At 66.1% G+C, this 57,027-nt stretch carries 52 protein-coding genes (1 of these 52 cut by a window edge); 31 read left to right on the forward strand and 21 right to left on the reverse strand.

What is annotated here, in order from left to right:
* Positions 1–196: the start of a UDP-glucose/GDP-mannose dehydrogenase family protein gene (locus AB0M74_RS14840; RefSeq protein WP_364906704.1), read on the reverse strand. The gene continues 1,127 nt to the left of window position 1, outside the view; only the first 196 of its 1,323 coding nucleotides appear in the window; its start codon is at positions 194–196; the stop codon falls past the left edge of the window.
* A 164-nt stretch (positions 197–360) separates the two neighbouring features.
* Here AB0M74_RS14840 and AB0M74_RS14845 point away from each other — a divergent pair, with 164 nt between their 5' ends.
* The 5 genes from AB0M74_RS14845 (at position 361) to AB0M74_RS14865 (ending at position 4,950) form a co-directional block, all read left to right on the forward strand.
* Positions 361–882 carry a YdcF family protein gene (locus AB0M74_RS14845; RefSeq protein ID WP_364906707.1) on the forward strand — a complete coding sequence of 174 codons (522 nt, stop codon included), beginning with the start codon at positions 361–363 and terminating at the stop codon, positions 880–882.
* 186 nt (positions 883–1,068) lie between these two features.
* Complete coding sequence (locus AB0M74_RS14850) at positions 1,069–2,298, forward strand: acyl-CoA dehydrogenase family protein (protein ID WP_364906709.1); 1,230 nt, start codon at positions 1,069–1,071, stop codon at positions 2,296–2,298.
* Entirely contained in the window at positions 2,298–3,446 is a 1,149-nt protein-coding gene (locus tag AB0M74_RS14855; RefSeq protein ID WP_364906712.1) for an acyl-CoA dehydrogenase family protein, read from the forward strand. Before AB0M74_RS14850 ends, AB0M74_RS14855 begins: the two co-directional genes overlap by 1 nt.
* Positions 3,447–3,448: 2 nt before the next feature.
* Entirely contained in the window at positions 3,449–4,075 is a 627-nt protein-coding gene (locus AB0M74_RS14860) for a QsdR family transcriptional regulator (protein ID WP_364906715.1), read from the forward strand.
* Positions 4,076–4,125: 50 nt separating this feature from the next.
* A complete protein-coding gene (locus tag AB0M74_RS14865) occupies positions 4,126–4,950 on the forward strand; it encodes an enoyl-CoA hydratase-related protein (protein WP_364906717.1) in 825 nt (274 codons plus the stop codon).
* Here AB0M74_RS14865 and AB0M74_RS14870 read toward each other — a convergent pair.
* Positions 4,947–5,168, reverse strand: a complete 222-nt coding sequence (locus AB0M74_RS14870) for a hypothetical protein (RefSeq protein WP_364906719.1) — start codon at positions 5,166–5,168, stop codon at positions 4,947–4,949. The two genes, AB0M74_RS14865 and AB0M74_RS14870, sit on opposite strands and share 4 nt — an antisense overlap.
* Before the next feature lie 83 nt (positions 5,169–5,251).
* Positions 5,252–8,329, reverse strand: a complete 3,078-nt coding sequence (locus AB0M74_RS14875) for a heterodisulfide reductase-related iron-sulfur binding cluster (RefSeq protein WP_364906722.1) — start codon at positions 8,327–8,329, stop codon at positions 5,252–5,254.
* Between the two features lie 469 nt (positions 8,330–8,798).
* Between AB0M74_RS14875 and AB0M74_RS14880 the strand changes: the two genes are divergently transcribed.
* Positions 8,799–9,539 carry a hypothetical protein gene (locus tag AB0M74_RS14880; RefSeq protein WP_364906724.1) on the forward strand — a complete coding sequence of 247 codons (741 nt, stop codon included), beginning with the start codon at positions 8,799–8,801 and terminating at the stop codon, positions 9,537–9,539.
* 57 nt (positions 9,540–9,596) lie between these two features.
* On the opposite strand, the gene AB0M74_RS14885 is transcribed toward AB0M74_RS14880, so the two are convergent.
* The 6 genes from AB0M74_RS14885 to AB0M74_RS14910 all read right to left on the reverse strand — a co-directional run bounded on the left by AB0M74_RS14885 (position 9,597) and on the right by AB0M74_RS14910 (position 19,396).
* The gene (locus AB0M74_RS14885; protein WP_364906727.1) at positions 9,597–10,490 is read right to left on the reverse strand and encodes an NRDE family protein; all 894 of its coding nucleotides are present in this window, start codon (positions 10,488–10,490) and stop codon (positions 9,597–9,599) included.
* A 127-nt stretch (positions 10,491–10,617) separates the two neighbouring features.
* On the reverse strand, positions 10,618–11,946 hold the full coding sequence (locus AB0M74_RS14890) for a S1 family peptidase (protein ID WP_364906729.1): 1,329 nt from the start codon (positions 11,944–11,946) through the stop codon (positions 10,618–10,620).
* A 278-nt stretch (positions 11,947–12,224) separates the two neighbouring features.
* On the reverse strand, positions 12,225–13,580 hold the full coding sequence (locus AB0M74_RS14895; protein ID WP_364906731.1) for a S1 family peptidase: 1,356 nt from the start codon (positions 13,578–13,580) through the stop codon (positions 12,225–12,227).
* A 167-nt stretch (positions 13,581–13,747) separates the two neighbouring features.
* A complete protein-coding gene (locus AB0M74_RS14900; protein WP_364906733.1) occupies positions 13,748–14,890 on the reverse strand; it encodes a hypothetical protein in 1,143 nt (380 codons plus the stop codon).
* Between the two features lie 35 nt (positions 14,891–14,925).
* Complete coding sequence (locus AB0M74_RS14905; RefSeq protein ID WP_364906735.1) at positions 14,926–17,580, reverse strand: LuxR C-terminal-related transcriptional regulator; 2,655 nt, start codon at positions 17,578–17,580, stop codon at positions 14,926–14,928.
* Complete coding sequence (locus AB0M74_RS14910; protein WP_364906737.1) at positions 17,573–19,396, reverse strand: Hsp70 family protein; 1,824 nt, start codon at positions 19,394–19,396, stop codon at positions 17,573–17,575. Before AB0M74_RS14910 ends, AB0M74_RS14905 begins: the two co-directional genes overlap by 8 nt.
* 312 nt (positions 19,397–19,708) lie before the next feature.
* On the opposite strand from AB0M74_RS14910, the gene AB0M74_RS14915 reads away from it, so the two are divergent.
* The 6 genes from AB0M74_RS14915 (at position 19,709) to AB0M74_RS14940 (ending at position 27,084) form a co-directional block, all read left to right on the forward strand.
* Complete coding sequence (locus tag AB0M74_RS14915) at positions 19,709–21,655, forward strand: IniB N-terminal domain-containing protein (protein WP_364906739.1); 1,947 nt, start codon at positions 19,709–19,711, stop codon at positions 21,653–21,655.
* Positions 21,656–21,672: 17 nt separating this feature from the next.
* Positions 21,673–23,550: a dynamin family protein gene (locus AB0M74_RS14920; RefSeq protein WP_364906741.1), complete on the forward strand. Its 1,878-nt coding sequence runs from the start codon at positions 21,673–21,675 to the stop codon at positions 23,548–23,550.
* Entirely contained in the window at positions 23,547–25,091 is a 1,545-nt protein-coding gene (locus AB0M74_RS14925) for a dynamin family protein (protein ID WP_364906744.1), read from the forward strand. The genes AB0M74_RS14920 and AB0M74_RS14925 overlap by 4 nt, the downstream gene beginning before the upstream one ends.
* Before the next feature lie 230 nt (positions 25,092–25,321).
* Positions 25,322–25,756, forward strand: a complete 435-nt coding sequence (locus tag AB0M74_RS14930; RefSeq protein WP_364906747.1) for a hypothetical protein — start codon at positions 25,322–25,324, stop codon at positions 25,754–25,756.
* A 215-nt stretch (positions 25,757–25,971) separates the two neighbouring features.
* Positions 25,972–26,505, forward strand: coding sequence for an NUDIX hydrolase (locus AB0M74_RS14935; RefSeq protein WP_364906749.1), 534 nt, complete (start codon positions 25,972–25,974; stop codon positions 26,503–26,505).
* A gap of 60 nt (positions 26,506–26,565) precedes the next feature.
* Complete coding sequence (locus tag AB0M74_RS14940; protein WP_364906750.1) at positions 26,566–27,084, forward strand: Imm26 family immunity protein; 519 nt, start codon at positions 26,566–26,568, stop codon at positions 27,082–27,084.
* 57 nt (positions 27,085–27,141) lie between these two features.
* On the opposite strand, the gene AB0M74_RS14945 is transcribed toward AB0M74_RS14940, so the two are convergent.
* Positions 27,142–28,302 carry a zinc-binding dehydrogenase gene (locus AB0M74_RS14945; protein ID WP_364906753.1) on the reverse strand — a complete coding sequence of 387 codons (1,161 nt, stop codon included), beginning with the start codon at positions 28,300–28,302 and terminating at the stop codon, positions 27,142–27,144.
* A 306-nt stretch (positions 28,303–28,608) separates the two neighbouring features.
* A complete protein-coding gene (locus AB0M74_RS14950) occupies positions 28,609–29,052 on the reverse strand; it encodes a helix-turn-helix domain-containing protein (RefSeq protein WP_364906755.1) in 444 nt (147 codons plus the stop codon).
* Positions 29,053–29,139: 87 nt separating this feature from the next.
* Between AB0M74_RS14950 and AB0M74_RS14955 the strand changes: the two genes are divergently transcribed.
* The gene (locus AB0M74_RS14955; protein ID WP_364906758.1) at positions 29,140–30,585 is read left to right on the forward strand and encodes an MFS transporter; all 1,446 of its coding nucleotides are present in this window, start codon (positions 29,140–29,142) and stop codon (positions 30,583–30,585) included.
* Between the two features lie 14 nt (positions 30,586–30,599).
* The gene (locus AB0M74_RS14960) at positions 30,600–31,091 is read left to right on the forward strand and encodes a pyridoxamine 5'-phosphate oxidase family protein (protein WP_364906761.1); all 492 of its coding nucleotides are present in this window, start codon (positions 30,600–30,602) and stop codon (positions 31,089–31,091) included.
* A gap of 511 nt (positions 31,092–31,602) precedes the next feature.
* On the opposite strand, the gene AB0M74_RS14965 is transcribed toward AB0M74_RS14960, so the two are convergent.
* Positions 31,603–31,896: a hypothetical protein gene (locus AB0M74_RS14965; protein WP_364906764.1), complete on the reverse strand. Its 294-nt coding sequence runs from the start codon at positions 31,894–31,896 to the stop codon at positions 31,603–31,605.
* Between the two features lies 1 nt (position 31,897).
* The gene (locus AB0M74_RS14970; RefSeq protein WP_364906767.1) at positions 31,898–33,634 is read right to left on the reverse strand and encodes an MFS transporter; all 1,737 of its coding nucleotides are present in this window, start codon (positions 33,632–33,634) and stop codon (positions 31,898–31,900) included.
* A 118-nt stretch (positions 33,635–33,752) separates the two neighbouring features.
* On the opposite strand from AB0M74_RS14970, the gene AB0M74_RS14975 reads away from it, so the two are divergent.
* Positions 33,753–34,241 carry a MarR family transcriptional regulator gene (locus AB0M74_RS14975; protein WP_364906770.1) on the forward strand — a complete coding sequence of 163 codons (489 nt, stop codon included), beginning with the start codon at positions 33,753–33,755 and terminating at the stop codon, positions 34,239–34,241.
* An 84-nt stretch (positions 34,242–34,325) separates the two neighbouring features.
* Here AB0M74_RS14975 and AB0M74_RS14980 read toward each other — a convergent pair whose 3' ends face one another.
* The gene (locus tag AB0M74_RS14980; protein WP_364906772.1) at positions 34,326–35,507 is read right to left on the reverse strand and encodes a Cmx/CmrA family chloramphenicol efflux MFS transporter; all 1,182 of its coding nucleotides are present in this window, start codon (positions 35,505–35,507) and stop codon (positions 34,326–34,328) included.
* 566 nt (positions 35,508–36,073) lie between these two features.
* Here AB0M74_RS14980 and AB0M74_RS14985 point away from each other — a divergent pair.
* Positions 36,074–37,015 (forward strand): acyl-ACP desaturase, encoded by a 942-nt coding sequence (locus AB0M74_RS14985; RefSeq protein ID WP_364906776.1) that lies wholly within the window; start codon positions 36,074–36,076, stop codon positions 37,013–37,015.
* Between the two features lie 180 nt (positions 37,016–37,195).
* Here AB0M74_RS14985 and AB0M74_RS14990 read toward each other — a convergent pair whose 3' ends face one another.
* The 3 genes from AB0M74_RS14990 to AB0M74_RS15000 form a co-directional block, all read right to left on the reverse strand.
* Positions 37,196–38,809, reverse strand: a complete 1,614-nt coding sequence (locus AB0M74_RS14990; protein WP_364906779.1) for an FAD-binding oxidoreductase — start codon at positions 38,807–38,809, stop codon at positions 37,196–37,198.
* 362 nt (positions 38,810–39,171) lie between these two features.
* Positions 39,172–39,831, reverse strand: coding sequence for a hypothetical protein (locus tag AB0M74_RS14995; RefSeq protein WP_364906782.1), 660 nt, complete (start codon positions 39,829–39,831; stop codon positions 39,172–39,174).
* Between the two features lie 495 nt (positions 39,832–40,326).
* Positions 40,327–40,863: a pentapeptide repeat-containing protein gene (locus AB0M74_RS15000; RefSeq protein ID WP_364906784.1), complete on the reverse strand. Its 537-nt coding sequence runs from the start codon at positions 40,861–40,863 to the stop codon at positions 40,327–40,329.
* 32 nt (positions 40,864–40,895) lie between these two features.
* Here AB0M74_RS15000 and AB0M74_RS15005 point away from each other — a divergent pair, with 32 nt between their 5' ends.
* Positions 40,896–42,503, forward strand: a complete 1,608-nt coding sequence (locus AB0M74_RS15005) for an SMI1/KNR4 family protein (protein ID WP_364906786.1) — start codon at positions 40,896–40,898, stop codon at positions 42,501–42,503.
* A 745-nt stretch (positions 42,504–43,248) separates the two neighbouring features.
* A complete protein-coding gene (locus AB0M74_RS15010; protein WP_364906789.1) occupies positions 43,249–43,572 on the forward strand; it encodes a hypothetical protein in 324 nt (107 codons plus the stop codon).
* Between the two features lie 272 nt (positions 43,573–43,844).
* Here AB0M74_RS15010 and AB0M74_RS15015 read toward each other — a convergent pair whose 3' ends face one another.
* Positions 43,845–45,077 (reverse strand): FAD-dependent oxidoreductase, encoded by a 1,233-nt coding sequence (locus tag AB0M74_RS15015; RefSeq protein WP_364906792.1) that lies wholly within the window; start codon positions 45,075–45,077, stop codon positions 43,845–43,847.
* A 331-nt stretch (positions 45,078–45,408) separates the two neighbouring features.
* On the opposite strand from AB0M74_RS15015, the gene AB0M74_RS15020 reads away from it, so the two are divergent.
* The gene (locus AB0M74_RS15020) at positions 45,409–45,750 is read left to right on the forward strand and encodes a hypothetical protein (RefSeq protein ID WP_364906794.1); all 342 of its coding nucleotides are present in this window, start codon (positions 45,409–45,411) and stop codon (positions 45,748–45,750) included.
* A gap of 109 nt (positions 45,751–45,859) precedes the next feature.
* Here AB0M74_RS15020 and AB0M74_RS15025 read toward each other — a convergent pair whose 3' ends face one another.
* Positions 45,860–46,066 (reverse strand): DUF397 domain-containing protein, encoded by a 207-nt coding sequence (locus tag AB0M74_RS15025; protein WP_364906797.1) that lies wholly within the window; start codon positions 46,064–46,066, stop codon positions 45,860–45,862.
* On the reverse strand, positions 46,063–46,947 hold the full coding sequence (locus tag AB0M74_RS15030; protein WP_364906799.1) for a helix-turn-helix transcriptional regulator: 885 nt from the start codon (positions 46,945–46,947) through the stop codon (positions 46,063–46,065). The genes AB0M74_RS15025 and AB0M74_RS15030 overlap by 4 nt, the downstream gene beginning before the upstream one ends.
* A gap of 319 nt (positions 46,948–47,266) precedes the next feature.
* On the opposite strand from AB0M74_RS15030, the gene AB0M74_RS15035 reads away from it, so the two are divergent.
* The 9 genes from AB0M74_RS15035 (at position 47,267) to infA (ending at position 54,401) form a co-directional block, all read left to right on the forward strand.
* A complete protein-coding gene (locus tag AB0M74_RS15035; RefSeq protein WP_364906802.1) occupies positions 47,267–47,671 on the forward strand; it encodes a DNA-directed RNA polymerase subunit beta in 405 nt (134 codons plus the stop codon).
* Complete coding sequence (locus tag AB0M74_RS15040) at positions 47,668–48,096, forward strand: DUF4254 domain-containing protein (RefSeq protein ID WP_364906805.1); 429 nt, start codon at positions 47,668–47,670, stop codon at positions 48,094–48,096. The genes AB0M74_RS15035 and AB0M74_RS15040 overlap by 4 nt, the downstream gene beginning before the upstream one ends.
* Positions 48,097–48,351: 255 nt before the next feature.
* Positions 48,352–48,933: a DUF3558 domain-containing protein gene (locus AB0M74_RS15045; protein WP_364906808.1), complete on the forward strand. Its 582-nt coding sequence runs from the start codon at positions 48,352–48,354 to the stop codon at positions 48,931–48,933.
* Between the two features lie 11 nt (positions 48,934–48,944).
* Positions 48,945–49,325: a hypothetical protein gene (locus AB0M74_RS15050; RefSeq protein ID WP_364906810.1), complete on the forward strand. Its 381-nt coding sequence runs from the start codon at positions 48,945–48,947 to the stop codon at positions 49,323–49,325.
* Positions 49,322–50,626 carry a hypothetical protein gene (locus AB0M74_RS15055; protein WP_364906812.1) on the forward strand — a complete coding sequence of 435 codons (1,305 nt, stop codon included), beginning with the start codon at positions 49,322–49,324 and terminating at the stop codon, positions 50,624–50,626. The genes AB0M74_RS15050 and AB0M74_RS15055 overlap by 4 nt, the downstream gene beginning before the upstream one ends.
* Entirely contained in the window at positions 50,619–51,398 is a 780-nt protein-coding gene (locus AB0M74_RS15060) for an ESX secretion-associated protein EspG (protein WP_364906815.1), read from the forward strand. Before AB0M74_RS15055 ends, AB0M74_RS15060 begins: the two co-directional genes overlap by 8 nt.
* A gap of 434 nt (positions 51,399–51,832) precedes the next feature.
* Entirely contained in the window at positions 51,833–52,879 is a 1,047-nt protein-coding gene (locus tag AB0M74_RS15065) for an AraC family transcriptional regulator ligand-binding domain-containing protein (RefSeq protein ID WP_364906818.1), read from the forward strand.
* 503 nt (positions 52,880–53,382) lie between these two features.
* Positions 53,383–54,180, forward strand: coding sequence for a GNAT family N-acetyltransferase (locus AB0M74_RS15070; protein ID WP_364906820.1), 798 nt, complete (start codon positions 53,383–53,385; stop codon positions 54,178–54,180).
* Positions 54,177–54,401 carry a translation initiation factor IF-1 gene (gene infA / locus AB0M74_RS15075; RefSeq protein WP_364906823.1) on the forward strand — a complete coding sequence of 75 codons (225 nt, stop codon included), beginning with the start codon at positions 54,177–54,179 and terminating at the stop codon, positions 54,399–54,401. Before AB0M74_RS15070 ends, infA begins: the two co-directional genes overlap by 4 nt.
* 147 nt (positions 54,402–54,548) lie before the next feature.
* On the opposite strand, the gene AB0M74_RS15080 is transcribed toward infA, so the two are convergent.
* A complete protein-coding gene (locus AB0M74_RS15080) occupies positions 54,549–54,980 on the reverse strand; it encodes a hypothetical protein (protein ID WP_364906826.1) in 432 nt (143 codons plus the stop codon).
* Between the two features lie 172 nt (positions 54,981–55,152).
* Here AB0M74_RS15080 and AB0M74_RS15085 point away from each other — a divergent pair, with 172 nt between their 5' ends.
* From AB0M74_RS15085 to AB0M74_RS15095, 3 genes are read left to right on the forward strand one after another with little or no spacing between them, the layout of a single operon-like run.
* Positions 55,153–55,626 carry an SRPBCC family protein gene (locus AB0M74_RS15085; RefSeq protein ID WP_364906828.1) on the forward strand — a complete coding sequence of 158 codons (474 nt, stop codon included), beginning with the start codon at positions 55,153–55,155 and terminating at the stop codon, positions 55,624–55,626.
* On the forward strand, positions 55,626–56,330 hold the full coding sequence (locus tag AB0M74_RS15090) for a Rieske 2Fe-2S domain-containing protein (protein ID WP_364906831.1): 705 nt from the start codon (positions 55,626–55,628) through the stop codon (positions 56,328–56,330). The genes AB0M74_RS15085 and AB0M74_RS15090 overlap by 1 nt, the downstream gene beginning before the upstream one ends.
* Entirely contained in the window at positions 56,281–56,691 is a 411-nt protein-coding gene (locus AB0M74_RS15095; RefSeq protein ID WP_364906834.1) for a hypothetical protein, read from the forward strand. The genes AB0M74_RS15090 and AB0M74_RS15095 overlap by 50 nt, the downstream gene beginning before the upstream one ends.
* Positions 56,692–57,027 lie beyond the last annotated feature (336 nt).

Below are 57,027 nucleotides of genomic sequence, written 5' to 3' on the forward strand. Positions count from 1 at the left end.
ACCGCAGCCTGCCCACATCCAGATTCCGCCGCAGCACCTCCTCCAGGCCCGGCTCATAGAACGGCACGACCCCGTCGGACAGCTTCGCGACCTTGCCGGGGTCGACGTCCACCCCGATCACGTCATGCCCGAGTTCGGCCATGCACGCTGCGTGCGTGGCCCCGAGGTACCCGGTTCCGAAGACTGTGCATCGCATGATCGATTGATAGGCCCCGCCAATGGCCACGCCACGTCACCGAGGCAAGTGTCGCGGCAACAGCAGGTGTACAGGTGGCGACATGAATCCCGAAAACCGCGCTGAACTGCGCACTTCTTCTCCGCGACACCCCAGCTACCATCGACCTGGTGCGCCGCCGTCGAATGCTTTGGCTCCTGTCGAGCCTTGTCGCGGCCGTTGTCGTCCTCACCGCCGCGCTGTGGCCGGTGTACGTCGACCCCCGCACCGATCAGCCGGGAAAAGCCGACGCCATCCTTGTTCTCGGCGGCGCCCATGACGGTCGTGAACGACTGGCGCTACGCCTGGCCCGCGAGGGTTACGCGCCCCGAGTCCTCTTCTCCAACCCCTACGAAACCAGCCCCCTGATCAACCGAATCTGCCACGGCGGCTACAGCTTCGAGGTCATCTGCTTCGATCCCGCCCCCCGCACCACCCGAGGTGAGGGCCGCGAACTGGCTGCGCTCGCCCGCGCCGAGAACTGGCGCCGAGTCATTGTCGTCACCTTCACCCCCCACATCTCGCGAGCTCGCCACATCCTCGAAAAGTGCTGGGACGGTGATCTCCTCTTCGTGGACCCTCGCCCTTATCTATCGCCGGCCCGCTGGGCCTACAACTACGCCTACCAATCCGCCGGCTATCTCAAAGCCGCCTTAGAACCCTGCTGACGCCTGGCGGCTTCACCCACGATGTCGGCGAGCGGTGCACGGCTTCGAGCCTCGAGCGGGTCGTTCGGATCAGAACTGCTGGCGGGTGGCTTCAGTTTGATTCTGGAGTGAGACAGACGTATGTTGTGTCTCGTGGGCCGAGGGGGCTCGCAGTGCGGCAGTGACGCATACCCTCTGGGAGGGCCGATGGAATACGACTGGTCAGCGGCGGATTTGGCTTTTCGCGACGAGGTGCGCGAATTCCTCGACGCGAAGCTGACGCCTGAACTGCGCAAGGCCGGGCGCTTGGCGACGAGCGTCTATCCGGACCACGAGACCAGCATGCAGTGGCAGCGCATCCTGCATGAGCGGGGGTGGGCGGCGCCTGCGTGGCCGGTCGAGCACGGCGGGTGCGACTGGAGCCTGACCCAGCACTACATCTTCAACAGGGAGGCGACGCTGGCCGGTGCGCCTGCGCTGTCCCCGATGGGGATCAGGATGGTGGCGCCCGCGATCGTCGCATTCGGCACGCCGCAGCAGCAGGCGTTCTATCTGCCGCGCATCCTGACCGGCGAAATCTTCTTCTGCCAAGGGTATTCGGAGCCCGAGGCCGGGTCCGACCTGGCCTCGCTCACCATGGCGGCGGTCGAAGACGGCGAAGACTTCCGCTGTACCGGCAGCAAGATCTGGACCACCCATGCGACCGAGGCCAATTGGATCTTCTGCCTCGTGCGCACCTCGCGCGCGGGAAAGAAGCAGCAGGGCATCACCTTCCTGTTGATCGATATGACCACCCCGGGCATCGAGGTGCGGCCGCTGGTGATGACCTCCGGTGAACAGGTGCAGAACCAGGTCTTCTTCGACAATGTCCGAGTACCCAAGAGCAACGTGCTCGGGCAGATCGATGACGGCTGGACCGTGGCCAAGTACCTGCTCGTGCACGAACGCGGTGGCGCGGCGTCGCCGTGGCTACAGGTGATGGCGCAGGATGTGGCCAACGCGGCGGCGAATCAGCCCGGGCCGGACGGAAATCCGCTGATCGACGACGCGGCGTTCGCGGCGAAGCTGGCCGACACGCGGATTCGCACCGACGTGCTCGAGATCTTGGAATACCGAACCCTTTCCGCGATGGCGCAGGGCAAGAACCCTGGCCCCGCCTCGTCCATGCTGAAGGTGCTCGGCACCGAGCTGAGTCAGCGGATCACCGAACTCGCGCTGGAGGCGGCGGGGCCGCGTGGCCGGGTCTATCAGCCGCACGCCACCAAGCCCGGCGGACCGATCGCCGAATTCACCCCGCCCGCCGACGGTTACCGCAGCGGTCAGGACTGGCAGGCCGTCGCACCACTGCGCTACTTCAACGACCGCGCGGGCTCGATCTACGCGGGCAGCAACGAAATTCAGCGAAACATCCTCGCCAAGGCAGCATTGGGGCTCTGATGGACTTCACACTCACCACAGAGCAGGAACTCCTGCGCGACGCGGTCGCCGGATTCCTCGGCGCCCGCTACGAACTGGAGAACAGTCGTAACGCCGCCAAATCGGTGGCGGGTTGGCAGCCTGCCGTCTGGCGCGGCTTCGCCGACGAGCTCGGCATCCTCGGCGCGACACTGCCGGAACGGGTCGACGGTACGGGCGGCGGCCCGATCGAGCTGATGGTGATCACCGAGGAGCTCGGCCGTGCGTTGGTCGTGGAACCGTATGTCGACACGGTTGTTGTCGGCGGCGGTCTGCTGGCGCGCTCCGGTGGCGAGCGGGCCGAGGACGTGTTGCGGCAGATCGTGTCCGGCGCTGCCCGCACCGCCTTCGCCGCGCTGGAGCCGACGTCGGGCCCGACGTTCCACGACGTGTCGACCAGCGCGCGCCGGGCTGGGGACGCATGGGTGCTCGACGGTGCGAAAACCGTCGTGACCAGCGCGCCGCTGGCCACCCACCTACTCATCACCGCCCGCACCTCGGGTGATCGGCGCGACAAAGCCGGTGTGTCGCTGTTCCTTGCGGAATTCGACGCGGACAACCCGCCCGCCGGTGTCGAGGTGCACTCCTACCGGACCATCGATGACAGGGTCGGCGCCGACCTCACCTTCACCGGTTTCCGGCTGCCGGGCGACGCGCTGCTCGGCACCGAGGGCGCGGCCTGGGACGACGTCGAAGCGACCGTGGACGAAGCGACGACGGCCATCGCCTCCGAGGCCGTCGGCTGTCTGCGAAAAGTGCTGGCGGACACGGTCGAATACGCTAAGCAGCGCAGGCAGTTCGGTGTGCCGATCGGCAGCTTCCAAGTACTCCAGCACCGGATGGTCGACATGTATATGGAACTGGAACAGGCTGTCGCCTCGGTGTACCTCGCGGTCCATTCGCTCGGTGCTTCGGCTGCCGACCGCGCGCGGTCGGTGTCGGCGGCGAAGGTCACCATCGGCCGCGCGGCCCGGTTCATCGGTCAGAACGCGGTGCAGCTGCACGGCGCCATGGGCATGACCGAAGAGCTCGCGATCGGCCACTACTTCAAGCGTCTGACCGTGATCGAGCGCGAATTCGGCTCCAGCGAGCAGCATCTCGCTCGCTACGCAGCACTCACGAGGCCGTAACCATGTCCCGCGACGGTGCGGGATCGGTGCGGGAGGAGTCGTCAGCGGCTGCCACGCGACCGCCCGATACCCGGTCGAAGCCGACGCGCGAGGAGGTCATCGACCTCGCGCATCGGTGGTTCCTCGACGGCCGTCGCATCGATATGCAACAGCTGGCCCGCGAGCTCGGCATCGGCCGCGCGACGCTGTACCGCTGGTGGGGCAGTAGGGAAGTGGTGATCGGCGAGGTGGTCTGGCGGATCATCGCCGATGCGATCACCCGGGTCGAAGCGCGTGGGTACGGCGGTCCGCTCGACCGCTTCGTCCGCAATTTCGGCAGGCTCGCCGACACCGTGCGCACCTTCGAACCGCTGTCACGATTTGTCGCCGACGACCCCGAATACGGTCTGCGGGTGCTCACCTCGGGCTACACCGTGGTCCAGAGTCGGATGATCGACTGGGCCGCATCCCGATTGACCGATCTGCCCGACCTCGATCCACGCATCGAGATACGCGATCTCGCCTACGCGATCGTCCGCATCGGCGAAGCTTTCGTCTGGAGCGACATCATCACCGGCGACCCGCCCCGATCGGACAAGGCGACGGCCATGGTCGAACTGCTCGTTACCGCCGCATCCGGCAAGCGCTGATCACCCACCTCGCGACTGCTTGTAGGTCGCTCGAAAGACCAGGAGTCGAAGTGTCCTACAACACCATCATCTACAGCGTCGCCGAGGCCGTCGCGACGATCACGCTCAACCGTCCGCAGGCCCGCAACGGCTTCACCACCGAGATGGCCGATGAGCTTGGCGCGGCCTTCACCGCCGCCGACCGTGACGACGAGGTCCGCGCGGTGGTCTTCGCCGCCGCGGGCACGGACTTCTGTGTGGGTATGGACCTGACCGCGGGCGGCTCGGACGAGGACGTCACCGCGCCGGAATGGGTCGAGTGGTCCACCAGGGTGGTGCGCCCGATGACCAACCTCAATAAACCTGTCATCGTCGCGATGCAGGGTGCGGCAGTCGGTGTCGGCCTTTCGATGACCCTGGCGGCGGATTTCCGACTCGCCGCACAGGACTCACGTTTCGGTTTCGTCTTCGCCCGCCGCGGCCTCTTCCCCGAGGGTGGCTCTCTCTGGTTCCTGCCCCGCATCGTCGGCCTGGCCCGAGCCAAGGAATGGATGCTCACCGGCCGAGTTTTCGGCGCCGAAGAAGCGCTGGCCGCGGGGCTGGTGACCAGCCTGCACGCCCCCGAAGACCTACTCCCGGCAGCCCGATCACTCGCCGCCGAACTCGCCACGCAGGTCGCGCCGGTATCGGTCGCGGCAATCCGCCGCGGACTGGTCGCCATGTCCGGCGACAAAACTCCCGAAGACGTATTCACCCTCGACGCCCGCCTGATCTCCTACGCCTTCTCCAGTGCCGACCTCCGCGAGGGCGTCATGTCCTTTCTCCAGAAGCGCCCACCCCGGTTCACCGGCAAAGTCGAGACCGAACTCCCCGACCTCGACGACTGGTTGTCCTAGGTTCCGGGCTGATCACCTGGTTTCAGGCGATGATGCGGCTGATCAGTAACCGCCGCGATCGTTTGATAGCCGTTGTCCACGTGGAGGACTGTCGCCCCGTGAATCTCGGCCGTTGCGGCGATGATCAAGTCCGGAATCGGTTGACGATGAGCCCGTTGCCCGGCCAGTTCGGCGAGGTAGTCGGCATGAGATCGCGCTGAAATCGGCCGCAGCGACATCGTCGCGAAGAACCCACTCCAACGCAGAAACCGATCGGCCCAGGTCCGTGCGGACTTGGGCCGATCGGCTCGAGTGGTTGCCGTCAGTTCTTGCGGCCCGGTGCCTTCGCTCCGGACTTGAAGCCGAGGCCGCCGGGCTTGGCGGCCGGGGGAGTGGCTTCGGGGGTTGCGTTGCCGTTGGCCGGCTGCTCGGGTTCCGGAGCTGATTCCACCGGTGTCTCGGCGGTCGGTGCCGTCGAGTGGGGCGGTTCGGCGGGTGCGGCTGCGTTGCCCGGTGCCTTGGGGCCGGGGCGCTTGAAGCCGGACTTCATCGCGAGGCCCTTGACCGGTGCCGTCGGCTTGGTTTCGGTGGGTTCCGAAACCGGTTCGGCGGCCACTGTTTCCGGAGCCTCGGCGGGAGCCGGTGCTTGGGCAGGCGCGGGAGCCTTGGCGCCCGGTGCCTTGGCCGCGCCCTTCATGGCGAGGCCAGGAGCCTTGCCGCCGCCCTTCATCGCCAGGCCCTTCACCGGTGCCGCGGGGGCCGCCGGCGCTTCGGCCGCAGGTGCGGCCTCGGCGGCCGGAGCCGATTCCGCCTTGGCGCCGGGCGCTTTCGCCGCGCCCTTCATAGCCAAGCCCTTGCCGCCGGGTGCCTTCGCGGGGCCCTTCATGGCCAAGCCCTTGGCCGGTGCGGCGGGAGCCGCGGTGGCCGGCTCGGCCGGTGCCGCGTCGGATGCCTTGGCGCCGGGTGTCTTGGCCGCGCCCTTCATGGACAGGCCACCGCCCGGTGCCTTCGCGGCGCCCTTCATGCCCAGTCCACCCGGTGCTTTCGCCGGGCCCTTCATCGCCAAGCCGCCACCCGTTGGCGCTGTCTCGGCCGCCACCGGCGTCGCCACGACAGGGGCCGGTTCCGGCTCGGCCTCAGGGGCTTCCTCGACCACGGGAGCCTTCGGTTCCTGCACCACCGTCAGGTTCTCGGTCAACGTGCCCGCGTCGACGCGGTCGATGGCGTCGAGCATGAGCTGCGCGACGTCGACGACCTCGACGCCTTCGCCTTGGCCTTGCTCCTGGCGCGCGGTGACACCGTCGGTGAGCATCACCCGGCAGAACGGGCAACCGGTCGCGATCTTGGCGGGCGAGGTGGACAGCGCTTCGTCGACACGATCGATATTGATGCGCTTGCCGAGCTGTTCCTCCATCCACATGCGGGCGCCACCGGCGCCACAGCACATGGAACGTTCGCCGTGGCGTGGCATTTCGACGAGGGTGGAGCCGGAGGCTTCCATCAGCTCACGCGGTGCGTCGTAGACCTTGTTGTGGCGGCCCAGGTAGCAGGGGTCGTGGTAGGTGACGTTCTGCGACACCGAGGCGACCGGGATCAGCTGCTTGGCCCGCACCAGCCGGTTCAACAGCTGGGTGTGGTGCACGACCTCGTAGTTGCCACCGACCTGGGGGTATTCGTTGTTCAACGCATTGAAGCAGTGCGCGCAGGTGACGACGATCTTCTTGCGGCTCTGTTCCACGCCCTCGAAGACCGAGTTCAACACCTCGATGTTCTGCGCGGCCAACTGCTGGAACAGGAATTCGTTGCCCGCGCGGCGGGCGGAGTCACCGGTGCAGGTTTCCTCCGCGCCGAGCACCATGAACTTCACCCCGGCGGTGGCAAGCAACTCGGCCACGGCCTTGGTGGTCTTCTTCGCGCGGTCCTCGTAGGCGCCTGCGCAACCGACCCAGAACAGGTACTCGTAGCCGTCGAAGCTGTCGGCGTCTTTACCGAAGACCGGGATCTGGAAGTCCATCTCGTTGATCCAGTTGAGCCGGTCCTTGGAGTTCTGGCCCCACGGGTTGCCCTTGTTCTCGAGGTTCTTGAACAATCCGGCCAGCTCGGAGGGGAACTCCGACTCGATCAGCACCTGGTAGCGGCGCATATCGATGATGTGATCGACGTGCTCGATATCGACCGGGCACTGCTCGACGCACGCACCGCAGGTGGTGCACGACCACAGCACCTCCGGATCGATGATGCCGCCCGCTTCGATGTCCCCGACCAGGGGACGCTCGGCCTCGGCCTTCGCCGCCTCCGAGATCTTCGCCAGCGCGGCCTCGTTCGGGTTGCCCTCGCCGTCGACCAGACCGACCTCGTCGCCGCCCATGTCCTTGCGGCCGCCGGCCAGCAGGTAGGGGGCCTTCGCGTAGCCGTGGTCACGCAGCGACATGATCAACAGCTTCGGCGACAGCGGTTTGCCGGTGTTCCAGGCCGGGCATTGGGACTGGCAGCGACCGCACTCGGTGCAGGTGGTGAAGTCCAGCCAGCCCTTCCACGAGAAGTCCTCGATCCGACCGGCGCCGAAGGTGTCGTTGTCCGGATCGGCCGACTCCATGTCGACCGGTTGTCCCTTGGACATCATCGGCTTTGCCGCGCCGAGCGCGACGCCGCCGTCGTCTTCACGCTTGAAGTAGATGTTCGGGAACGCCGAGAACCGGTGCCATGCAACACCCCATGTGGTGTTGCGGCCGACCAGGTACAGGAAGGCCATGCCGGACATCAGCTTCACGAACGCGAACAGCGCGACCATGGTGGCGCTCGCGGGCAGCAGCTCGGCCACCCGCATGGTGAAGAAATCGGTGGCCGGGTTCGAGTGTCCGTAGGCGGCGATCTTGCCCGCCTTCACGAAGATCATGCCCAGACCCTCGAGCAACACGATCGATTCGATCACGTAGGCGGGTGCGAACTTCGAGCCGGTAAAGCGGGCCAGCCGCTCGGGCACCCTGGGGTGATTGAGCTGACGGATGATGATCAACGCCGAGATGCCGACCACGGTGCCGATGCCGAGGATCTCGTCCCACAGGTGGTAGATCGCCCAGCCGCCGATGATCGGCCAGTGGAACTCTGGATCGAAGGTCTGGCCGTATGCCTCGAACCACAGCATGAAGCCGCCGAGGAAGCCGACCATCACCAGCCAGTGCGCCCAGCCGACGGTGCGGAATTTGTTCATACGAGTGTGCGCGATGAACTCCACGAGCATCTGCTTGAAGCGAGGGAAGAACGGTCGCCAACGGTCCGGCGCGCCTTGGCCGATCATGATGGCACGGACGATATTCCGCACGCCGCCGAAGAACGACGCCCAACACAGGAGGCTGAGCGTCGCCCCAATCGTGCCCAGCGTCACTGTCAGGGCATTCATGTCGCGACCTTTCTTTTAGAGGCAACACGAGTGTCGAGGGCGGCCATGCGCCGCCTCGGTTGGCTCGTATCCTAACCGCCAGTAAGTTACCCACCGGTAACAACTAGTGTCCATCGTACGATCGCAAGCTGGTCGGAACCCCCTCACGCTGGGGCTCTGGCCAGTATTTTGACGTGAGGAATGTCACATAAATTCGGGCAATCCTACGGTGTCTACTGCCGACCACCACCGTAAACGTCGACCCATGCGTTCCTGTAGATAAGGACAGGCTTAGTCCTTTGTGTTCCCAGGGCTAGTAATGCATCTCGCATCTTCATGACGGTTCGATTACGCTCACGTCCGTTCTATTGCTGTGCCTGTCTTCCACACCGCTCGGGGAGAACCCAAGGTCAGACCGCATTGGGTTGAATGAGCTCTCGCGTGCTGGAGAAGGCTCGGGAACAACCGTGAATGATGGATTGGAAACTGAATGAATCTCCGCAGAACCACTGCGGCTTCGGCGTTGGTCATCGGTGCGATGACCATCAGCCTCGGCACCGCACACGCTGAGCCTGCACCTGCGGCGCCCCAGCCCCTCAGCTACTCCGTCAAGCTGGTTGACAAGGTCGTTGTAGCAACCCTCAAGGGTGGAACCTTCTCGCTGACCGAGGAGCCCGGCGCGACTGTCGACGACCCGAAGTCCACGGTTGCCAACGTGCGTGACGTCAAGGGCAACACCCTCGTCTCGTTCCCGCTGAACGTGGACGTCGACGGCAAGCTCGTGCCGGTCAAAGCGGAAATGAAGAACGACGACACCGTGCTCGAGGTCACTCCGGAAAAGCCCGCGGATCTCGCGGTGTCGACCAAGCCGGTCGTCGCGAAGCCGGTGGTCGCCAAGGAAGTCGCGTCGCCGATCGAAAACCAGCGCGCGCAGAACGAATTCGCCAGCAACTTCGGCATCGCGACCGCGGTCGGTGGGTTCATCGGTACCGCGATCGGCGCGATCGCCGGCTGCATCATCTCTATCCCGGTCGGCTGCCTTCCTGGTCTGTTGACCGGTGCCGGCATCGGCGGCATTCTGGGCACCATCGCCGTCGGTGGTCCGACGCTGGTTGCGGCGGGATTGGAACTGCTCAACACCATTCAGGCGCCGGACGGCACCACGAAGTGGGCCGAGAAGCCGGTGGCGGCACCCGCTGCGGCGCCCGCGTCGGATCAGCAGCCGAAATAGTTCGTACCAGACTCGACCGGCCTGCTCTCCTCTGGAGGGCGGGCCGGTTTTGTGTTCTCAGGCCTGACGCTCCCGCAAATCCAAACTCCCGCTGAACGATTCCTCGCTCGTATCGCGCCCGAATCGTCCGAATGAACGCTCGGCCATCTCGAACGTCCCGTCTTCGCGCACCAGCAGCACCGTGCTCGCCCGGGTGCCGTGCAGCAGATGCGCGACGAATCTGGCGGATACCGCCCGCTCCAGCGACAGCGGAATGCCGGTGTGCGGCAATTGATCGTCCGGCGCCTCGGCGCGGTCGGCGAGGACATCGAAGTATCGGTCGATATCACCGGGATCGGTCTCGACGACGGCGCGCAGACCGAGGACGCCGTCGCGCATTTTGGGCCAGATGGGTTGCGGCGCTTCCAATGCCGTTGCGGGTCCCGGCGCCGCCGAGGCCAGGAAGGTGCCGTTGGACAGACCGTGAAAGCCCGGCATCAGCTCGCGCGGCGGGGTCGCACTGCGGTTGGAATGCCACCAGAGCGATTCGAGGTCCGAGACCACCAAGTTGTACCCGTTGTAGTCATCTGGTGCCGCAGCGACGTCGAGAACGTACTTTTCGGGGCCGGGGAATCTGCCGCTGGGATGGCGGTCGTCGGCGCCGCGCAGAAAATCCATCAGCAGCGCGCCACGCGAACGGGCGTCGGCCCGTTCGCCGTTCGGGTTGCGGACGTTGGTCACGGTGGCGAAGCGATTGCGTCCCTGCGCCTCTCGCGTCAGGCCGAGCCAGGTGCCCGGCGGGTCACCCGCCGCCTTGCCGGTGGCCCCGAGATCGCGTCCGGCCAGCAGGCCGTGCACCTCCGGCCACCACCGCATCGATTCGGTCGGCCTGGTGTAGAACTCGTCGCGGTTGGCCGCGACGATCAACCGGTACTCCGGATGTGCACGCCAGCCGAGCAAAACCAAACACATGTAGTCCAGGATGCCGGAACCTACCGGGCGCTGACAGCGCATTCATCCTCGGATGGCCGATAGAACAGCGCAGTGACAGCAAAAAGGCCGACAGCGACTCGCTGCCGGCCTTTGCGTGACCCGAGGATCAGTTGGTGCGAATCCGCAGACCCGGGTTGTCCGAGAGGACCACGCTGACCGGCTGCGCGAACAGCTGCGGCACATTGCCGGTGAGGGCACCGATCAGGTTGGGGATCTCGCAGATCGGGAAGTCGGCCACCGAGGACGCGCTGGAGATGCCCAGCGCCATCCGGCCGGTCACGATCGGGCCGCCGCTGTCGCCTGGCAGCGCGCAGATGTTGGCCGAGAAGCTCTGAGTGAGCTCACGATCGCCGACCTGCACGGTCTGGTCGACGGCATTGACGACACCGCAGCTGAAGCCGGTACGCGAACCGGACTTGCAGACCGGCGCACCGACGACCGGCGTGGCGATACCGTCGACGAGCACCGGCCCCCGGCCGGGCACCCGCACGCCGTTGTTCTCGAAGCGGCCCTTGGCCTGGTCGTTGATCCGAACGATCGAGTAGTCCTGCGCGCCGAGTACCGACTTCTGGAACGTGCCGAGTTGCGCGCCCGCGCGATCGCCGTGCAGCTCGAAAACGCCCGCCGCATTACCACTGCCCGCCGAGGCGATGTCGGGGTTGCAGTGGCCCGCAGTGATGTTCACGGTGTTGCCGGACCGGTCGGTGCCGTTGAAGCCGAACGAGCAACGCAGCGACGTGTCCCCGCCGATCGAGGCGAAGCCGTCGCCGCCGGACAGCGCGCCACGGGCCTCACCGGCGATCTCGCCGGCCCGCGGCAGGTTCGCGGGCTCGCTCGCCACCGGCGGAGCCATCACGATGACCCGCGCCGGATCGATGAAACTCGGCATCGGCAGACCAGGCTGGTCGACCCGCACCGCGATGCTGTTGTTGACGGTGTCGATCACCGCGCCGCGCACCAGCGCGGACACCGCCTCGGGCTGCCCGTCGAGCCACCGCTCGAACGCGGTCTTCTCACCGCGCAGCGCAGCCTCGCTCTTGGCGACGTTGCGAACTTCGAATCCGGCCGAATCGGCGGCCTTGCGTGCGTCGTCGATGCCGGATCCCTGCGCGAGCGCCACCACGACACGGCCCGCGTCGTTGAGCCACGAACCGGCGAAAACCTGGGGGTACTGACGCTGTGCGGTCGTGGCGAAGGCCGCGGCCTGCTGGGCCAGGTCGGCGCGGTGCAGGTACTCCTCCGGCGAGATCTTCAGATCGCGTGCCACGGCCGCTGCCAGCTCGGGCGAAAGTCCCGCATTCGGGTCGGGTTGTGCCGTCGCTACTGCTGCTGTGGGACCGAACAGCAGAATCGCCGCCGAGGCGGCGATTACTGATTTTCGGACCCGGGTCTGTCGCGCAGCTGATCGGAGCTGACCTATACGTGGCAGGAGCATTCCCAGACTATATGGGCTCCGGCCCGGGCCTGCCTACTTATCACGGAGTGACGATTCGGTCGACGTGGACGTAACCGATGACACGTCCCGGGTGAGCGGGCTCTGACAGGCCTGGTCGCGCTATCGGACGAAGTCCGCCGACAGCCGAGCCGGGCCGACGTGAAGGCGACGCGGCCGTAGCCGCGCTGGGCCGATGTGAAGGTGACGTAGCTGTGCTGGGCCGAGCGAAGGCGACATAGCCGTAGCCGTTGCTGGGCCCAGCGCAGCGAGGCAGCCGCTTATCCGGCAGCCTGCTTGGTACGCAACTCCACACCGCTGCCGAGTCCGCCGCCCGAGGATTCGTCGATGTCGGCGAGGATCGCACGGATCGGAATGCCGAGCGAGGCGGTGCCGCCGTACTGGGCCAGACCGACGTTCGCGTCGTTGCAATTCGGTGCATCGGCGGCGTTGGAGCCGCTGGTGATGCCGAGCGCGAGGGTGCCGGTGAAGATCGCGCCTCCGCTGTCGCCGCCGAGGGTGCACGCCGAGCTGGCGAAGCCGCGCACGGTCTTGCTCACCCCTTCTGCGGTGAACAGCTGGGTCTCGACGCGATCTGCCACCACGAACCCACAGGTGAAGGTGGAGGACTGCCCCGACTTGCACACCGGCGCACCCGTTACCGGGTCGGCGGTGCCGGTGATGGTCAGTGTGGTGCCGTTGGAGCCGCGCACCGAAGGCTGATCCATGCCGGCCTTGACCGCGCGCTCGTTCAGCTTGATGACCGAATAGTCCAATGCGGTCGGCCCGCCGAGCTTCGCCCGCACGAAGGTGCCGACCTCGGGGCTGTTCGGAATGTCCTTGACGTTGGGCAGGTAGACGCCTGCCTGTTGGTCGCCCTTGCCGAGGTTCGGATCGCAGTGGCCTGCGCTGATGTTGAGCGCAGTGCCCGCGGCGTCCACGCCGTTGAAGCCGAACGAGCACACATCGACGCTGCGTAGCTCGGCATTGTGCAGCGAGGTGGGGGCGCTGATGTAGGTGTCGCCGCCCATCGGGCGGCGCTCGATCGGGCCGCCGCTGCCCGGCGACAGAATGACCTTCACGTTGGCGATGAGCGTCGGCAGGTTCAGCACATGGCCGGCCGGGGTGTTCGCGACGGTGAGGACGAGCTGGCTGTTGAGGAAGTCGACGGCGACGGAGTTGATCGTGCTGGACAGCTCACGCGGCAGCGTGTTGATCCACTGATTCAGCTGCATCAGGGAGTTTTCCAGTGCGTTCGCCGAGACCGGAGCGAGGCGGGTCTGGTAACCGGCGGCCGAGGCGATCTTGGCGGCATCCAGCGAGGTGACCGCGACGAACGGCTTGCCGTCGGTGCCGATCCACGCGCCTGCGTAGGAATCGGGACGTTCGGACCGGAAGTCACGCGCGTATTCGCTGAGCTGCTGAGCGCGGGCGGACCGTTCCAGATACTCCGCGGGTGTCATCTTCAGATCACGCGAAATAGCCTGCACCAATTCGGCGGGCAGATTTTCCGCGGGCAGCTGCGTCGGGGTGGCCGATGCGGTGGTGACGCCGAGGAATGGAGCGAGGAAAACGGTCGCGGCGCATCCGACTGCTGCTGCCTTGACCGCGGCGCTGCGCGCCACCAACTTGCGCATGAAGTCCCTTCGTCGGCACGGGGTGTGCCAGCTACATCCGTGGGCCACAGGCTGAATCCGTTGGCGCACAGTCCTCGTCCAGCAACAGACCGGTGGTCGGAAAATTTTCCGGCAACACCGGTCAGCGGATCACTTTAGGGCACAAACCGGGGTTGGGCTCTACTAAATCAGCGAGGACGTGTGATCTCCGTGGTGGGCCGTCGCCACGGCGTGGGCACCATGTAACGGAAGGGGTTGGTGGTTCGAGTCGGCCGGGCGGTGGTTGTCCGCTGCGCGGTCGTCGTTGGCTCGGTGGTGGTTTCCGGTGGTTCGGTGGTCGTGGGGACCGGCGGCTCGGTCGTTTCCGACTCGACCGTGCGGGTGATGACCACCGGTTCCGTGGTCGGCGGGGGTGTTGTGACGGGCACGGTGGGGAGCTCGACCGGTGGCGCCGGTGGCGTCGGGGTCACACTCACCGGGTCGGACTTGGCGTCGCGCACTGTCGGCACCGGGGTCTTTCCGGTATCGCGGAACAGCACCGATACGCCGAAACCACCGAGCACCAACCCGATCGCTACCGCCGCCGCGATCAGCAGCGGAGTGGTGCGGCCGGGCTCTGCGGTGGTCTTCGGAGCGGTGGTCTTCGGCGCGGCCGGCGACTGCGGCACCGCTTGGGTCGGTAGTTGCGCGAGGATCGGGTCGGCGATCGGCAACGCCGCCGAGTAGGCCTGCATTTGTTGCGACCCGGGGGCGGGCACCGCGGGAATCACGTCGGTGACCACGGTCGAGTTCTCGGCGTCGCTCGGATCGGGCGGGGTGCTGCCCGCCGGTGTCGCCAGCACCGAGGCCAGCGCCGCGCGGGCGGCGTCGTAGGCCAACGCCGCCTCCGGGTCGCCGATATCGGTGCCGGGCAAGTCGCCTTCGCTGACCAGCACCACCGAGCGCAGGCCGAGATAGTCGAGCGAATCGCGCAAGGCCTGGACGTAGAGCGGCGGCCATTCGGCGGGATGGGTCGCATAGAACTCGGCCGGGCCGTTCAAATATTCGGCCGCCATATTGATCAGGCAGAACAGTGCTGTCGCAACCAGGTCCTCGGCACGGTAGGCCTCGCCATCGTCGACCGGGATACCGGCCGGATCGCCGACCCGGGAAACGAACTCGGTGATGGAATGCGAGTGATCGGCCGGCGCCGGTCCGCCCAGGACGGTGTCGCCGTCGTCGGACATGTACAGGATCGACTCGCGGATGATGAATTGCGGTTCACCGGCGTCGGTAACAATCGCCGCGGTGCAATTGTTCTCGGCGATGCGCAGGCCGACGCCTGTGGCCATCCTCGTTACCTCGCTTCGGATCAGTCCGCGACCCGTCACACCAGCAGCGAGCCGTGTCCCATGGCGCGGAGCATAGACAAAAGCTCCGAACGGGACCTGGCACCGATACGGCGCCGGATGCGGGCGACGTGATGCTCTACCGTCTTCGCGGAAATGTACAGGCGTGCGCCGATCTCCCGATAGGTCAAACCTAGCAGTACGAGTTCGGCGACTTCCCGTTCGCGTTCGCTGAGGATCGCCGTCGCTGCCGGTGCGGACGCGGCGAGCTCCCGACCATTCGGCGCCGCGCCGGGCGCCGGCGGACCGACCGCGGGCTCCTGCGGACGCGCATCGGAGCGAACCGCGCGAGCCAGCTTGAGCAGTGCGGTCGCGGTCGTGGAGTCGCCCGCGGCGAGCGCGGCCTCGCTGGCGAGCCGGGCGGCGTCCCAGGTCAGCCCGATCTCGCTGAGCCCGGCGACGGCCACCCGCACCTGCGTGACCGCGACCTGCCCGCGCAGCGTGAGCACCCAGGTGCGGCCCGCGTCGACGAGCACGGCGGCATACCGGTCGCCCGCCTCGGCCGCGGTCTTGAGCAGCCGAGCGTGCGGCAGCAGCTCTGCGGGACTCTCGTGTGCGATCGCGGCCTGCACGCCGTACCAGTGGAAGGAATTCGCCCAGGCCGGCGGTTGATCCAGGCGTCGGAGCAGGGCGAACGAGGCTTCCACCAGCGGCGCGATCCGGCGCTCGTCGCGCAGCCGGATCGCGGCGAGCCACAGCTCGCCGATCGGCAGCATGGTGAGCAGGTCGGCCTCCACGTCGTCGAACAGCGGATAGGCAGCCCGCCAAGCCGTGGCGAGTGCGGCGTGATCGCCGCTGCGCCGTGCCAGGCCGACGGCGACGCCGTGGGCGAGCAGTTGGTCGCGGATATCGAGCGAACCCGGTTGCAACGCCGCGACGGTCGCCGCGGCCGTCTGCTCGTCGCCGCCGAGCATCGCGGCCCACGCCTGCAGCACCTGGAGTTGGTGACAGCGCAGGCCGCTTGCGGTGGCCCTGCGCACGGCATCCTCCGCGCGGCCGGGTTCACCGGTGCCCAGGCACAGCAGAGTCGCGATGGACACCGCGGTGCACGGCAGGAACCTGTCGACTCCCGAATCGGCCTGCGCCGCGTGGACGACCGCGGAAACCGCTGCGGCGGTACCGTTTTCGTGATCGACAATGGTCTGTGCGAGTGCTGTGGCGATCAGCCGAGCGTGTGCGTTGGCCTCGGTCGGTGGCCACTGCGTCGCCGAATGCGACATCTCCGCGGCGCCACGTACATCGCCCGCGAGGTATAGAACGGTCGCGCCGACCGCCCAATCCGCGCCGATGCGGTGAGATCCGAGCCAGGAGTACAACTGCGCCGCCCGCCCGACCAGACCGCGTCGTGTCAGCACCGCCGCGCAAATCCGCACGGCCGCGGCGAGTTCTGGTGCGCTGACACCCGAACGGACCAGCACCGGTTCGGCAAGACGCATCGCTGTGTCGCTGTCGCCGATACAGGCTGCCGCCTCGGCCCAGCGCAGCGCGATGATGTCCGGGTCGGCGCCTGCCGCGGCGGCCGCGGCGTAGTAGCGCACCGCGTCGCGACCCGCCTTTGCCGCAGCGGCACACAGGAATTCGGCAAGTTGCTGGTCGCGCACGCCGGATTCGGCCAGTTGCAGCGCGGTGTGGTCGCGCATGAGGCCCGCGTCCAATCGCGCGGTCAGCAGCCTGCGCTGGACCGCGACGAACCGCCGGTCGCCGAGCACCGTGCGCAGGGGTGCGATGGCGGGGCCGAGCAGCAGATCGGCATCGGTCACCAGGGCGCTTGCCCGGGCTCTATCGATGAGATCCTGCGCGGCGGCCGTGTCGATGCCGAGCACCTCGGCCAGCTCGGTCGCATCGAGGCCGGTGCCGGTGGTCGCCACGACCATGGTCTCGAGCAGGTCGGGCGCCACGTTGTCCAACATGGCGCGTGCCCAGCCCGCGACCGCGTCGTCGACGGCGCCGACACCCGCGTCGAGCCGTGCCGAACAGGCCGCGGTGAGTGCCGCGACCACGCCACTGCGATTGCCGGCGGTCTGCAGGTGGATGTGCTGCGCCACCGGGCGCGGTACCGCCATGCCGAGCTCGCGGGCGAACGGCGCGATATCGCTTACGCCGAGGGCACGCAGGTCGACCACCCGGCCGCGGCGCGCCACCGTGTCGGCGAGCTTGCGCAGGGACGGGTCGTGTGGGCGGGGCTGGGCGGCGATCACCATCGTGTAGCGGCCGGATGCGACTGTCGCGCAGAGGTTTTCGAGCTCGGCGTGGCTCAAGGTCTCGGCGTTGTCGATGATCAGGGCCGGCCGCGCCCGTGTGGTTTCGGCGCGAGCCTGCCTGGCGTCGGCGGCGGGCAGGATACGGGATGCGCGGCCCCCATTGCCTGCCTCGGCACCGACCGCGCTACGCGCACCGACCATCGAATGGACGGTGTGGCCGGGTCCGACCTCGAGCGCGGTGGGCAGCGCGGGATGGTCCTGCAGTGCGATCCCACGAGCCTGCAGGCGGGTGCGGATGACCGAAAGCAACATCGATTTACCGGTGCCCGAGCGGCCTCGGATGAGGTACACGACGGGGCGCTGATCGGCGGCATCCAGTTCGCGGAAGATCTCGCGGGCGCACGGGAGGGTATCGAACGCGATATCAGCCACCGGAGCCTCCGACGATCTGGCCGGGCGCGCGCAGAATGCCGCCGACGCCGTCGACGACTCCGTCGACACCATCGACGACTCCGTCGACGGTGTTGTTCAGTGCGTCGGCAGGCGATGGACTATGCGGCTTCGGCGCGGGCGCGGGGGCGGGCGCCGGAGCGGGCGCCGGAGCGGGTGACTGCGGGGCTGGTTGGGATGCCCCGGGCGTTGCGGGCGGCGGGCTGGCCGGTGCGGGCTGACCGGTCGCTTGTTGACTCGCCACGGCCTGGTCGGGAACGGGCCCACTGTTCACCACGGCCACCGATGCCGCGTCCGGCGGTGCGGAGCCGGGTTGTCCTGCTTCGGGTTTCGAGTCGATACCGGCCGGGTCCGCCACCGATGCGACTGCGGCGGGAGCCGGTGGGTTGCCGGTTCCCGCGCCGGTGGTTGCCGCCGCGTCCGACGTGCCTGCGGTGGTCTGTTCGGTGGATACGGGACGGCTCGGCTCCGGTTGGGCCCCGGTGCCGATCGCGACGGTGCCGGTGGCCAGCAGCCCGATAACGACCGCCACCCCCGCGACGACGGCGGCCCGCTGCCTGCCGGTCAGGTTGCGAATACGTGAGCCGGGCAGCGCGGCCGCCTTCGGCGGCGATTTGTCCTGCCACGACACCGTCGGTAGCTCTTCGGTTTTCGCCGGGGCATTCGCCACGACCGCTACCGCGGCGACGAGCGGCTCGCGATCTACTGTGGCGGCCAGCAGATCCGTGGCCAGCACGGCGGCGCCGCGAGCGCTGGTGTGTGCCGGCTGCGCCGCGGCCACAACCGGGAGGCCGAACTCGGTCGAGATCAGTTCGGCAACCAGTGGAATCGCGCCGCCGCCACCGGTGAGCAGCACCCGGCCGATATCGCCGATGTCGAGTCCGGCGCGTTGCACCGCATCCCGGACCAGTTCGATCGAGCTCAGCAGCGGTCCGCGCAGCAGATCCTCCAGCTCGCCGCGGACCAGCCGGATGTTGTCGGTGCGCCGATCGACGGGATCCAAGCGCACCGGAACCACGGTCGCGGTATTTATGGAAAGCTCTTCTTTCGCATTTCTGCACCGGTCACGCAATGCCGACAATTCACGCTCGACGACCGGGTCGAACGGATCGAATTCATTTCCGCGAAGTGCGTTAGCCAGGACGTAGCGCATGGTCAGCAGATCGAATTCGGCGCCGGCCACATCGGTGGTACGCAGTGGTGTGCCTAGCAGGGCCGCCTGTTCGCCGGTGCGGACCACCGAGACGGTCAACCCGGTGGCGCCGAGGTCGTAGACGACCACCGTGCCGTCGCCGAGCGGGCCGTGGGTGGCTTCGAGCCAGCGCACCGCCGCTGTGGGTTCCGGAACAAGGGTCACCTCACGCAGGCCCGCCTTATCCAGCGCGGCGCGTTGCATATCGACGGTGTGCCGCGACCACCACGCCGGATGGCACGCGATCGTGGCCGAGCCGTCTTGCGTTGCCTCGGTATCGATTTCGTCGATCAGGCAACCGACGGCCGTGGCCATCAGGTCCGCCGCGCCGTAGCTGGTGCCGTCCTCGGCCAGGATGCCGACTGGATCGCCGACCCGGTCGAGGAAGCCCTCGAGCACCACGTCGCTGGAATGCCTGCCGGTGGCGCGGGCGTCCGTGCCGAAGGCGGGCGTGGTGTCCGCGCCCAGGCGCAGGACGCTCGGGCGGGTCAAAACAGCGCCGCTACCTGCGGGTCCGTCAACCCCATCACTGATATCCCCGGTCGCCGCGACGGCGACCGAATTCGACGCTCCGACTGTGATGCCGAGCGCCAGACGCTCTGTCATTCGAGAACCCCGTTCGAAAAACTGTCTGGTCCGATGGCGCTGTTGGGTGTCCCACCGCTGCGGAAAAGGGCTCCGTGTTCGTGTGGGTGGATCTTGTGGATCCGTCAGTTCTGTCGGTTGCTGGCGGTCCGCCGTTACTGAATCGGGGCATGTTCGGGGAAATTCCCCTAATGGTCTTCCGGTCCCTAACGGGTATCGACGGCGGACAGTAGGGGTTCGCCCCGTTTCGAAGTAACGCGTTGGGTCCTTAGCGTGAAATGCATTCCAACGACCGCGGATCGCGAGGGTCCGCTCATCCAGGAGATGATTTCGATGACGCCCAACGCGATTCTGGAGTTCATTCTCAACCTGCTACGCCACCACGACGCCGCGGTGGCCTACTGCGCCAACCCCTGTCAGGCGCTGGTCGCGGCCGGTCTGCCCGATGTGACGCCCGAGGACATCGCCGCCGTCGCCCCGATGGTCGCGGAATCGGCGCTGGTCAGCGGTGGCTCGCAGCTGTCGTCGATCATCGCGGCCGGTTCGCAGGCCGCGGTGAACGCAGGCGCTGTCGCTGCGGTCACCGCCGGAGCAGGCGCCGCCGCCGACGCTGGCCTGAATCTCGGCGGCGGTCTGCGCAACGATATCGACCTCGGCTTGCAGGCCGGAACCGGAGTCGACCTCGATCTGACCTCTGGACTGGACACCGCGATCGGCGCGGGCCTGCAACTCGGTGCCGACATCGGCGCCGGTGTTTCCGCAGGTCTCGATGGCCTCGCGAATGCGGGCGCCGACCTGACGGCCGGCCTCGGCGGTGCACTGGGCACCGACCTCGGTGCGGTCGTCGGCGCGGGCGCGCAGGTCGTCGCGGACCTCGGTGCCGGGTTGTCCACCGGCCTGCCGGGCGGAGTCGATGCCGGTGCTGGTCTCGGCGGGAATGTCGCGGCCGATCTCAGTGGTGTGCTGGACGCGGGCGCGCAGGCCGCGACCGGCCTCGAAACCGGGCTCGGTGCCACTCTCGGCGCCGGCGCGCAGCTGGGAACGGATCTGGGCGCTGGTGTCACCACCGGCCTCGAGGGTGTGCTCGATGCGGGTGCTCAGCTCGGGACCGATGTGAAGGCGGGCTTGTCCACCGGTCTCGGCGGTGTGCTCGGTGCGGGCGCGCAGGCGGGTGCTGATGTGGGGGCGGGCCTCGATGGTGTTCTGGGCGCGGGTGTGGACCTCGGGACCGGTGTCGGGGGCGCTGTGCAGGCAGGCGCCGATCTCGGTGCCGGTATTTCGACCGGGCTGAACGGCGCGCTGCACGGAGGTGCGCAAACGGTGACCGGTGTGGAGACGGCGCTCGACGGAGCCGTTGATGCCGGAGCCCAGGTGGGAACCGATCTTGGTGCGGGTGTCACCACCGGCCTCACTGGTGTCCTCGATGCGGGAACGCAGCTGGGGGCAGGTCTCGGTGGCACGGTTGGTTCCGGTGCACAGGTGGGGGCCGGGCTGGAATCCAGTTTGTCCGCCGCGCTCGGTGCCGATGCTGATCTGGGTGATGGACTGACCACCGGTCTCGGCGGTGCGGTGGACGTCGGCACGGGCTTGGAGACGGGGTTGACGACGGGCATCGGCGGCGCCCTCGACGCCGGTGGCCAAGTGTCGACCGGTCTCGACGCTGGTGTGCAGGCGGGCGCAGGTCTGGGTGGTGCTGTCGATGCGGGCGCGCACGCGGACACCGGCCTGGCCGCCGGCCTCGGAGGTGCCCTTGGCGCCGGTGCGCAGACGGCGAGTGGGCTGGAGACGGGACTTTCGACGGGAATCGGCGCTGCTGCCGATACGGGCCTGTCCGCTGGTGTCGGTGGTGCTGCGGACGCGGGGACACACCTGGGCACCGGCCTCGAGACAGGGATCGGCGGCGCGATCGACGATGGATTGTCGACGGGGATCGGCACGGCAGGCGATCTCGGCGGCGGGTTGTCCACAGGTGTTGGTGGAACTGTGCATTCCGGGCTGGAAACGGCTGCGGGGGCGGGTGTTTCGGTGGGGACCGGAGCGCATGGTGCGGCGGACGCCGGGGCACACGGCGCGGCGGATCTCGGCGGCGATATCGGGTCGACCGCTTCTTCGACCGCGAATACCTGGTCGTCGCTGGATGTTTCGAGTGCGTTCGGTTCGGGCCTGGACAGTTCGGTCGATGCGCACGGCGATTCCAGCCTGTTCTCCGACACACATGGGGGTGCCGACGTCGCCGAACACGGTGCCGGGGACCTGCACGGCGATGCGTTCCTGCACTGAGGGAGAGCGATAACGCGATGGGGACACCCGCACCACAGGCAACACCACCCGCGATACCGCTGCTTTCGGTACTCGGTGAAACCATCGCCGCGGCGCGTGCCGCGGGTCGCACCGACCTGGTCGGCCGCCTGGAAGTGGCGGCCGATCGGGTCCGTGATCCGCGGCGGCGAATCGTCATCGCCGGACAGCTCGATCAAGGCAAGAGCCGGTTCGTCAACGCACTGTTGAACCTCGATATCTGCCCGGTGGGCGATGATGCGACAACCACGGTGACGACCGTGCTCTCGCACGGGCCCGAACCACGGGCCGAGCTGGTCGTCACAGGTCACGGCGGTGGGCAAGAGGCACGAATCCCGGTCTCGGTCGACGACATCAGCACGATCACCGCACGATCACCGCTTGCCGAGGGCCGCCGGATTCTCCGACTGGAGATTCAAGTGCCGAACCCGCTGCTCGCCGACGGCATCGTGCTGGTGGACACCCCCGGCGTCGGCGGGCACGGAAGTTCTTATGCGGCAAGTGTGCTCGGCATGGTGCCCGCCGCCGACGCGGTGCTGGTGCTCTCGGACGCCTCGACCGAGCTCACCGAGCCGGAGCTCGCCTTTGTGCGCCAGGTACGCGAACTGTGCCCGACGGTCGCGCTGTTGCTCACCAAAACCGACCTGTACCCGCATTGGCGGCAGGTACACGAGGCCGACCTTCGCCACCTGGAGTGGGCGCGGCTCGAGGTGCCGATGATCCCGGTCTCCGCGCTGCTGCGCAGCCACGCCATGCGGTTGCAGGATCAGCAGCTCGGCATCGAATCCGGCTTCGGCCTGCTCTATCAATTCCTGCGTGAGCAGGTGGTCGCCCGCGATGTGGCCGCGACCCGCCTCGCGGTGGCGCGCGATATCCATTCGGCCGCAGAACATTTGGCGCTCGCACTTGGCAGTGAACTGGTCGCGCTGCGCGATCCCGAGCAGGGCGCTGCTGCCGTGCGTGAATTGCAGTCGGCCAGGACTGCGGCCGAGGACTTGCACCGTCGCACGGCGGCATGGCAGCTGACACTCGCCGACGGAATCACCGACCTGGCAGGCGATGTCGATCACGACCTGCGTGACCGGTTGCGCACTATCGCCAGAACCGGTGAGGAGTGGATCGACGCCCATGATCCCGGCAGACATTGGGGCCGGATCGCCGAATGGCTCACCGGCACGATCGATACCGCACTCGGAGACAACCTGCTGTGGACGCATGCCCGCGCGGTGCAACTCGCCGAGCGGGTCGCCGAACACTTCACCGAAATAGATGCCGTCGACCTGCCCGACGTGCACCCCGGCCTCGACACCGACGAGAGCCGCGCCGGATCGGGCACCCTCGCCGACCTGGAGCCCGACATCGGTCTCGGCAGCAAACTGCTGGTCGGAATGCGCGGCTCCTACGGCGGTGTGCTGATGGTCGGCCTCGCCAGCACCTTCGCCGGGCTCGCGTTGCTCAACCCGCTCTCGCTCGGCGCGGGTCTGCTGGTCGGCGGCAAGGCTTTCCGTGACGACAAGCAGGCCAGGATGACGCGTAGACGGAACGAGGCGAAGATCGCGGTTCGGCGGTTCGTCGATGATGTCGCCTTCCAGGCGGGCAAGGAATCCAAGGACCGGCTGCACCGCATCCATCGGGCCCTGCGCGACCACTACACCGGCGTCGCCGCGCGCAGCCTGCGTTCGATCGACGATTCGCTGCGGGCGGCGCAGGAGGCGGCGACGATGGAATCCACGCGGCGCACCGAGCGGTGCACGGTGCTGGAGCGGCAGCTGCGGGTGGTCGCGGAGCTGCGGCGCTATGCCGATGCCATGCAGACCCTGCGGGTGATCGAGCGTTCCGCGCCGTCGGAAGGGCAGGTCGGTACGGTGGGCCGATGAGAATCGATGCCCGGATGGCACCCGGGATCGTCGCCGAGGCACATCAGCTGGTCGGCGCGGCCCGTCAGGCGTTTGCCGGTGAACCGCGCCCGCGCGCGTTGCTCGCCGACTGCGCGCGGCGACTGGATCAGCCATTACGTGTCGCGCTGGCGGGCTCACTGAAAGCGGGTAAGTCGACGCTGCTCAATTCCCTGGTCGGACAGGACATCGCGCCGACCGACGCTACCGAGTGCACGCGGGTGGTTACCTGGTATCGGTACGGCTCGACACCGAGTGTGACCGCGCACGCGCCCGATGGCGCCCGGGCGAATGTGGTGGTGCGGCGCGGCAGTGGTGCCCACGGGCTGACCTTCGACCTGGACCGATTGACCTGGGACGCGCCCGCGCCGCGGGAGGTCGACCATCTCGAGGTCGAATGGCCCTCGGCCGCGCTCGCGCACACCACGATCATCGATACACCCGGCACTTCGTCGTTGTCTCGGGAGGTGTCGCAGCGCACCGCGCGACTGCTCACTCCGGGCGACGCCTCGCTGGACACCCCGGAGAACATCGCCATTCCCGGTGCGGATGCCGTGGTGTATCTGCTGCGTAGGCTCGATGCCGCCGATGTTCAGTTCCTCGAGCAGGTCGGTGCCGGTGCAACGGGTGATTCGGGAGTGTCCGGCCCACTCGGCGTTGTCGGCGTCGTCTCGCGAGCCGATGAGATCGGGGCGGGCCGGATCGATGCGTTGCATTCCGCTCGCGATGTCGCGGTGCGCTTCGCCGGCGAGCTGGAGCGAACCGGCTTGTGCCAGGCAGTGATTCCGGTCGCCGGACTGCTGGCGTTCGCTGCCGCGACGCTGCGTCAGCAGGAGTTCGCGGCCTTCGAGGCGTTGGCGGGTGTTCCGGTCGACGAGTTGAGCGCTGCGCTGCTCTCGGCGGATCGCTTCGCGCGCGCCGATATCGCGCTTCCGGTGCCGCCGCAGCTGCGCGCGCGACTGGCCGAGCGGTTCGGCATGTTCGGAATCCGGATGGCTGTCACCCTGATTCGGCTCGGCGTCCGTGATTCGGCCACATTGGCAGCGGAGTTGACCAGCCGTAGTGGCGTCGATGAATTGCGTTCGGTGCTGGAGGTCCAATTCGGCCAGCGCGCCGACCAGCTCAAGGCGCATTCCGCACTGACCGTCTTGGCTCGTGTACTCACCGCCTACCCCGGCGCCGCCGCCGAACAACTGCTGCCCCGAGTACGCACCCTGCTCGCCGACGTGCACGGCTTCGCCGAGCTGCGTCTCCTCGGCCGCCTGCGCACCGACGAATTGACGCTCCCCGCAGACGATCTCGCCGAACTCCATCGACTGATCGGCGGATCCGGCGTCGCACCGCACCTGCGTCTCGGCCTCCCGATCGGCGCCTCGCCGCAGCAGCAGCGCGCGCAGGCCGTCGCGGCCGTCCGCAAATGGCGAACCCGAGCCAAGCATCCACTCGCGGATCAGCTGACCAGCACGGCCTGCCTCACCGTGGCCCGCAGCGCGGAAGGCATTCTCGACCTCCTGCCGAGCTGAACACCTGACCGGCTGGGCCACTGCATTATTTGCCCTGGCACGGCATGATCGGCGTCGCACCGCAGCGAGTCGCGGGCACGGTCGCGATCAACGACTACGCGACGCCGTCCTGCCGATCGCTCGATACGTGATCGGACTCACAGGAACTGCCTGCCGCGTGCGGTCACAGCCGACGCGAATCCGGTGTCGAAACAGGGTGAAGGCAAGACAACCGGAAGGAAGCACTCACCATGACTACCGTCGTCACACTGAACCCGCAGGTCCTCGGCCAGGCGGAGAACGCACACCGCGCGATGCTCGACGAAATTCTGCGCAGTCCCGCCATGACCTACCACCAGTGGGTCGGCCTCACGGTCGCCGCCACGGCGGGCGATCAGGTTCTGCTCGAGCAGCTCATCGGTCGGTTGACCGGCGCTTTGAAGACCGATATCGACACCGTCCGAACCACCCTCGCCGAACTGACCAGCGGCGGTCTGATCGACCAGGACTCGACCATCGTCCGTGTCACCGAGCTCGGTCGCATCCGCTTCGGCGCGGTCCGCTCGGATATCGAGGCCGCGATGCAACAGGCCTACGCCGATATCCCGGCCGCGGATCTGGCGACCGCGGGCCGGGTGCTGGCCCAGGTCACCGCCCAGTTGAACGCGGTGCTCGCGGTCGCGTGAGAATCCATGAGACGGCGGGTGGGGCCTCGACGCCCTCGCCCGCCGTGGTGGTAGCTGGTCCGTCGAGCGGTCGAGCGAGAACCCACGAGAGGCGAGCTGTGGATGACCTCGCCCGCAGGCTCCTGGTGGCCTGTTCTCTGTACGACCGGGTGGCGGCGGTGTAGAAGTGGAAGGGTCGTGCTCGTCCCGGGTCCGCAACCGAAGGTCGTGAGTCGATGAACGACAGCGTCGAGGATTCGTTCGCCCAGGTGCGACTGGCCGCGGGTGGCTTGTTCGTGCACGGCGAGCAGGTGTTGCTCGTGCACACCACCTACGGCGGTGGCTGGGAGATTCCGGGCGGCTATGTCGAGTCCGGCGAATCGCCTGCCGCCGCGTGCCGCCGTGAGATTCGCGAAGAACTCGGCATCGACCGCCCCGCGCAGCGACTTCTGGTGCACGACTGGGCGCCCAGTGCCGACGACGGCGACAAGATTCTCTACATCTTCGACTGCGGTGTCCTCGGCGACGAGAAGGCGGTCGAGCTGCAACCGGGCGAGCTCGACCGCTGGCAATGGGTTCGCATCGACACCCTCGACGACTTCGTCGTGCCCCGGCTGGCGCGCCGGCTGTGGCACGCCTTCCGCGCTCGCCTGGAGGACCGCCCGCTCTACCTCGAGCACGGTCGACCAGTACTGGCATATCCCAGCGCCGACGCCACGGGGGCGTCGTGGCTCGACCGCCAGGCCGACCGCGACCAGCACCTCGGCTGAGCGCGGCACCGTGCCACCGCGGCCCAATACTCGACCGATAACAGACTGGACGGTTGTGAAATGGACCAGCGCAAGTCCGACGACAGAAAGATCGTCAAAGCCCGCGCGAACAGAGCTCCTGGGCGCATCGTGCGGATAGACCTGGGTGATGGCCGATATGCCTACGGCCGGCAGCTCACCGGCGTATCCGTCGAGTTCTACGACCGCGTCGGCAAGCCAGGAGAAACTATCGATCTCATCCGAATTGTCTGCGCTCCAGTTGCTTTCAGGGTATGCGTGAGGGATTACGCATTCCGGAGAAGCGGCGGTTGGGAACTGCTCGACGTTGTCTCGCTCACCCAGGAGGAACAGTCGGCAGTTGAGCGTTACGCCAAGCAAGACGTCATAACCAAGGCCATCAGCATTTATTGGAGCGACCCGATTTCCGGGGCATATGGCGAGACGCCCGCGACATTCGAAGAATGCCAGGGGCTCGAGCGGCATGCGGTCTGGGATCCCCACCATGTCGAGGAGCGCCTGCGGGACCACTTCGACGGCTGTCCGAACAAATGGGTGGAGTCGCTACAGCTGAAGGTGTGACCACCCCGAACGATGTCTTCGAGTGTCGTCGATCACGGCGCGGGCCGGGTAATTGGGTCAGGGCGCAATCGCTGTACTGGTCGGGTCGATCAGGATTTTGGCGTGCTGTTCCGGGCTGCCGAGCGCGGTGAAGGCGTTGTCGATGCCGTCGAGACCGACGGTGCCGGTGATCAGGGGAGCCGGGTCGACCTTGCCGTCGGCGAGCATGTGCAGGGTGTCGCGGAATTCGCCCGGGTCGTAGCCGAGGGCGAAGCGAAGTTCGATCTCCTTGTTGATAGCCATAGCGGGCTGGAAGTGGTCGGTCTCCATGCAGACACCGACAACGACTACGCGGGAAAGCGGCGGCGCTGCGGTGAGGAGCTGGTCGATGACACCGGGAATGCCGACACATTCGAAAATGACCGGACCCGATGGTCCCGCGTTCAACGTGTGCGCGAGGCGAAAGGCGTACCACCATGGCACATTCGGAATGCGACGCAGTTTTTCCATGGTGTCGAAGCCGAGGTTGAGAATATCGGTGACACCATTGATGCGCCCCGGTATCGGAGCGGCGGACCACGGAGATTCGGATGCCGGGTCGACCACCACATCCGCGCCACACACCGCGGCGAGTTCCCTGCGACGCGGCGAGAAGTCGCTGGCGATCACGGTGCGTACGCCCGCCGCTTTCAGCATGCTGATGACGGCGAGACCGATAGGGCCACAACCGATCACGAAGGCGTTCTGGTTCTTGCCGACGCGTCCTTTGCCGACCGCGTGCCACGCTACGGCCATGGGCTCGGTCAGCGCGGCATGTTCGGCCGAAAGTCCGTTCGGGACAGGAAATGTCATCGACTCCTGGACTACTACCTGCTCGGCGTATCCGCCCGGTGCCGCCGTCGACAGGCCGACAAGATGCGGTTGTTTGTCGTGGCGCACGATCGGCAATGCGACCACCCGAGTTCCCGTCGGCCAGCGTTTGCGGCAGCCCGGCCCGTAGTCGACGATCTCTCCGCTGAATTCGTGTCCCAGCACCACACCCTGTTCTGTGCGCATGAAGTGGTCGTAGCCGGTTGCGGCGGCGAGATCGGCCATCTCGTCGGCGTGCATGCGCGCATGCAGGTCCGAACCGCAGATGCCGCAGCGGGAGACCTTGATCAGCACCTGTCCTGGCCCTGGCGTCGGCGTCGGTAGGTCCGCGACGGTGAACTTGCTATCGGTGCAGACGGCTGCCCTCATGGCGAACTCCTCGAATCGGCGGCGCGCGACAAGGCTCCCGACGCCTCGGGCGGCCCCGGTGCAGTGTCACGTTACTGCTATTCGGCTCACTCGTGAGGAGTACGACGAACAGCCCGCCGATCCGGCAATCCCACCGCGCTGCGGTTTGTCCGCATCTTCGATGGCCGGTAGGTGCCGCCTCGAGCACCGTGACGGCTAGGTCGTCCGCAATCACGCCGTGAGCGGTGAAACCGAGCGATCGAAGCTGTTCGGTGGCAGTGTCCGTGGTGCGTCGGCTGCGGCCGACGATCAGGATGTCGAGGCCGGTCACACGGTTTGCGGGGCTTCCTCCTCGGCGCTGCGACGGTCGTAAGCGTCACGGGCGGAGGCGATTTCGTTCTGGTGGCCCTCCGTCCAGACGACCAGAGCCTTGATGGTGGCGTGCAGGCTGACGCCCAACGGAGTCAGGGCGTAGTCCACCCGTGGCGGGACCGTCGGATAGACCGTCCGCTCGACAAGTCCGTCGCGTTCCAGATGCCGCAGCGTGCGGGTGAGCATGCGCTGGCTGACGCCGTCGATCTTGCGCTTCAGTTCGGTGAAACGCAGGCTGCGCTGGTCGAGCAGGGCGATCACCAGCAGCGACCATTTGTCGGCCACGCGGTCGAGGATCTGCCTGACCTCGCAGTCGACGCGGGTGTCCCACTGGAGAACGTCGTAGTCCTCCTCGGTATCCCCGCAGTAACCGGGTGACTTCAAAGTGCCGTCTTCCATGGCTACCGATTCTGCCGAAGACTCATGGTCGGTATCAAGAGGGAACCGACCTCACTATCGGTAACCGTGTCTGTTGGGAGTCGTTCGATGTTGGAATCGAGACCCGCCGAGGTCTTCACCGAGATGTCCGGCCGTGCCTGGGCAGTGCTCGCGGTGCTGTGCGGCGCGATCTTCTTGGAGGGCATCGACGTGGCGATGCTCAATGTGGCGTTGCCGTCGATCCGGTCCGATCTCGGCCTGTCCACCGGGATGCTGAGCGGGGTCGTCTCCGCATACGTCCTCGGTTACGGCGGGTTCATGCTGCTCGGTGGCCGGGCCGCGGATCTGCTCGGGCGGCGGCGCATGTTCCTGCTCTGGCTGACGGTATTCCTGCTGTTCTCCGGACTCGGCGGCTTCGCCACCGAGGGCTGGATGCTGCTGACGGCACGCTTCGTGACCGGAGTGGCCGCCGCGTTCATGGCGCCCGCCGGACTGTCACTGATCACCACCAACTTCGCCGAGGGGCCCGCGCGGAACAAGGCGCTGCTGGTGTACGCGGGTATTGCGGCGGGTGGCTTCTCGCTCGGGATGGTCGTCGGCGGGCTGCTCACCGCGCTCGGCTGGCGCTGGGTGTTCTTCGCTCCGGTCGTACTGTCCGCGCTGATCCTGGTGGCGGCGTTACCGCTGGTGCGGGATTCCGGTGTGCCGGAACGGGTGCGGGGTGGATTCGATCTACTCGGTGCGTTCAGCGTCACCGGCGCGATGCTGTTGCTCGTCTATGGTGTGGTCCGGTTGGAGCATCCCGGTGACGGTCCGGTGTTGACCACCGCGGTGTTCGTGGCAGGGCTGCTGTCGCTCGCACTGTTCGTGGTCAACGAGCGTCGCACCGCGAACCCGCTGGTTCGGCTCGGTCTCCTGCGGTCGGGAGCCCTGGTGCGCACCAATGTGGTTGCGTTGTTGTTCGTCGGTTCCTTCGCGGGTTTCCAGTTCCTTGCCACGCTGTACTTTCAGGAGCTGCGCGGTTGGTCGACGGTGCAGACCGGTCTCGCCATGGCGGTGATCGGTGTCGACGCGGTGCTCGCGCCGGTGCTGACGCCACGTCTGGTGGACCGATTCGGCAATGCGCGAGTGGTTTTCGGCGGTGTCGTGCTCGGCGCGATCGCCTACGCCTTGTTCCTGCCGACCGATATCGACCGGGCCTACGCGGCCATGTTCCCGGCCATGCTGCTGCTCGGCGTTGCCTTCGCCCTCGTCTACGGTCCGCTCACCATCGCGGGTACCGACGGCATCGCGGAGCAGGACCAGGGGCTGGCAAGTGGCCTGCTGTACACCGCATTCCAGTTCGGCTTCGCACTCGGCATCTCGGTGGTGACAGCGGTCGAGGTCGCGGCCGTCACGGCGGGTCAGTCCGGAATCGAAGCGGTGCGAACAGCATTGATCGTGCCGGTGGCCGCCGCGGCCGTCGCCGGGCTGGTCGCCGCATTCGGTCTGCGTCGTAGCGCCGCCGCCGAACCGGCCACGGATTCCGCCTCGACCCAATTCGCACAGGTCTGAAGGGAGCTCTCGAAATGACCATCTCCGTCAAGTCTTTCCACGAAATCCGCGACGAGTTCGAGGCCTACATCGGGGACATTGTCTACGCCACGATGGTCACCGTCGACAGCAAGGGCCGCCCGCGCTCGAGGGTCCTGATTCCGGTCTGGGAGATCGTCGACGGGAACCCTGTCGGCTGGCTGGCCACCTACCGGACTCCGGTCAAGGAGGCGCACCTGGCCGCCAACCCGCACACGAGCTTCGCGTACTGGACCAGGAAGCAGAATCAGGTGCACGCCGATGCACTGGCCGATTGGGTGCCGCTCGACGACCTCGTTACCCGCAGGCACGTCTGGGACCTGTACGAGCAAACCAGCCCGAAAGGCGCAGGCTACCCCCTCGGCAACTTCTGGCAGGACATCGACGATCCGAAGCTGCACATCCTGCGGCTGTCACCGTGGCGAATTCAGGTCGTACGCGGCCGCGACCTGCGCAGCAAGATGTGGAAGGCCGTGGCCGAAAGCTGAAGAGCCGCACACACAATGCCCGAGGTCTCCCTGTCGGCAAGGGAGTACGTCGGGCAGGTGGAGCTCTTGGGAGCGGGAACCATTCGAGCACGCCTTGATCGAATACGGCTGGACGCGTCGTCGCAGTGATGGTCAGCTGGCTCTCGAATGGGGCGGCGGTGAATGCAGACCGCACTGGTTCATGCCCCACTCACCCAACTTGTCCGAAGACCCGCCGGTGTGGCGGCTCGACGTCGATTACCCACCCCCGCCGAGCGCGCCCGATGAGGACTCCTACGTTCAGCTGTTCTGCGCCTTGAAGTGGCCGTTGTCTTGGTATGCGGCGTCGACACTGTCTCGCACTTCTATTACGACGGCATCTTTCTGCGCATCTGTCCAGCAGCTTCGAAGATGGCCCGCGAGTGTTGTCCTGATCAGCTGCCGTCGAGTTACCGGTAGGCCGCCACGACCCCTTCGAGATCCATGGATCCCGCCACATCGACGGCCGCCCGGTCGTGCTCGGTCGATTCCGTCACCTGTGCAGTGACGGAATCACCACCTCTTCGAGGAAACCCCCGATGCCGCGCCCATTGCGCACAGCTTCGTGCACGGTGACGCCATGCGCGGCCGCGCGCTTCTTCAGGCGTTCTCGCGAATCGGGCTCTACCCCGCCGCCGATGATCAGGTGGGTGATCTCGTCGGTGTCGAGTGCGTCGAGTGCTTCATCGGCAGCGATGGTCCCGGCTGCCGTGTATCCGTGGGACTGGAATATCGCGACCGCCGTGTTCACTATGTCTTGGTCGCGTCCGATGGCCAGTACTGTCATGTCAGACTCCTGCCGGTGTGAGATCTGTTGGCTCGTGCTGCTTCAGTCGAGCGTTCTTGGGTAGGGCGAAGAAGCCCAGGCACATCAGAGCCAGGACGGCGATGCCGTACCAGAGCGTGTGTTCGAAGGTGTTGGCGAAGTTCACCGCGTTGGCTTCGGCGCCGGCTCGGGTGAGTATTCGTGTCACACCGTCATTGCCGGGTTCGGAGCCGCCGCGGCAGCTGTCGGGAACCACGGTCGGATCGACCTCGGCGGACCGATCCTGCACGCAGGAAAGGAAATTGGCGAGAATCTCGTCTTGCGCCTGCGGCGGTAGTCCCATCGCGCTGAGCTCGGCGCGTACCTGTGGTGTGACCGCTTCGACCCCGCGCGCCGAATCATGGTCCAGCTGACCGAAGAACACCACGCCGACCAGCGCGACGCCGAGCGCGGTGCCGAGCTGTTGGCCGGTATTGAGCAGTCCTGATGCCGAACCCGCTTCCTGGGCCGGGATCTGGCCCAGCAGCAGATCGATGGTCGGTGCGACCACCATCCCGAATCCGACACCGGTGACGATCAGCGGAAGCGCCATCTGCCATGAGGCGATCGACGCTCCGTAATGCGCGGCCATCCACCCGTAGAGACCGAATCCGCCGGCATTGACCAGACCGCCCGCGATCAGCACCCGGCGTCCGAACCGCGGCGCAAGCACGCCCACCGAGACGCCCGCGCCGATGCCTGCGCCGACCGCGAAGAGCACCGCCGTCAGTCCGGCCCGCATCGGCGACCAGCCCAGGCCCGCCTGCATGAACAGCGTCCACACCAGGAAGAAGCCGCCGAGTCCGATCCAGAACAGCAGCCAGCTCGCGAGTCCGATGGCGAACGGGCGGGATCGGAACAGGTCGAGATCGATCAATGGCGATCCGACGGTCCGTGTCCGGCGTCGTTCGTAGGCAACGAACAGTCCTGAGGTCACTGCGGACGCGCCCATCATGGCGAAAGTCCATGCGGGCCAACCCAACTGGCGACCCTCGGTGAGCGGATAGGCGAGCAGCAGGACGGCGGAGATCGCCAGCGTCATCCCGCCGAGATCCAGTCGGGTGGCGGCGCTGTTCGCCGCGCCGGGCAAGCCATTGCCGGTGACCGCGCGCGAATCCCGCATGACCACCGTCGCCGCGATCAGCGCGGCGATCCCGACCGGGATATTGACCAGGAAGATCGGCCGCCAGCCCAGATCGAACAGATCCCACTGCACCAGCAGGCCGCCCAGCGAGAGCCCGACCGCTGAAGCCGATCCGCCGACGCCGCTGTACACCGCGATCGCCTTGGCGCGTTCGTGTTCCGGGAAGGTGGCCCGGATGATCGCGAGGATCTGCGGCACCATCAGCCCGGCCATCGCGCCCTGCACGAATCGCGCGGCGATGAGCATGGCCGGCTCCGAGCTGAGCCCGCAGGCGGCCGAGGCCAGGGTGAATCCGGCCATGCCGATCAGGAAGATGCGCTTGCGACCGTAGAGGTCGCCGAGGCGTCCGCCGGTGATGAGCACGGCGGCGAAAGCGAGGACGTAGGCCGCGATGATCCATTCGATCTGGGAGTACTGCGCCCCGAGATCGGTCTGGATGCTCGGCACGGCGACGTTGACGATGGTGACGTCGAGTAGATCCATGAACCCCGCCGCCAGCACGACGGCGAAGGCTATCCAGCGGCGTGGGTCGAGGGTGGGTGGGGCCTCGGCGTCGGGGGTGATGACGGTGTGCACGGGGCGGCTCTCTTCGTTTCGGTGCGGATGCGGCGACTCCTCAAACTATGCACCTAGAGTGATTATCAATCAAGAGTGCAATCATTTCATGTGCATTAATTGTCGTTATGCTGGGTGGGTGACCGACGCCGATCCGCCCCCCGTGCCCCTGTCCGAGCACCCCGCCTTCCTGCTCGGACAGCTCGGATTCCATGTCACCAACCGCTTCACCGAACTACTCGCCCCCCTCGGCATCAGCCCGCGTCACTTCGGCATGCTGCGCATGCTCGGCGCCAACGACGGCCGGTCGCAGCAGCAGTTGTGCGAGGTGTTGGGCATTCACCGCAACGTGATGGTCGGGCTGGTCGACGAACTGGAGAAGCGCGGGCTCGTCGAGCGCCGCAAACACCCGACCGACCGCAGGGCCCACGCGGTCTACCTCCAGCCCGCGGGAAACAAGGCGATCGCGCAGGCTGAGCGGATCGTCGCCGGACTGGACGCCGAAATTCTGCGTGCGCTCGACCCGGCCCAGCGCGCGACGCTGACCGAACTTCTCCAACAAGCGTCAGTGGCGAACGGCCTCCAGCCGGGAGTCCATCCCGGCCTCAGGCCAGCCCACCGCGACTAACCGAATGCGGCCGCGACGGTGGTGAAGGCGGTGGAGAGGTGGCTGGCCGAGGCCGATTGCCGACCTACCGCCGACCGCTGAGCGTTAGCGCGCATCGGCGTGCACCTCCTCGACCGGCCTCGCGATGCGCCGACGTCGGCCCACCACAACGACACCCACCGCGGCAGCCGTGAATGTTGTGCTGCACCACAGCGCCGCGGTGGGGTGATCAGTGCCGTCGACAACCGAACCGGCGGTCGCCGGGCCGAGAACGGCACCGATGTTGAAGGCGACGGTCGCCAAGGCGCCGGCAATATGCGGTGCCCTCGGCACGGCGGCTTGCACGATCGTCGAGATCAGAGTCGACCCGACACCGAACGCGCCCGCGCCCGCCACCGCCGCCATGATCATCACTCCGATCAGTGTGTGCGCGGTCAGCACGGCCAGCAGCCAGACCCCAACGAGGACAATCGTTCCGACGGTAATGATCCGCTGCCGATGGCGGTCGCTGTAGCGGCCACAGAGCGTCACACCGACGAACGAGCCGACACCGAACAAGGCCAGCACGACCGGAACCCAACCCGTCCCGGAGGCGCCGGCCGTAATCGTGCCGAGATAGGTGAATCCGGCGAACGTTGCGGCGTTGACCAGAACCCCGGCCGCAACCGCGGCAAGGACCGGCCGATGGCCCACCACGGCCCATTCGCGCCGCATCGAGAGTCCTTGCCCGTCCGTCCGATCACCGTCCCGGCCGACCATCACCGACACCGGCACGAGCACTGCCGCGCTGAGGACGGCAACGGCCCAGAACGCCGAACGCCATCCCCAGACCTGCCCCAGCAGGGTGCCTGCCGGGACACCGGCGATGCAGGCCACCGTCACCCCGGACACCACCACAGAGGTCGCGCGTCCGATCATCGCCGGGCCGACCAACCGCGGCAGCGCGGCCAGCACGATCGCCAAGAATCCGGCGTTGGAGACCGCCGCGACAACACGCGTCACCAGCAATACCGCGAACCCGGTCGTGACAGCGCCGACAACATGAGCGGCACAGAACAACCCCAAGAACGCCACTACTGAATATCTGACCGGCAACCGGCCCGTCACCATCGCCAGCACTGGCGCTCCCAACACCATGCCGACAGCGAACAGCGAGGTCAGCAAACCGGCAGTGCCGAGCGAGACGCCGACATCAGCGGCGATCTGTGCCAGTAATCCTGACACCATGAACTCGGATGTGCCTTGCGCGAAAACCGCAACAGCCAGCACGAAAACCACAATGGGCATAGAGAGACAACTCCCCGGATACAGGGCGTCATAGTCACAAAGACGGCGCCCGGGATGGGTTGCGGAATCGGGCGAACCATCACCCGATCGCAAGAAACCAACATCGTCCGGCGTTGCGAGATACCCAAACTCCGCCAGTCGCTTGGCAACTGGCGGGAACCGCACTCACAACGCCGCCCGGCACACAGGCCGGGCGGCTACCTTCTGGACGCCTCCGGAGAACTCACGCCGCCACCCTAACAACCCGTTCGCGCCACGCCAACGCAGTTACTACCACGTCATCACTCGCACAACTGACTCGCCCGGTCCAGCTGTCGAGCACGAACCCCTGCTGTACACCGCACGCCAGCACCCGCATCGTGCCGACAGGGGGATCGCGGCATGAGCAGATGTTCGGTGCCGGACCGGGTCGCCTCGCGGTCGGTCACGCGGTGAATCGAGCCGGGCCTGACGCGCAGCAAACCGATCGAGCCGTCTAGGGTGTGGGTGCGGCGAAGTCGCACAGTCAGTTATGCGTGAACAGCGGTACGTTCCGTGGTTATTTCCACCGAATCGAAAGGCGCTGCATGGCAAAGGATTTGACTCAACTCGAACTTCTGAAAGAGCTGGAGCCGGTTGTCGCGGCCAATGTCGACCGGCATCTGGCCACGGTCAAGGACTGGAGTCCGCATGATTTTGTGCCCTGGGACGAGGGCCGCAACTTCGCGGCAATGGGTGGCGACGATTGGGATCCCGAGCAGTCACGGCTCTCGGAGGTCGCCAAAGTCGCGATGGTCCAGAATCTACTCACCGAGGACAACCTGCCTTCCTACCACCGCGTGATCGCCGAGAACTTCTCGCGCTCGGGTGCGTGGGGCACCTGGATCGGCCGCTGGACCGCCGAGGAAAACCGCCACGCCATCGCCATGCGCGACTACCTGGTGTGCACCCGCGCAATCGATCCCGTCGCCTTGGAGAACGACCGGATGGTGTATTTGACCCTCGGTATCCACGCGCCGGAGAACTTCGCCGGTGTGCTCGATCAGGTCGCGTATGTGACTTTCCAGGAGTTGGCCACCCGGGTCAGCCATCGCAGCACCGGGCGAGTCTGTGACGACCCGATCGCCGAACGGATGTTGCAACGCATTGCGGCCGATGAGAATCTGCACATGATGTTCTATCGCAACGTCACCGGCGCGGCCTTCGACATCGCGCCCGACCAGACGATGGAGTCGGTGACCAAAATCGTCAAGACCTTCGCCATGCCGGGCAGCAAAATGCCGAACTGGCGTCGTAATGGCGTATTGATGGTCAAGCACGGAATCTACGATCTGCGCCAGCACTTGGACGAGGTCGTACTACCGGTCCTGAAAATATGGAATGTCTTCAAGCGCACCGACTTCACCGCACGCGGCGAACGCAGCCGCGAAGAACTCGGTGAGTACATCGAAAAACTCACTCGCGATGTCATTCGGTTCGAAGAACAACGCGCCCGCATCCTCGCCCGCGAGGCGGCGCGGACCGGGTAGGGAGCACCCTGGATGTCACAGTCACCGGGCACACCCCACGACTGTGATGTCCTGCCCGGTGCCGGTCCCCGCATACGGGTGCTCTGCCGCGTAAGCCTTTGCAAGACATGGAGTTGGGTGACCGATTCGACGCGCGTGCCTTTCTCCGGTCCCGGCTGACGAGAGTTCCCGGATGCTCGCTCAGATCAGCACGCCCGGGTTGAGGATGCCAGCGGGGTCCAGCGCGGACTTGGCCGCCCGCAAGGCATGCGCGAACGGGTCCGGGCGTTGCCGGTCATACCAGGGGCGGTGATCGCGGCCGACCGCATGATGATGGGTGATGGTGCCGCCTGCGGCTGAGAGTGCTTCGGAGACAGCAGATTTGATGTCGTCCCATTGGGCGAGGGTGCTGCCCCAGCGTCCCGCGGCGTAGATGCCGAAATATGGTGCCGGCCCGTCCGGGTATACGTGGGTGAAGCGGCATGTCACCACGCCGGTCGCGCCGACGGATCGGATGGCTTCGTTGGCCGCCGCCGTCACTGTCTGCTTCAGATTGTCGAATTTATCCCAGGTACAGGCAGTTTCGAAGGTTTCGGTGATCATGGACTGGGCAGCGAGCGCATCGCGCTGGTAGGGCATCCGCAGGAATGCCGAGCGCCAGGTGTCGGCGGCCCCGGCGCCTTCCTGATGCCCTGTCGACTCGGTGTAGCGCGCGGGCTCGGGGAGCGTGCCGCCATGGTCGGCGACCAGTTCCAGCGCGCGTTCCATCCCTGCGTGGGTGGGGTGGTCGGCGGACTCGAAGCCGAGCACGAGCACGCCACCCCCGGTCGCCGCACCCGCGTTGAGGAACGCTTCGGCGGGGTCGAGCAACCGGCAGTTGGTCGGGTACAGGCCGGATTGGGCGATCGCACGGGTGGCGGCGACAGCGGCGGCATAGTCCTCGAAGTGCACGGAAGCTGTTGCACGCCAACGCGGCCGGTCTTGCAGACGCATCCAGGCCTCGGTGATGATGCCCAGCGCGCCCTCGGATCCGAGGAACATTCGGTCCGGCGATGGGCCCGCGCCGGAGCCGGGCAACCGGCGCGACTCGCTGATGCCCGACGGTGTGACCACCCGCATCGACTCGACCATGTCATCGATGTGGGTGTACAGCGTCGCGAAATGTCCACCAGCTCTGGTGGCCAGCCAGCCGCCGAGCGTGGAGAACTCGAACGACTGCGGAAAGTGACGCAAGGTCAGATCCGCGCCGCGCAGTTGATCCTCGAGGGCCGGGCCGAGTACGCCGGCCTGGATTCGCGCGGCGCGGCTGGTGCGATCGATCTCGAGAACTCGGTCGAGTGCGGTGAGATCGAGGCTGATCGCACCGGCGAAGTCGTGATCGCCACCGGAGTCGCCGATCCTCGGCTCCACCCCGCCGACCACAGAAGTGCCGCCGCCAAAGGGGATGACCGCGACATCCGTCCGCGACGCCCAGTCGAGTACGTCGACGATATCGGCCTCGTTGCGTGGTCGAACAACCACATCGGGCGGATTCTGCACATCGCCCATCAGAGTGCGCACCACATCGCGAAACGCCTGGCCATGCGCGTGTGCCGCGCGGTCGGCCTGGTCTGTCGAGGCGAGCCCGGCGAGCGAATCGGGCAGTGTGACGCGAGGTTCGGGCAGCTCCAGCGATTCGACCGAGGGCGGCTCGTGCGCGGTGAGATCGGCGCCCGGCAGGATCGCCGCGACCCGCTTCGTCAGCGCCTCCCGTTCTGCGCCGACGACGGCGTCCTCGACATTCCCCCACCCCCACCACGACCGCGTCTTCGCCACCACGACCACTCCTCTCGGCGGTGAGATCGGCCGCACCGCCGCCCGCCATCCTCGTGGAGGGGAGATCGCCGAGCAAGCACCTGTTGTGGGCAACCGACCCCCGCGCAACTCATCGCCATCGATGTCAGCGACAACCACGGTCCTGGCCTGCGTCGGCCCCGCCTGACGTTTCCGACGAACCCGCCGTGTCGCCCTCGCGACAACGGCATTCGTGTGTGCATCGCAGCCGTCACGCAAGAAGCCGCCCCGGATCATCCAGCCCGAGGCAACTCCTTGCCCATCGAGCTCAGTGCGGGTGAACTCGCCCGGTGGACCGCCTCAGGGGTCCGGGTTGAGTCCAGCGACACCGGGCCGACCAGCGGCTACTTCGCTGTTGTGGTGACCGTTGTCTCAGCAGCCGGCGAAGTGGTCACTGTGGTCGTCGGCGCCGCGGTCGTGGTCTCGGACGTGGTCGTGGTCGACTGCGGAGCGGCCGATGTGGTGGTCGTGGGCGGAATCGGGTCGGGGCACTTGCCATCCCGCTCACCGATGCTGTTGATCTCGGCATTCGGGCGTGGATCGCCCGCATAGTTGATCTGGTCCGTGCACTTCGGGGTTTCGCCGCATACGACGGTGCTGTCGCAGTTGTCGGTGCCGCCGACCGGGGGGGCGCCGCATACGACGGTGCTGTCGCAGTTGTCGGTGCCGCCGACTGGGGGAACGCCGCATTGGACTGTTCGGTCGCAGCCATCCGTGCCGGGCGCGGCTCCTGGCTGTGATCCGCCCGCGCCTTGTGATCCACCCGCGCTCTGCGATCCGCCCGCGCCTTGCGATCCGCCCGGATTTCCTTGTGCGGCACCGGATCCCGTACTCGTCGGTGTCACCGCTTTCGCTCCGCTGGTCGACGTTCTGGCCACCGTGCTGGACGTCGGCGTCCCGGAGTCGGACTCTTTGGTCGTACACGCCGACAGCGCCAGCGCCAGCGCTACCAGACCTAGCAATAAGCCCACGGCCGCCCGCAGCCGACTATTCACCCGCACCATTTACAGTCCTTCTCCTCCGGCTGCCACCGCAGCCCACCACTACCTGGTGCGAGCCTAAGCGGATACTGCGATCGAAGGTTTCGGACGTGTTACCCATGGTGGGTACTCCGACCGAAGTTCGTGATCGTGGTGTGAGTTGGGATCGTCGCTGGTAGTGACAGTTCGAGCACGGGAAACGGCGCTCCATGCGCGGCAGTCTCGAACTACGGCGAGCACGACGATGCCATCGGCGCCTACTTCCGCTGGCGCAACCAGCACGCCGAACCCAAGCGCGACTTCGCCGTCGACTCCAAGATCCGGCTCCCGGATTACCTACCGTACGTAGCTTGACGAGGCACCAGGGTAGTATCGCCACCGCTGATCGCGAGGCCACCTAGTACCCCCGTCCAGATAGATTGCTGCGCTACCCATTCCGGCTGCTCGCCGACGTAGTCATTTGGCGGTCGAATACCGCCTGGCAACCACCATCCGACTGCGTTCGACGGACTCCCGGACTCAGGGCTCGATACGGCAGAAGCTATCCGGACGCGGCACTAGCGTCGCATGGTCGTGAATTCCGGTGGCGCTTGGATGTTTGCCAACCAGGCATCGCCGCCGAACGTGCCCTGCCGAAATTGGTGTAGCCGGTGAACGTGGCCTGCCGAACACGGCGTTACCGGTGAATGTGGCCTCGGCGAAGGATGCTCTATCGGTGAATGTGGTCTCGACGAACCTCGCGTTGCCGGTGAACGTGGCCCTGCCGAACACGGCGTTACCGGTGAATGTGGCCTCGGCGAACGATGCTCTATCGGTGAATGTGGTCTCGACGAACCTGGCGTTGCCGGTGAACGTGGCGTTATCGAACCGAGGGAGGTTACAGAATGCGGCGCGGTCGAAGTCGACGTCTTCGAGTCGGGCGCTGCGGAAATCGAAGTCGCTTGTCGACCAACTGTATTCGGCGTCCGGCCGCAAGTAATCGGTGATGGCACGGACAATGATCGCGGACCTGATTCTGAACTGGGCTCGGTAGGCAATATTCCCGGCAGTGGGCATAGTTTTCGCACTCTCGGTGGAACACTGACCACATGCACAGCGATCCTGTCGAGGAACTGGTCCAACAATTACATGGTGCTTTCGCTGATCATTTGCCGATCACTTGGCAGATCGAAATATATGCGACCGGAAACATCGTCAAGACCATTCCTTACGTCCAGGCGCGCTGGAGGCCCGACCTGGATCTGCTGGAGGCATTGGACAGGGCATTGCGCGAACCGGGCGAGGAGCGCGTGTTGGTGCTGGAAGTGGCGTTGGATGGCCAGACCGCCGAGTTCAGTTACACCTTCGATTTGGAGTCGGTCGGACCGACTCAGGCTGTGGTGGATCCGGACTATCGCTACCCGAATCACCCCCGCGGCGGTACGCAGCCCCTGGCGGTCACTCTCCCGACCGACCAAGCCACCGACCCGGATGTGTTGCGGCACACCGAATTTCTTGTGACGGAAATCTGCGACCTGCATCAGCAACGGACAGGTCGTCAGCCCGAGTTCGGTGAGTCGTGCTCCGAACAGCAGATCGTTGCCGCCGAGCGCCAGCTGGGTGTGCGGCTACCAGAGGATGTCCGCGCACTGTATCGGCTCATCGGAGCAGACCCGAACGAGATGGGATTGCTCGGTGGGTATTGCCTTTCTTCGCTGTCGACAGTTGTCTCCGATCACCGACTAATGGATTCGTCTGCCGATGGCGCGTTGTTCTCCATAGCCGATCGCGTGGTGTTCGAGACGCATCCGCCCGCCACGGTGCGTCGGGTGTTGGACTCCGACCGGTGGATCCCGATCGCGAGCGACTTCGCGCGCAACAACTGTGTGGTCGACCTGGACCCCGCGTCGGGCGGCCGATACGGCCAGCTGCTCGAAAGCGGCCGCGATTTTCATGGTCCACCGGCCTTCTTCGCTGATTCGGTAACCGCTGTGCTGTCCGAGACGCTAGGCACGTTGCTGCGCGGCGAAGTGGGCGATCCCGACTGGGGCGGCGACGGGATCGGTGTGAGGTTGGACCACCGATCCACCGTGGATCACCGACAGGTCGTCAGTGTGGGTGGCCTCGACTTGGCGGCTGCCCTCAGTGAAGTGCCAGGTATCGAGCACGTGCAAGACCTCAGCCTGCAGGACATGGGCCGGACGGCGCACAGGCTGCCCTGGGGTATCAAAACCTACTACTTTTCTGGTGGTTCGCCGTTTGTGCGCGACGAAACCGACGTACTCGATCTGCGTGCTCTCTCGGCGATCCCCTCCTTGCGGCAGGTGTCTGTCAACTGGGTCGGGCCGGTGCGGCTGTGGTTCCCCGACACTGTGGAGGCGGTGGACCTCGACGTGGCACAGGCGGATCTGTCTGTGCTGGCGGGACATCCGGCTCTGTGGGATCTGACTGTCGCGGGGTTCGATGTGCGGGTCGAAGATTTGGCGGCATTGCCGGCGTTGGCTCGGTTGGACGCATCGGGTGCCCACATCGACGATGTGGACGCGCTGGCCGATCTGGACGTGCGCGTTCTTGTCTTGAACAACGAGCAGTGGGCGCAACTACAGGCCACCGATCGGCTGCCGAAACGCCTGGCGGGGGCGCAGTTGACGGGTCAGCAGACCATTGCCGAGGCCGGAGAATGGTACAGCTGGGTCTGGTCGACGGTCGGTCGATAGCCGGACTGGCGGCCGCTATCACAGGGACGTGCGATCAGCGTCGAGAATCCGTCACCCGCAGCCGATCTACGCGCAGGAGCTGGCCTGCACAGCAATTCGGCGCGATGACCCACCGCCGAAAAGCGATCTCGACCGGACCGCGCACTGCCGGTCTCGAGAATTGTTGTGCCCAATAAATAGATCTGTCAGAACTCAGGTTCCTCCTGGCCTTCTCCTACTCAAGGGCGTCGTTCATGACACCAGTTATCAAGTCCCAACACCGTGAACCGTTCGGAAACCACGGCAGATCAATCGCACGATAGTCGGCTATTACAGGACGTAGATGAAAGGCGGCCCGAGCACTTGGGGTCGACGTCAGAAGAGGCTGTCGCGGACGCGGACGCGGAGCGGGCGGTACCCGGTCGGCCCGAGCTGGGCGAGTACATTGTCATCGATCCGGCGTCCTGCCCGGCGTATCTGGTTGGCCAGCCCCATACACCCCCGCGTGGTCGCGGCGCGGCGCATGATTCAACTCATGGCCATCACGTTCGGAAGCCCCTAGGGGCCCGCCCGCATCCAGCGGTTCGGTGCCTACGCCACCGACGAGATCGCCCGACACCCGACGTCCACGATGCCCACCTCGACATCGACCTGGCCACTACGAACTGACCGACCGCCGCCGCTTTCGGTGGCGCTAGGGCCGTGGCCGTGTACATTCACCGGCTTTGGGGTCTGGGGCTCGGTTGGGTCCGAGTACCCTAAGTTCGTGAAAGATCGCGAGCAGTATGCGAGGTACCAGCAGGACCGGGACGTGCTGGCGGCGATCGGAACCCATCTCGATCCCCAGACAACTCCGATCAGCGTGCGATTGCCCAGGTCTGCGGCCGAGTCCGCAGTTGCTGCCTGGGACCGCGAGGAACTGGGTGAGATCGGTAAAGAGAGCCGCGAAGAGTATGAACTTCGTTCCGCTGCTGCCCAGCTGGCTTTGATCGGCTTGGCAATTACCGCACGCGGTGTATGGGACGGTGAGGAAGTCGTCGTCGACCTGGACCTGGTCCAGATCGCGGCGGCATTGCAGGCCGCGCAGTAGGTCAGGCCGCTGCAGCTCGAGGCCGTCCTCCCCAGCGCAGCCCCTTTTCACTGCGGATACGGGCACGCTTGCAGGGTTGAGCAGCGAGAACGTCTGGGGTGGCGGGCGTTGGCATTGTGCCAGCGCCCGAAGGCATGAAGCGCCCGGGTCTGTGCGGTGTGGTTGCGGTGGTTGAACAGCAGGAAGGCGACGCGCCGATGTCCCTCGTCGGCGGTGTTGATGGGCGGCGGATCGGCCAGCGACCGTACCTGACGCCGCGATCGAGCGCGGTGTCATGCCGGGCGCCGCGCGAAATCCGGTGCGTGCTCCGGCAATGCGCCGCGCGCCAACAGAAACGGCGGGACGTCGCGCAGCACCGGGATTCGCCGCACGATGCGCACAGGCAGCGGCGCACGCGAAGCGGTCGCTATCTCGATTCGTCCCTCCAGCGCGGGCCCGATCGCCCAGGTGTGCAGGAAACGTTGCAAAGCTTGCGTCACGACCGTGGGGAAGATCCGCCGTCGCTGCACCCTGGCCAGGTCCCCTGTGCCGACCGCGCCCGAGAGCAACGGCGCGGCAAGGATCCTCGCGGCGGCGACGGCGTCCTGCACGGCCAGGTTGATGCCGACGCCGCCGACCGGAGACATCGCGTGGGCGGCGTCACCGAGACAGAGCAGGCCGTTGGTGTACCACTTGGTCAGCCGATCCAGCTTCACCTCCAGCAGCTTCACCTCGTCCCATCCGGTCAAGACGTCGACGCGGTCACACAGCCAGGGCGCGGCATCGGCAATGGTGCGCACGACCTCCCCGACCGGCCCGCGGCGCGCGGTGCCGTCGGTGCCCTTGGCGATCAGGGTCGCGCACTGCCAGTAGTCGCCGCGGTCGAGCAAGATCGCCACCCGTCGGGAGGTGACGATCGGCAACGTGCCCACGGGGTCGAGCTCGGTGCGCGGCAGGCGGAACCACCACACGTCCATCGGCGTCGACCATGTACGCGCGGGCAGTCCCGCCACGGATCGCAGCAGCGAGCCGCGTCCGTCGCAGGCGACCGTGAGGTCTGCCTCGATCGCGCCGGTCGCACCGTCGACGGTCCGATAGGCGACGCCGCCGACCCTGCCGTCGACCCAGATCAGGTCCGTGGCCTCGGTATTCATCCGCAGCTGGAAAGTCGGCTCGGCCGCGGCAGTACGCGCGAGCAGGTCCAGCAGATCCCACTGCGGCACCATCGCGATGTACTTGTGCTTGCCCGGCAGGTTCTCGAGTGTGAAGAGCGCCTGTACCCCGGTCGCGGTGGGCAGTTGCACCTGATCGACCTTGCGCGCGGGCAATTTCGCGAATTCCGCGCCGAGCCCCAGTTCGTCCAGCAGGTCGAGGGTGCTCGGGTGGACGGTGTCGCCGCGAAAGTCACGTAGGAAATCCTTGTGCTTCTCCAACACGGTCACCGCGACTCCCGCCCGTGCCAGCAGCAGTCCGAGGATCATTCCGGCCGGGCCACCGCCGACCACCAGACATCTCGTGCGTTCCATCGACTGTCCTCCTCGGTCGCCGCATCGCCGCAAGGTGTCGCCTGTTCGCGCAATCCTAGACGGGTAGGTCCGACTGGCGACCGAGGATCTGATCGGGTCGTGGCCGCTGGTCGGGAACGACTGGCAGCGGGCGGTGACCAAGACAGGGGCGACTGAGCTCGGGTTCGGTCTGATGTTGAATCCTTCTAGACCGAGGCCCGGTTTCCGAACACGCCGGAGAAGTTGCCGACCGTCGTGGTGACATTCGCGGGGGACATAGCCTTCTCCAGGCGTGGGAAGGCGTTAAAACTCAGTGCACAACGAGATTTCGCGACCGGCAGGGATCCAGAACATGACCTCAACAAGCAAGCTGGCGGCAATCCTGGTGGCCGCTGCCCTCTCAGTGGCGGCGCTCGCCGGCTCCGCGCAAGCAGAGCAGGAAACTTCAGGGGCCAGGCATGAAGGCGTGGCCGACTGCATCCAGTGGTGGTGGACCGACAACGGCACGTCGACGACGACCATCCACTGGCACAATCTATGCCCGAGCAGCCAGACTCTGATGGTCTCGTGGCAGAACAATCGGACGAATATGGATCCAGATAACGTGATGTACGGAATTCCGGGCGGTCACGAGGGCTCCGACACGTGGGAGGGCATTCCGATCGCCTTTTCGTGCAAACCGGGTCTCCGATAGGTCGGCCTGTCGCGCCGAGTGCGGCCCGTCAGCGGGTGGTCTGCAACCTCTGTACGAGAAAGCCGCCTCGATCCAGTGGGTCGAGGCGGCTTTGTCGCGCTTGCCAGGGTTACTGGTGGTTGAACTCGCCGTCCCGGACGCCGACGGTGAAGGCGTCCCATGCGCCCGGTGTGAAGACGAGTGCGGGACCGGTGGGGTTCTTGGAGTCGCGCACGCCGACCACCCCGCCGTCGAGGAAGGCGACTTCGACGCAATCGGCTTTAGAGGCGCTGCGGCTGCTCTTGAACCATTGAGCCCTGGACAGGTCAGCAATCATGTCTCTAACAACTCCTTTGCCACCTGCCGAAGCAGGCTCCTACTTGCTGCCACGTCCAGCGAGCATTGCTGGAGACTCTGGTACACCCGATCGTACAGCTGGACGTCCACCCTTTTTTCCAGGTAGATGCATCCGACAAAGGTCTCCAAGTAGACGACCGGAGGCCACACCGGCTTCTCTTTTCCATCCTTGTCGAACTCCAGGATGGCGAACTGGCCGACTGCATCGCCAATCGGTGCGCCCTCAGAAAAGGGCAACACGCGAACCGTGACGTTGGGCAGCTTTCCGATCTCGGCCATGTGTCGCAGTTGAGCTGCCATCACATCGGGCCCGCCCACCGTGCTGCGAAGGACGGCTTCGTGGAGTACTACGTCAAGGGCGATCGGCTGACGCTTTCTGGTGACGAGAGTTTGGCGTTTCGTTCTGAGCTCGATACGCCGGTCGTGGTCGGCACTGTCTTCAGCCGGGTAGCCCGTTCGCATGAGAGCGCGGGCGTAGTCAGAGGTTTGGAGCAGGCCCGGTACTAGCGACGGCTGATAGGTGTTCAGCTGCCGCGCTGCGGTTTCGAGGCCGACATACACATCGAATGTTGCGGGGATCAGGTTCCCATACTCGTGCCACCAGCTCTTCTCGGCTCCCTGTTGTAGTAGTCCGATCATGGCAGTGGTCATCTCGTCGGACATCTCGAGAACCTCGCAAACTGCCTGTAGGTCACGGACTTTCAGCCGTGTCGCCTCACCCTTCTCCAGTCGTTGCAATACAGACGAACTCAGGTCTGCCAGGTCTGCCAGCTTCTCTTGCGACAGGTTCAGCGCAGTGCGAGCTTCATGCAGGTAACTGCCGAGCTGCCGCCTTGGCAGGGTCGAACCAGCGTCGGTCAAAATGCCCTCTTCTGTTGCGGCGCTCGCCCGTTCTGGGTGAATGAAGCCACCTGCGCGGGGATCGCTCTGGGTGTTCGGGTTAGTTCAACTGGGTTACCCAGTTTATTGCACTTTGCGCTGGTCGGCGGTGGTTTGCTCTGTTTGTGTTTCCGACAGGTAGACCGAATCTGTTCGGCTCCAGAGCCTTCCGTTCTGGCATCACCACCGTCTGCCCAGGGCCGCAGCACATCAATCCATCTTCGATCCGACTTGAGGTCTCCGTATGGACCACATAGCTTTTGGGGACACGCCCCTGACGCGTTGCCGGTACTACCGGCAGGTGTGTGAATTGCCCGCGATCATTGATCCGGCTCAGCTGGGCCGGATCGTCGTGAAGGCCGGGATCGTTTGGGCAGTAATGATGCCGATGCGCCTCAGCCAGCTCGTGAAGACCGATCTGCAACGCCGTCACCAAGATCTCGGTCCGATCATCTCGCATCCGCGCTCCAGTAGATGGAGTTATCTGGTGCGGCCCGATCTCCCGAACGATGACAGTTTGTTCGCCGAGATGTTTCGGCTCAACGTCTCGATAGTGCGGGCGGGTGGTGCTATCGCTCTGCCGTCTCCAGCCGATCAGTGCAGACAGTTCCGACACTGGATCGAGCCGCCGCGATGCGCATTTCGCCCGTCTGGGCTGATGGTCATTGCATCAGTACGGGCGACGATGCGGGGCGGGCGAACATGATGCTCGGTGAACCGCTCCCGGGAAAGAACCTGATCCTGGCAGCATGCCGGGGCGATGTACACGATCATCCGCTCCTCCGCTCAGCTAGAGAGCTGGCAGAAATGCACGAGCTCAGGCTCGGCGCCAGCCGCGAGCAAGCCGACGAGATCGACAGTGAGCGTGTGCGCCTCGTTCGAGATATCGACCGATGGGTTCTTGGGCATCTTCCGCCATCACTCGGCGCGGCGCGTGTGCATACGGAAACTGTTGGCGCTGTGGTTGATCGGCTCGGCCAGTTGACCGCCTGTGCCTTTGCCGCATTGGCCAGCGGTTCGAAGGAGCAACTCGGCGACGCGTGGGAAAGGCTCGCCGAGCTCGCGATCGGTTACGAAGACCTCAAAGATGAAGTAGCCGTCGGACGTCGTCGCCTCCCGGGCGGCCCATAGCCCCGCGCATACGATGCGATCCCGATGACCGAGCCGTCCTAATGCCCCCAGCGTTAGCTGTCTACTCGGTGGAGACGGTGTGGCGGAGGCGACTGGTGGTGTTCGGTCCCCGGAGAGGTTGGCAGGGTGGGCTGAGATGTGCCGGTGTGGTTGCGGCAATCCTCTCGTGGCCAGTAACTTCAATGGGAGCTGACAGGGGGCGGAGGAGCCGGTCCGGCCCCACCGACACGGCATGCCACCGGCGGTGAGGAACCGATGACAAGCAGGGGGAATGTGCTGCGCGGTTTTGCCGTCGCGATTGGTGCTGCGTTGGTCCTGGCTGGGTGCAATGATTCCACCGGCCCAGTGGCGACGACACCCAACACGACGGGCGCGACGTCGACGGTCGCAGCGACGAAACCCGCTGACCCTGACGCTGCACTGTGGAATCCATGCGACCTGTCGGAGTCGGCGATATCTGGGACAGGGCTCGACCCGGCGAGTAAGAAGAAAGACGTCGCAGGTGTGGACTTCGACGGCTGGAAGGTTTGCAGCTGGCGGGCTTCGGCGAAGTGGTACGACTTGACGATACTGTCGGGGACTCCGACGCTCGCGGACGTTGAGCAGCGTCGCGACTTCGAGGCATTCGCACCTCAAACCATCGGTTCGCGCAAAGCGGTCGAGTTTCTTGATGCCGGAGACAAGGAGCGCCTCAAATGTGCCATTGCAGTCGAAATGTCTTATGGCTCAGTACTATTCCGTGTTCTTACTCGCAATTCGGTCGGTAAGCAAGGTGAGCCCTGCGTCGAGGCGCGTCGTCACGTTGACGATCTCGCCAAGGACCTGCCGGTTAAGTGAGGAGCGCGACCATGGAGTTCGGAGTAGACCCCGGGGAATGGCGCAAGGTACTTGATCTAGCCAATGCTGGCGAGGTGTCCCTGCATCCAGATGTTGGCAAGGGATTGGACAAGGTGTGCGACGAATACCTCGATAGGCTTGACGATATCGCACAGGTTGTAGACAACGTGAAGCTCATTAGCGGGTTCGGGCCCTTCCCGTCGAGTAAGGCCCTGGAAGAAAAGTTCAGCCTGAAGGCCACCGGTACCGAGCAGTCGATAGACACCGTGATCAAGCAGCACGTCGAGACCGTCAAAATGGCGAAAGCAGTTGTAGCCAAAGCAATCTCGAACTTCGTAGAGGTCGACCAAACCCGTGCCGATCAGTTCACCGGAACGGACATCCCCCAGTGACCTCCTACGACGACTACCGCAACCGCATCATCGCCGCGCAAGAACAATGGAACCGTGATCGGGAAGCCATCTACACCAGCACGAATTCGTTGACCAGCAACTTCACCGGCGAGTTCGATCCGCCCAAAATCCCAGGCCCGGACAACTACGACAGCATGACCCTGGCACAGATGATCGAAGCCGCCGACGCGATGAAGCCGAGTGCCGCGAGGCAAGCCGGGGAAGCATGGCTGAACATCGGTGCGCAGCTCGCTGCCGCGACCACATTGTTCAACCAGCACTTCGCCCGCACCGTGAACGGTGACGGCGGGCACGGCGGGTGGACCGGGCAGTCCGGTGCGGCGGCGGCCGCTGCGGTGAACAACTATGCCAAAAAATCCGAAAACCTCCCTGAGGCAGCGGCATTGGTGAGTTATAAGCTGCTCGAGTTGCAAACCGGGCTGGAGCAAACCCAAGCCCTGATGCCGCAGGCCACCCAACGTCCGGACCTGCATGGCAAGACGTTGCCGCAAGAAGGCGTGATGAAGAGCGGCGACTACACCGAGGAGGAAGCTACTCAGGAGGCGCGCAGGGTGCTGCGTACTGTCTTCGGTCAGGTGGTGAACCAGACCGATCACGGCGTACCGGTCCTGCCTGCCGCACCGCCCATCGTCGACGACCCGTCACCACCGCCGGTCGCACCGCCTGGCGGCACATCTGCTGGCCCGGCCGGTTCCGGCGAATCCGGGAAGCCGAGCGAAGTCCCTGAGAGCGCCGGAGACCCGGGCTCCACAGAGCCGAGCGGCAGCCCCGAACAGCCGATCGCCACCGACCCGGCAGCGACGACACCACAGTCGGTGACCCCGGCCAATGCGACGCAACAGCCCGCTTCGCCTGCGAACACCCCTGCCACCCCGGCCAACACACCGAGCGGCACCGGCATCCCGAGTCCGACCGCACCGAGTCCGACCACCCCAACGATCCCACCGCGTTCCACTGGCACACCCAACACACCCGGAAGGCCGAGCAGCCCAGGCATTCCCAGCACTCCTGGCACCCCCGCCCCGGGTCGCAGCATTCCCGGCGTGCCTCAACAACCCAGCGCCAACCCGCTCGCGGCGTCCTCGGGCACCGGCAACCGGCCGGGCACCGCAGGCGCCTCCGGCGTCGCGCCAGGCGCGGCGGGCAAAGGTAAGGACGACGAGCGTGAGACCTCCGGCACCAAGGACTATCTGATCAACACACAGAATGGCGAAGAAGTCACCGGCCTGGACTCGCTACCGAAAACGGTGCCGCCGGTCATCGGTGGGGGCCATGACTGAGTGGCGCTTCACCGGCCAAGAGTTTGAGATCCTCTGGGCCGCTTATGGTCGCGATCGGCTGCCCTATCCGCTCCAATTTCGGCCCGGGGAAATGGATTTCAGCGCGTTGAAACGACAGCGGGAGGCGGCGGTCGATGCGCTGCTCGGCAAGTACGCCCCTGACTTGGAGCGGGCGTTGGACATCCTGCTGGAGCCCGACACCCGGATCGAATCGAAAGGTTTCGACAACCGAGACCCCTTGGCTGTCCAACGATTTCACGGTGCGGTGCGAGACAAAGCGGGCGCGACGTTGGTCCAGTTGCCGGGCATGACGCAGGACACCGGCGCTGATGTGATCGTAAGCTACTGTCCAGCGAAGAAAGTCGCGGAACGAGCGGTGGTCGCGCTGCCGAGGATGCGGGCTGGAACCCGTGAACCACTAGAGGTGCGTCGTGAAACCCTCGCCGCCGATCGCGACCGCGCGGTCCGCGCACCCTACGAGATCAGCCTCGTCGAACAGTTGGACCGCCTCTTCAAACGCCCTCGCCTCGCCCTCGGTGAAATCACCGTGTTCTCCGGCCCTGCCCTCGACGCCCGCCCCGGCTTCGGCCGCGGCTTCTGGTGGATGGACTACGAAGACGGCCGGTACTACGTCAGAACCGGGGACCCCATCATCGCCAAACCCCTTGCTCCCCAAGCCATGGCCGCCGAAATCCATCGCCTCATGACACTGACCCAGCGCTACTACCGCGAAGACCTCGAACACGACGAATACCTGCGTACACGTTGGTAGGGGCTCGAGGGTTCGCCGGGCGTAGGTTGCCGCACGCACGGTCCCTGATCCTCGCCATCAACGAATACACCTCGGCCACAGCTCGATCCGATGCCATCCTGCCGATCTACCAGCACGAATCCCGCGAGTGCAGTAGCAGTACGAGGCAGGCCGGGGGCTCGGATCGTTTGTCTTCTTCAGCGTCGGATTTCCCGGACTTGGCCCACACCTGAACACGACAGCGGAGCGGTGTCCCCGCACTGGAACTGAGCTGAATTCTTGATTCTCGAGTTCCAGCGCGTTCATCGCGCTGGAGGTCGCGATGGGCGCTTCGAGACTGGCCTCACGCTCAGCGAACTTGGCGCTACAGTCGACTCGGAACTCCAGGGCCGCTGAGTTCTCGAATCTCGCGCGGCTCCGGGGTGGTTCGAAGAGTGGATTGATCGAGGATTTTGGTGACTGCGGGCAGATCTCGTGCCGCGAACGACGGCACTGTCTCCTCCAGCCTGGCCCGCTTGGTGTCGGGCGTCGTTCAAGACCTGGGACTGAACCGTGGTCAGTTCGCGCAGCTGCCGGATCTGCGGCCCGAGGTGCTGGCCGATGATCTGGCCCGGGTATCGACGCCGACCATGATCGCGCTGTGGGAGCAGCTCACACTGAGCGATGCCGGAACCGCGATCGGAGTGCACGTCGCGGACCAGGCGTCGGTGGGAACTCTCGGGCTGTGGGATTACCTGTACACGACGGGCGCCACCCTGATCGAGACGACACCGCAGGCGCTGAACTATCTGGATGTGATCGGCGATCCGGGTGCGGACCGGACGCGGGTGCTGCACAGCGGCAGTCAGTTCATCGTCGGGCACGCGACCGGGCCCGCGGTGCCCGACGTCGTCGAGGCGATCGAGATCTTCGTGCTTGCGCTGTTCCTGAAGCGGTCGCGCGAGGCCACCGGCCGTCCGATCGTTCCATTGCGGGTCAGCCTGTCGCATCGCGCACCTCGCGAACATCGCCGGCTGGTCGAGTTCTTCGGTACCACACGCATCGACTATGAGGCGCCGGTCAATTCGATCACCCTGCTCGAAGAAGACGCGCACGCGCCGCTCCCGCAATCGCAGCCCGGTCTCGGGAAGATCCTGCAACATCATGCCGACCTGACCTTGGCCGCCGCCAAACCGGTGCTGCGCTGGTATGACGCTTTCCGGGTCGCGCTCGACATTGTCTTCGAGCAGAACATCGTCTCGCTGGAAGCGGTGGCCGCGCGGCTGGCGATGAGCCCGCGCACGCTGCAACGCCGCCTCGCCGAACACGAGACATCCTGGCGCACCGAGGTCGAGCAAGTCCGGCATGAACGCGCGCTCGCCCTGTTGCGTGATCCCCAGCTGTCGATGCGGTCGATCGCCCGCCGCGTCGGCTACAGCGATGAGAGGGCGCTGCGCCGGGCGATTCGGCGCTGGCATGGAATGCCGCCCTTGGCTGTTCGCGACGGCCTCGCCGCGGGCTGAGGACTATCTGATCAACCCCTTGTTCTTCGGCACCTCGACAATGCCCTCGAAATCCAGGCATTCGGATAGATTGCTGCGCCAAAGCAGATGTGTTCACTGTCGGTGAAGCTTTCTCAGTAGGAACTGAATCGGCTTCGGGCTGTGGCGGCGTGGAACCTGTTTGGGTTCCGGCGAATTGTGCGCAGCAACGACGCCCGGAATGGATGTGCCGATCAGCCGGGGTTCCGGGCCCGTAGGGGCGGGTGAGCACGTTCACGTGCCTGGACGAGTTCGGACTCGACGTTCTCGGCCGACGACGCGGGTTGACGGTCGAGAACGTCGAAAAGGAGTAGCCCGTGGGCCGGTGTGGTTGGTAGCCTCTCGGGACCGTGACATCGTGCGAGGAGGTGAGACCCATGAACGCTGCATCGAAGTGGGTGCTCCCCCTCGCCGTCACGGTTGGGCGAACGTCGTAGTTGTCGCCGGGAGCGCCTGAACAACGGCACTCCCGAGAGACGACAACCATGCATTCACAACATTTCACATTCGAATCAGGCGAGCTCGCCGCCATCATCACGCGGGTCGCAGACACCCAGTGGCACGCCGCGGTGGACGGCCGGGTGGTCGGCAGCGGCGAGGTGGCCCGGCGGCCGGACGGACGGCTCTTCGTCAGCGTCGACGCCTGGCACGCCACCGTATTCGACCAGCTCGCCGCGGCCCTGCGGGCCGAGCTGCCGCGGCCGCTGTACACCGTGGTGGACGAAGTCGAGACCGACCTGACCGCAGGCTGGCGGCGGGCGGGCTTCACCCTGGGCCGCCGCGAGTGGGAGTATTCCGTGCCCACCGACCCCGCGGTTACCGGACTCGACGCCGCCGCACCGCCGCCTGGGGTCGCGATGGTGGCCGCGGGGGCCGCGGCGGAAGGTCCGCTGCGGGCATTGGACCGGGCGATCCGTGACGAGGTCGAGGCGACCGTCGGCTGGCAGGACATGCCCGCCGAAGTTCTGCCCCGCCCGGATGGCGACACGGTCGTCGACCCGTCCAAGTACGCGGTCGCGGTGCGATCAGGCCGCTATGTCGGGCTGATTCGCGTGGTGCAGGCGACTCGGCAGCCGCGCATCGGACTGATCGCGGTCCGGGCAGGGGAGCAACGCACCGGCGTTGCGCGGGCACTGCTTGCGCACGCGCTGGGCATCCTGCACCGGGACGGGTTCGGTCCGGCGTACACCGAGGTGAACGAATCCAACACCGCGGCAGCGGCGCTGTTCGGCGTCATCGGCGCTTGGCGCGTCGGCAGCAACCTGGAACTGGTGCTGCGATGACAAAGACGAGCAAGGGCATCGAGATCGAGGGCACCGTGCTGGAGTGCCTGCGCAACGCCACCTTCACAGTGGAGCTCGCCAACGGGCACAGGGTGCTCGCACACATCAGCGGGAAAATACGGAAGAACTACATCAAGATCATGCCCTTCGACCGGGTCTTGGTGGAGCTCAGCCCGTACGATCTGGCCCGCGGCCGGATCCTCTTCCGCTACCGGACGTAACCGGTCCCTGAACCCCCGTGAGTGGCAAGTGCCGTCCTGGCGGCACTTGCCACTCGCGTGGGTCTGAGCAGGAGCGGAGTAGGGGTGAGCCGGACGCCGGTGGGTACGACCGGCGGCGGTGAGCGGCGGAGCACTGCCCGCAACCGGTCACGCCCGAGTGACGAGTAAGGCCACGCGATAGTCGGATGGCGAAATCGACTGGCTACTAAGGGGTTCGGGGCTGAGGGTCTTCAGTTCGATTCGGTAGCCATCGACTATTGCCGCGGAAGCGAGGCGCCGGTTCGAGTGGAGTTCCTGTCGCGATGGCGTGGAACCGACGGTTACCGTTGCGATGACGGTCGCATCTCCCTCCCACACGCAGTCGACATCCTTCGGACACCGACTGTCTTGTGACACTTTGTCGAACGACACCCGCACGCGGTCGTCGTCGACCCGCATCGTATTGCCGGGGGCGAGCGTGAATTCGGCACCGAGCTCTGCGGTCGGTACGTCCGGTGGCACATCCTGCTCGCGGCACCCCGTCGTGGCCAGGAATACGACAGCCAGGAGTCCCCACCGCGCGATTCGCAAAGCGACCATGGATCGACTGTAGGTGATCCGGTGTCGGCCTCGGGGCCGCGCTGTGCGGGCGACCGGGTTTGTGCGAACGCCGCGGAGTTGTCTCTCGAGTTGCGGAGAACGCGATGCTGGCTGATGATTACCGGACACAGTGTCCAATTCAAGGACCTGTGACCGATCGAAGGAAGAACGGATGTCGCCGCGAATCCGCCGGGCCGAATCGACACTTACGCAGGTGGTTCCCGCACCACCGGCCGAGGTCCGCGCCTTCTACCGCGACCTGTCCCGGCTGGGCGAGGTCCATCCCCTCATCGTCGGCGTCGAGCAGCTGCCGGACACCGAGGAGCACGGGGTTCGATCGAGCAACTATCGAGTCACCGATCGAATTCCGTTCGGACCGTGGTCATATCGGATCACCTACCGCGTTCGCAGCCGAACCGCCGAGCACGGCGATCTGCTGGTCGACGCCTACCAGTTCCCGCGGATCCACGTGCAAACCCGAGCATCGTTCACCGAGCACACCTCGGGCACAACAGTCGTCGAACAACTGCGGCTGACAGCGCCGTGGCCGCTGCTGTCGACCGTCCGCAGCCTCGGCGTACGCGCTCACGTCACCATGCTCGACAACCTGCGCAAGCGGTTCAAACCGACCGGCGCGGATATCTGATGAAGCGCGAGCACAATTCGCTCGCCGCCCGACTGCCCGCACCGACTCCGCCCGCGTACCCACAGGGTTGGTACGCGGTCGGGTTCAGCCGGGAGTTGCGTGCGGGCAGGGTGCTGACGCGACGTTTCATGGATCGCGAGATTGTGCTGTTCCGCACGGGCCGGGGGCGTGCCGCGGCAGCGGAAGCCTACTGCCCGCATCTCGGCGCTCATCTCAGCCGGGGCGGTGTCGTCGCCGGGGAGAATCTGCGCTGCCCGTTCCACGGCTTCGAGTTCGACGCGGAAGGCTCGTGCACCGCAACGCCCTACGGGTCACCACCGCCCGCCGCCCGGCTCGGGCTGCTCCCGCTCCGGGAAGTGTGCGGTGCGCTCCTGGTCTTCCACGACCCGCGGGGTGCCGCGCCGGCATGGGAGGTGATCGCGCCAGACCAGCTCGATCGAGAGTGGTGGCCGGTGCGGTACGCCACGCTGCGGCACCGCGGACATCCGCAGGAGGTCACCGAGAACAGCGTGGACCTCGGGCATCTGACGGTGGACACTCATCGACATCCTGCAACGCGAGGAACTGGTCGGCCGACTGCGGGCCGAGCCCGAACCGGCGCGACGACAGGCATCTCTGGGTCGATGCTTCCACGAAACGATTCGGCTCAACCCGGTGACATCGCTGGTCCGCGCGCTGACGGTGCCGCTGCGCATCGAACATGATGGCCGCCGGTATCTCGTGCCCGTCGGCGGTTACATCGGGGTGTTTCCCGGTGCTCTCAACCGCGATCCAGCATCGGCTCACCGCCCCGACGATTACCTGCCCGACCGGCATGCGGCGGGTGAAGAACAGCTGGCCCTCTTCGGCCGTGGCGCATTCGGTTGCATCGCAAGAGAATTCAGCAAAGTGCTGACCACCGTCACTCTCGACGAGGTGCTGTCGCGCTACGAGTTCGACGGACTCGGCACGCCTGCGGTCCGCCGCTGCCGGGTCCACCTGACTTACCCGTCGTCTCCGACGCCGGTTCGAGTGTCCGAGGTCCACCCCGTCGCCACGGAGAACGGAGTTCCCTCGCCCGCGTAACGATGCCCGACGGACCACCGCCGCGAGTGCGTCGCCATCGCATGGTCATCGACATGGACATAGAGCGTGGTCAGGGGGCATCGAGGTCTGACGGCGCACACCGACGTCGATACCCTCGCACCAGACCGGATGCATACTCACCTGCCCGAGCCCGCGACTCCGAGCGGGTGAACCGCTCCCCGATCCTTACCATCGCCGAATCCAGCTCGGCCACAACACGATCCAATGCATTTATCGGCAACGAATCACGCGTTCGCAGTTAGTATCAGCCGACCCGACAGGTGGTCGGGGTGCTCGCTGGAGAGGAGTTTTCGTGCTGAACAAGATCGTGAGTGG

Source organism: Nocardia sp. NPDC051463 (assembly GCF_040681975.1).
Classification (GTDB): Bacteria; Actinomycetota; Actinomycetes; order Mycobacteriales; family Mycobacteriaceae; genus Nocardia.

What these genes read in the sequence shown, in the direction of transcription:
- AB0M74_RS14845 (WP_364906707.1), top strand. Translation starts at nt 361, where the DNA reads ATGCTTTGGCTCCTGTCGAGCCTTGTCGCGGCCGTTGTCGTCCTCACC.
- AB0M74_RS14850 (WP_364906709.1), top strand. Translation starts at nt 1,069, where the DNA reads ATGGAATACGACTGGTCAGCGGCGGATTTGGCTTTTCGCGACGAGGTG.
- AB0M74_RS14855 (WP_364906712.1), top strand. Translation starts at nt 2,298, where the DNA reads ATGGACTTCACACTCACCACAGAGCAGGAACTCCTGCGCGACGCGGTC.
- AB0M74_RS14860 (WP_364906715.1), top strand. Translation starts at nt 3,449, where the DNA reads ATGTCCCGCGACGGTGCGGGATCGGTGCGGGAGGAGTCGTCAGCGGCT.
- AB0M74_RS14870 (WP_364906719.1), bottom strand. Translation starts at nt 5,168, where the DNA reads ATGTCGCTGCGGCCGATTTCAGCGCGATCTCATGCCGACTACCTCGCC.
- AB0M74_RS14875 (WP_364906722.1), bottom strand. Translation starts at nt 8,329, where the DNA reads ATGAATGCCCTGACAGTGACGCTGGGCACGATTGGGGCGACGCTCAGC.
- AB0M74_RS14880 (WP_364906724.1), top strand. Translation starts at nt 8,799, where the DNA reads ATGAATCTCCGCAGAACCACTGCGGCTTCGGCGTTGGTCATCGGTGCG.
- AB0M74_RS14885 (WP_364906727.1), bottom strand. Translation starts at nt 10,490, where the DNA reads ATGTGTTTGGTTTTGCTCGGCTGGCGTGCACATCCGGAGTACCGGTTG.
- AB0M74_RS14890 (WP_364906729.1), bottom strand. Translation starts at nt 11,946, where the DNA reads ATGCTCCTGCCACGTATAGGTCAGCTCCGATCAGCTGCGCGACAGACC.
- AB0M74_RS14895 (WP_364906731.1), bottom strand. Translation starts at nt 13,580, where the DNA reads ATGCGCAAGTTGGTGGCGCGCAGCGCCGCGGTCAAGGCAGCAGCAGTC.
- AB0M74_RS14900 (WP_364906733.1), bottom strand. Translation starts at nt 14,890, where the DNA reads ATGGCCACAGGCGTCGGCCTGCGCATCGCCGAGAACAATTGCACCGCG.
- AB0M74_RS14910 (WP_364906737.1), bottom strand. Translation starts at nt 19,396, where the DNA reads ATGACAGAGCGTCTGGCGCTCGGCATCACAGTCGGAGCGTCGAATTCG.
- AB0M74_RS14915 (WP_364906739.1), top strand. Translation starts at nt 19,709, where the DNA reads ATGACGCCCAACGCGATTCTGGAGTTCATTCTCAACCTGCTACGCCAC.
- AB0M74_RS14920 (WP_364906741.1), top strand. Translation starts at nt 21,673, where the DNA reads ATGGGGACACCCGCACCACAGGCAACACCACCCGCGATACCGCTGCTT.
- AB0M74_RS14925 (WP_364906744.1), top strand. Translation starts at nt 23,547, where the DNA reads ATGAGAATCGATGCCCGGATGGCACCCGGGATCGTCGCCGAGGCACAT.
- AB0M74_RS14930 (WP_364906747.1), top strand. Translation starts at nt 25,322, where the DNA reads ATGACTACCGTCGTCACACTGAACCCGCAGGTCCTCGGCCAGGCGGAG.
- AB0M74_RS14935 (WP_364906749.1), top strand. Translation starts at nt 25,972, where the DNA reads ATGAACGACAGCGTCGAGGATTCGTTCGCCCAGGTGCGACTGGCCGCG.
- AB0M74_RS14940 (WP_364906750.1), top strand. Translation starts at nt 26,566, where the DNA reads ATGGACCAGCGCAAGTCCGACGACAGAAAGATCGTCAAAGCCCGCGCG.
- AB0M74_RS14945 (WP_364906753.1), bottom strand. Translation starts at nt 28,302, where the DNA reads ATGAGGGCAGCCGTCTGCACCGATAGCAAGTTCACCGTCGCGGACCTA.
- AB0M74_RS14950 (WP_364906755.1), bottom strand. Translation starts at nt 29,052, where the DNA reads ATGGAAGACGGCACTTTGAAGTCACCCGGTTACTGCGGGGATACCGAG.
- AB0M74_RS14955 (WP_364906758.1), top strand. Translation starts at nt 29,140, where the DNA reads ATGTTGGAATCGAGACCCGCCGAGGTCTTCACCGAGATGTCCGGCCGT.
- AB0M74_RS14960 (WP_364906761.1), top strand. Translation starts at nt 30,600, where the DNA reads ATGACCATCTCCGTCAAGTCTTTCCACGAAATCCGCGACGAGTTCGAG.
- AB0M74_RS14965 (WP_364906764.1), bottom strand. Translation starts at nt 31,896, where the DNA reads ATGACAGTACTGGCCATCGGACGCGACCAAGACATAGTGAACACGGCG.
- AB0M74_RS14980 (WP_364906772.1), bottom strand. Translation starts at nt 35,507, where the DNA reads ATGCCCATTGTGGTTTTCGTGCTGGCTGTTGCGGTTTTCGCGCAAGGC.
- AB0M74_RS14985 (WP_364906776.1), top strand. Translation starts at nt 36,074, where the DNA reads ATGGCAAAGGATTTGACTCAACTCGAACTTCTGAAAGAGCTGGAGCCG.
- AB0M74_RS14995 (WP_364906782.1), bottom strand. Translation starts at nt 39,831, where the DNA reads ATGGTGCGGGTGAATAGTCGGCTGCGGGCGGCCGTGGGCTTATTGCTA.
- AB0M74_RS15000 (WP_364906784.1), bottom strand. Translation starts at nt 40,863, where the DNA reads ATGCCCACTGCCGGGAATATTGCCTACCGAGCCCAGTTCAGAATCAGG.
- AB0M74_RS15005 (WP_364906786.1), top strand. Translation starts at nt 40,896, where the DNA reads ATGCACAGCGATCCTGTCGAGGAACTGGTCCAACAATTACATGGTGCT.
- AB0M74_RS15015 (WP_364906792.1), bottom strand. Translation starts at nt 45,077, where the DNA reads ATGGAACGCACGAGATGTCTGGTGGTCGGCGGTGGCCCGGCCGGAATG.
- AB0M74_RS15020 (WP_364906794.1), top strand. Translation starts at nt 45,409, where the DNA reads ATGACCTCAACAAGCAAGCTGGCGGCAATCCTGGTGGCCGCTGCCCTC.
- AB0M74_RS15025 (WP_364906797.1), bottom strand. Translation starts at nt 46,066, where the DNA reads ATGATTGCTGACCTGTCCAGGGCTCAATGGTTCAAGAGCAGCCGCAGC.
- AB0M74_RS15040 (WP_364906805.1), top strand. Translation starts at nt 47,668, where the DNA reads ATGATGCTCGGTGAACCGCTCCCGGGAAAGAACCTGATCCTGGCAGCA.
- AB0M74_RS15045 (WP_364906808.1), top strand. Translation starts at nt 48,352, where the DNA reads ATGACAAGCAGGGGGAATGTGCTGCGCGGTTTTGCCGTCGCGATTGGT.
- AB0M74_RS15050 (WP_364906810.1), top strand. Translation starts at nt 48,945, where the DNA reads ATGGAGTTCGGAGTAGACCCCGGGGAATGGCGCAAGGTACTTGATCTA.
- AB0M74_RS15060 (WP_364906815.1), top strand. Translation starts at nt 50,619, where the DNA reads ATGACTGAGTGGCGCTTCACCGGCCAAGAGTTTGAGATCCTCTGGGCC.
- AB0M74_RS15070 (WP_364906820.1), top strand. Translation starts at nt 53,383, where the DNA reads ATGCATTCACAACATTTCACATTCGAATCAGGCGAGCTCGCCGCCATC.
- infA (WP_364906823.1), top strand. Translation starts at nt 54,177, where the DNA reads ATGACAAAGACGAGCAAGGGCATCGAGATCGAGGGCACCGTGCTGGAG.
- AB0M74_RS15080 (WP_364906826.1), bottom strand. Translation starts at nt 54,980, where the DNA reads ATGGTCGCTTTGCGAATCGCGCGGTGGGGACTCCTGGCTGTCGTATTC.
- AB0M74_RS15085 (WP_364906828.1), top strand. Translation starts at nt 55,153, where the DNA reads ATGTCGCCGCGAATCCGCCGGGCCGAATCGACACTTACGCAGGTGGTT.
- AB0M74_RS15090 (WP_364906831.1), top strand. Translation starts at nt 55,626, where the DNA reads ATGAAGCGCGAGCACAATTCGCTCGCCGCCCGACTGCCCGCACCGACT.